The organism is Agromyces sp. NPDC057865, from assembly GCF_042796995.1.
Taxonomy (GTDB): domain Bacteria; phylum Actinomycetota; class Actinomycetes; order Actinomycetales; family Microbacteriaceae; genus Agromyces.
Map to the genome: position 1 here is coordinate 846,283 of NZ_JBHVMJ010000003.1, position 56,431 is coordinate 902,713.

General features: G+C 71.6%; 52 protein-coding genes and 1 riboswitch (2 of these 53 running past the window's edge). Of the genes, 25 read left to right on the forward strand and 27 right to left on the reverse strand.

Annotated features, from left to right (window positions below):
- Both ACFVN5_RS16850 and ACFVN5_RS16855 read right to left on the reverse strand, forming a co-directional pair.
- On the reverse strand, positions 1-509 hold the 5' portion of the coding sequence (locus ACFVN5_RS16850; RefSeq protein ID WP_376956473.1) for an HAD-IA family hydrolase. The gene continues 1,441 nt to the left of window position 1, outside the view; the window shows 509 of its 1,950 coding nt (coding positions 1-509); the start codon lies at positions 507-509; the stop codon falls past the left edge of the window.
- Complete coding sequence (locus ACFVN5_RS16855; protein ID WP_376956475.1) at positions 506-2,557, reverse strand: hypothetical protein; 2,052 nt, start codon at positions 2,555-2,557, stop codon at positions 506-508. The genes ACFVN5_RS16850 and ACFVN5_RS16855 overlap by 4 nt, the downstream gene beginning before the upstream one ends.
- A 270-nt stretch (positions 2,558-2,827) precedes the next feature.
- Between ACFVN5_RS16855 and ACFVN5_RS16860 the strand changes: the two genes are divergently transcribed.
- From ACFVN5_RS16860 to ACFVN5_RS16870, 3 genes are read left to right on the forward strand one after another with little or no spacing between them, the layout of a single operon-like run.
- Entirely contained in the window at positions 2,828-3,754 is a 927-nt protein-coding gene (locus ACFVN5_RS16860) for an ABC transporter ATP-binding protein (RefSeq protein ID WP_376956477.1), read from the forward strand.
- The gene (locus tag ACFVN5_RS16865) at positions 3,751-4,587 is read left to right on the forward strand and encodes an ABC transporter permease (RefSeq protein WP_376956479.1); all 837 of its coding nucleotides are present in this window, start codon (positions 3,751-3,753) and stop codon (positions 4,585-4,587) included. Before ACFVN5_RS16860 ends, ACFVN5_RS16865 begins: the two co-directional genes overlap by 4 nt.
- Positions 4,584-5,417, forward strand: coding sequence for an ABC transporter permease (locus ACFVN5_RS16870; RefSeq protein WP_376956481.1), 834 nt, complete (start codon positions 4,584-4,586; stop codon positions 5,415-5,417). The genes ACFVN5_RS16865 and ACFVN5_RS16870 overlap by 4 nt, the downstream gene beginning before the upstream one ends.
- 13 nt (positions 5,418-5,430) lie before the next feature.
- On the opposite strand, the gene ACFVN5_RS16875 is transcribed toward ACFVN5_RS16870, so the two are convergent.
- A complete protein-coding gene (locus ACFVN5_RS16875; RefSeq protein ID WP_376956483.1) occupies positions 5,431-7,431 on the reverse strand; it encodes a glycosyltransferase in 2,001 nt (666 codons plus the stop codon).
- A 30-nt stretch (positions 7,432-7,461) separates the two neighbouring features.
- Complete coding sequence (locus tag ACFVN5_RS16880; RefSeq protein WP_376956485.1) at positions 7,462-7,776, reverse strand: hypothetical protein; 315 nt, start codon at positions 7,774-7,776, stop codon at positions 7,462-7,464.
- 146 nt (positions 7,777-7,922) lie between these two features.
- Here ACFVN5_RS16880 and ACFVN5_RS16885 point away from each other — a divergent pair, with 146 nt between their 5' ends.
- Positions 7,923-8,276 carry a hypothetical protein gene (locus tag ACFVN5_RS16885; RefSeq protein ID WP_376956487.1) on the forward strand — a complete coding sequence of 118 codons (354 nt, stop codon included), beginning with the start codon at positions 7,923-7,925 and terminating at the stop codon, positions 8,274-8,276.
- A gap of 103 nt (positions 8,277-8,379) precedes the next feature.
- Here the strand turns inward: ACFVN5_RS16885 and ACFVN5_RS16890 are convergent, their stop codons facing one another.
- The 8 genes from ACFVN5_RS16890 to ACFVN5_RS16925 all read right to left on the reverse strand — a co-directional run bounded on the left by ACFVN5_RS16890 (position 8,380) and on the right by ACFVN5_RS16925 (position 15,782).
- Positions 8,380-8,880 carry a hypothetical protein gene (locus ACFVN5_RS16890; RefSeq protein ID WP_376956489.1) on the reverse strand — a complete coding sequence of 167 codons (501 nt, stop codon included), beginning with the start codon at positions 8,878-8,880 and terminating at the stop codon, positions 8,380-8,382.
- Between the two features lie 118 nt (positions 8,881-8,998).
- Positions 8,999-10,420 (reverse strand): MFS transporter, encoded by a 1,422-nt coding sequence (locus tag ACFVN5_RS16895; RefSeq protein ID WP_376956491.1) that lies wholly within the window; start codon positions 10,418-10,420, stop codon positions 8,999-9,001.
- 181 nt (positions 10,421-10,601) lie between these two features.
- Positions 10,602-10,958 carry a hypothetical protein gene (locus ACFVN5_RS16900; protein ID WP_376956493.1) on the reverse strand — a complete coding sequence of 119 codons (357 nt, stop codon included), beginning with the start codon at positions 10,956-10,958 and terminating at the stop codon, positions 10,602-10,604.
- A gap of 86 nt (positions 10,959-11,044) precedes the next feature.
- The gene (gene ribH / locus ACFVN5_RS16905) at positions 11,045-11,515 is read right to left on the reverse strand and encodes a 6,7-dimethyl-8-ribityllumazine synthase (protein WP_376956495.1); all 471 of its coding nucleotides are present in this window, start codon (positions 11,513-11,515) and stop codon (positions 11,045-11,047) included.
- Positions 11,512-12,810: a GTP cyclohydrolase II gene (ribA, locus tag ACFVN5_RS16910; protein ID WP_376956497.1), complete on the reverse strand. Its 1,299-nt coding sequence runs from the start codon at positions 12,808-12,810 to the stop codon at positions 11,512-11,514. Before ribA ends, ribH begins: the two co-directional genes overlap by 4 nt.
- Positions 12,807-13,475 carry a riboflavin synthase gene (locus ACFVN5_RS16915; protein ID WP_376956499.1) on the reverse strand — a complete coding sequence of 223 codons (669 nt, stop codon included), beginning with the start codon at positions 13,473-13,475 and terminating at the stop codon, positions 12,807-12,809. The genes ribA and ACFVN5_RS16915 overlap by 4 nt, the downstream gene beginning before the upstream one ends.
- A gap of 1 nt (position 13,476) precedes the next feature.
- Positions 13,477-14,517, reverse strand: a complete 1,041-nt coding sequence (ribD, locus tag ACFVN5_RS16920; protein WP_376956501.1) for a bifunctional diaminohydroxyphosphoribosylaminopyrimidine deaminase/5-amino-6-(5-phosphoribosylamino)uracil reductase RibD — start codon at positions 14,515-14,517, stop codon at positions 13,477-13,479.
- 74 nt (positions 14,518-14,591) lie between these two features.
- Positions 14,592-14,737: riboswitch (FMN riboswitch) on the reverse strand.
- A 61-nt stretch (positions 14,738-14,798) separates the two neighbouring features.
- Positions 14,799-15,782 (reverse strand): sugar-binding transcriptional regulator, encoded by a 984-nt coding sequence (locus ACFVN5_RS16925; protein WP_376956503.1) that lies wholly within the window; start codon positions 15,780-15,782, stop codon positions 14,799-14,801.
- Positions 15,783-15,929: 147 nt separating this feature from the next.
- On the opposite strand from ACFVN5_RS16925, the gene ACFVN5_RS16930 reads away from it, so the two are divergent.
- From ACFVN5_RS16930 to glpK, 3 genes are all read left to right on the forward strand, one after another.
- Positions 15,930-17,678 (forward strand): glycerol-3-phosphate dehydrogenase/oxidase, encoded by a 1,749-nt coding sequence (locus tag ACFVN5_RS16930; RefSeq protein ID WP_376956505.1) that lies wholly within the window; start codon positions 15,930-15,932, stop codon positions 17,676-17,678.
- Between the two features lie 245 nt (positions 17,679-17,923).
- Positions 17,924-18,697: an MIP/aquaporin family protein gene (locus ACFVN5_RS16935; protein ID WP_376956507.1), complete on the forward strand. Its 774-nt coding sequence runs from the start codon at positions 17,924-17,926 to the stop codon at positions 18,695-18,697.
- 80 nt (positions 18,698-18,777) lie between these two features.
- The gene (gene glpK, locus ACFVN5_RS16940) at positions 18,778-20,292 is read left to right on the forward strand and encodes a glycerol kinase GlpK (RefSeq protein WP_376956508.1); all 1,515 of its coding nucleotides are present in this window, start codon (positions 18,778-18,780) and stop codon (positions 20,290-20,292) included.
- 146 nt (positions 20,293-20,438) lie between these two features.
- Here glpK and ACFVN5_RS16945 read toward each other — a convergent pair whose 3' ends face one another.
- From ACFVN5_RS16945 to sdhC, 9 genes are all read right to left on the reverse strand, one after another.
- Positions 20,439-21,185 carry an HAD family hydrolase gene (locus ACFVN5_RS16945; RefSeq protein ID WP_376956510.1) on the reverse strand — a complete coding sequence of 249 codons (747 nt, stop codon included), beginning with the start codon at positions 21,183-21,185 and terminating at the stop codon, positions 20,439-20,441.
- Positions 21,182-21,763, reverse strand: coding sequence for a GNAT family N-acetyltransferase (locus ACFVN5_RS16950; RefSeq protein WP_376956512.1), 582 nt, complete (start codon positions 21,761-21,763; stop codon positions 21,182-21,184). The genes ACFVN5_RS16945 and ACFVN5_RS16950 overlap by 4 nt, the downstream gene beginning before the upstream one ends.
- A 1-nt stretch (position 21,764) precedes the next feature.
- Positions 21,765-22,775 carry a tryptophan--tRNA ligase gene (gene trpS / locus ACFVN5_RS16955; RefSeq protein WP_376956514.1) on the reverse strand — a complete coding sequence of 337 codons (1,011 nt, stop codon included), beginning with the start codon at positions 22,773-22,775 and terminating at the stop codon, positions 21,765-21,767.
- 28 nt (positions 22,776-22,803) lie between these two features.
- Positions 22,804-23,643, reverse strand: coding sequence for an exodeoxyribonuclease III (locus ACFVN5_RS16960; protein ID WP_376956516.1), 840 nt, complete (start codon positions 23,641-23,643; stop codon positions 22,804-22,806).
- Between the two features lie 10 nt (positions 23,644-23,653).
- Positions 23,654-25,090 (reverse strand): YhjD/YihY/BrkB family envelope integrity protein, encoded by a 1,437-nt coding sequence (locus ACFVN5_RS16965; protein ID WP_376956518.1) that lies wholly within the window; start codon positions 25,088-25,090, stop codon positions 23,654-23,656.
- 99 nt (positions 25,091-25,189) lie between these two features.
- Entirely contained in the window at positions 25,190-25,951 is a 762-nt protein-coding gene (locus ACFVN5_RS16970; protein ID WP_148732026.1) for a succinate dehydrogenase iron-sulfur subunit, read from the reverse strand.
- A gap of 1 nt (position 25,952) precedes the next feature.
- On the reverse strand, positions 25,953-27,761 hold the full coding sequence (gene sdhA / locus ACFVN5_RS16975) for a succinate dehydrogenase flavoprotein subunit (RefSeq protein WP_376956521.1): 1,809 nt from the start codon (positions 27,759-27,761) through the stop codon (positions 25,953-25,955).
- A 7-nt stretch (positions 27,762-27,768) separates the two neighbouring features.
- The gene (locus tag ACFVN5_RS16980; protein WP_376956523.1) at positions 27,769-28,215 is read right to left on the reverse strand and encodes a succinate dehydrogenase hydrophobic membrane anchor subunit; all 447 of its coding nucleotides are present in this window, start codon (positions 28,213-28,215) and stop codon (positions 27,769-27,771) included.
- 11 nt (positions 28,216-28,226) lie between these two features.
- The gene (sdhC, locus tag ACFVN5_RS16985) at positions 28,227-28,649 is read right to left on the reverse strand and encodes a succinate dehydrogenase, cytochrome b556 subunit (protein ID WP_376956525.1); all 423 of its coding nucleotides are present in this window, start codon (positions 28,647-28,649) and stop codon (positions 28,227-28,229) included.
- 180 nt (positions 28,650-28,829) lie between these two features.
- Here sdhC and ACFVN5_RS16990 point away from each other — a divergent pair, with 180 nt between their 5' ends.
- The 11 genes from ACFVN5_RS16990 (at position 28,830) to ACFVN5_RS17040 (ending at position 40,563) form a co-directional block, all read left to right on the forward strand.
- Entirely contained in the window at positions 28,830-29,954 is a 1,125-nt protein-coding gene (locus ACFVN5_RS16990) for a mannose-1-phosphate guanylyltransferase (protein ID WP_376956527.1), read from the forward strand.
- 26 nt (positions 29,955-29,980) lie between these two features.
- Positions 29,981-31,042 carry a BMP family protein gene (locus ACFVN5_RS16995; protein WP_376956529.1) on the forward strand — a complete coding sequence of 354 codons (1,062 nt, stop codon included), beginning with the start codon at positions 29,981-29,983 and terminating at the stop codon, positions 31,040-31,042.
- Positions 31,043-31,266: 224 nt separating this feature from the next.
- On the forward strand, positions 31,267-32,376 hold the full coding sequence (locus ACFVN5_RS17000; RefSeq protein WP_376956531.1) for a BMP family protein: 1,110 nt from the start codon (positions 31,267-31,269) through the stop codon (positions 32,374-32,376).
- A gap of 165 nt (positions 32,377-32,541) precedes the next feature.
- Positions 32,542-34,056, forward strand: a complete 1,515-nt coding sequence (locus ACFVN5_RS17005; RefSeq protein ID WP_376956533.1) for an ABC transporter ATP-binding protein — start codon at positions 32,542-32,544, stop codon at positions 34,054-34,056.
- Complete coding sequence (locus tag ACFVN5_RS17010; RefSeq protein ID WP_376956535.1) at positions 34,053-35,432, forward strand: ABC transporter permease; 1,380 nt, start codon at positions 34,053-34,055, stop codon at positions 35,430-35,432. Before ACFVN5_RS17005 ends, ACFVN5_RS17010 begins: the two co-directional genes overlap by 4 nt.
- The gene (locus tag ACFVN5_RS17015) at positions 35,429-36,742 is read left to right on the forward strand and encodes an ABC transporter permease (protein WP_376956537.1); all 1,314 of its coding nucleotides are present in this window, start codon (positions 35,429-35,431) and stop codon (positions 36,740-36,742) included. Before ACFVN5_RS17010 ends, ACFVN5_RS17015 begins: the two co-directional genes overlap by 4 nt.
- A gap of 62 nt (positions 36,743-36,804) precedes the next feature.
- Positions 36,805-37,224, forward strand: a complete 420-nt coding sequence (locus ACFVN5_RS17020; protein WP_376956539.1) for a cytidine deaminase — start codon at positions 36,805-36,807, stop codon at positions 37,222-37,224.
- Positions 37,221-38,522, forward strand: a complete 1,302-nt coding sequence (locus tag ACFVN5_RS17025; protein ID WP_376956541.1) for a thymidine phosphorylase — start codon at positions 37,221-37,223, stop codon at positions 38,520-38,522. Before ACFVN5_RS17020 ends, ACFVN5_RS17025 begins: the two co-directional genes overlap by 4 nt.
- A 110-nt stretch (positions 38,523-38,632) precedes the next feature.
- A complete protein-coding gene (locus ACFVN5_RS17030) occupies positions 38,633-39,754 on the forward strand; it encodes an adenosine deaminase (protein ID WP_376956543.1) in 1,122 nt (373 codons plus the stop codon).
- A 51-nt stretch (positions 39,755-39,805) separates the two neighbouring features.
- Entirely contained in the window at positions 39,806-40,282 is a 477-nt protein-coding gene (locus ACFVN5_RS17035; protein ID WP_376956545.1) for a PTS sugar transporter subunit IIA, read from the forward strand.
- Positions 40,279-40,563: a PTS sugar transporter subunit IIB gene (locus tag ACFVN5_RS17040; RefSeq protein WP_376956547.1), complete on the forward strand. Its 285-nt coding sequence runs from the start codon at positions 40,279-40,281 to the stop codon at positions 40,561-40,563. The genes ACFVN5_RS17035 and ACFVN5_RS17040 overlap by 4 nt, the downstream gene beginning before the upstream one ends.
- 94 nt (positions 40,564-40,657) lie before the next feature.
- Here ACFVN5_RS17040 and ACFVN5_RS17045 read toward each other — a convergent pair whose 3' ends face one another.
- The gene (locus ACFVN5_RS17045; protein WP_376956549.1) at positions 40,658-42,364 is read right to left on the reverse strand and encodes a phospho-sugar mutase; all 1,707 of its coding nucleotides are present in this window, start codon (positions 42,362-42,364) and stop codon (positions 40,658-40,660) included.
- Between the two features lie 10 nt (positions 42,365-42,374).
- Positions 42,375-43,202: a purine-nucleoside phosphorylase gene (locus tag ACFVN5_RS17050; protein WP_376956551.1), complete on the reverse strand. Its 828-nt coding sequence runs from the start codon at positions 43,200-43,202 to the stop codon at positions 42,375-42,377.
- Between the two features lie 84 nt (positions 43,203-43,286).
- On the opposite strand from ACFVN5_RS17050, the gene ACFVN5_RS17055 reads away from it, so the two are divergent.
- From ACFVN5_RS17055 to ACFVN5_RS17065, 3 genes are all read left to right on the forward strand, one after another.
- Positions 43,287-44,717 (forward strand): NAD(P)H-quinone dehydrogenase, encoded by a 1,431-nt coding sequence (locus tag ACFVN5_RS17055; RefSeq protein ID WP_376956553.1) that lies wholly within the window; start codon positions 43,287-43,289, stop codon positions 44,715-44,717.
- A 46-nt stretch (positions 44,718-44,763) separates the two neighbouring features.
- Entirely contained in the window at positions 44,764-46,278 is a 1,515-nt protein-coding gene (locus ACFVN5_RS17060; RefSeq protein ID WP_376956555.1) for an APC family permease, read from the forward strand.
- Positions 46,279-46,548: 270 nt separating this feature from the next.
- A complete protein-coding gene (locus tag ACFVN5_RS17065) occupies positions 46,549-47,445 on the forward strand; it encodes an endonuclease domain-containing protein (RefSeq protein ID WP_376956557.1) in 897 nt (298 codons plus the stop codon).
- Between the two features lie 239 nt (positions 47,446-47,684).
- On the opposite strand, the gene ACFVN5_RS17070 is transcribed toward ACFVN5_RS17065, so the two are convergent.
- Both ACFVN5_RS17070 and ACFVN5_RS17075 read right to left on the reverse strand, forming a co-directional pair.
- Positions 47,685-49,463, reverse strand: a complete 1,779-nt coding sequence (locus tag ACFVN5_RS17070; RefSeq protein WP_376956559.1) for an acetyl/propionyl/methylcrotonyl-CoA carboxylase subunit alpha — start codon at positions 49,461-49,463, stop codon at positions 47,685-47,687.
- 90 nt (positions 49,464-49,553) lie between these two features.
- The gene (locus tag ACFVN5_RS17075) at positions 49,554-50,192 is read right to left on the reverse strand and encodes a Maf family protein (RefSeq protein WP_376956561.1); all 639 of its coding nucleotides are present in this window, start codon (positions 50,190-50,192) and stop codon (positions 49,554-49,556) included.
- A gap of 151 nt (positions 50,193-50,343) precedes the next feature.
- Between ACFVN5_RS17075 and ACFVN5_RS17080 the strand changes: the two genes are divergently transcribed.
- The 4 genes from ACFVN5_RS17080 to ACFVN5_RS17095 are packed head-to-tail and all read left to right on the forward strand — an operon-like array spanning position 50,344 to position 54,531.
- Positions 50,344-51,591 (forward strand): class I SAM-dependent RNA methyltransferase, encoded by a 1,248-nt coding sequence (locus ACFVN5_RS17080; RefSeq protein WP_376956563.1) that lies wholly within the window; start codon positions 50,344-50,346, stop codon positions 51,589-51,591.
- Between the two features lie 21 nt (positions 51,592-51,612).
- Entirely contained in the window at positions 51,613-52,299 is a 687-nt protein-coding gene (locus tag ACFVN5_RS17085) for a response regulator (RefSeq protein WP_376956564.1), read from the forward strand.
- A complete protein-coding gene (locus ACFVN5_RS17090) occupies positions 52,286-53,527 on the forward strand; it encodes a sensor histidine kinase (RefSeq protein ID WP_376956566.1) in 1,242 nt (413 codons plus the stop codon). Before ACFVN5_RS17085 ends, ACFVN5_RS17090 begins: the two co-directional genes overlap by 14 nt.
- Entirely contained in the window at positions 53,524-54,531 is a 1,008-nt protein-coding gene (locus ACFVN5_RS17095; protein WP_376956568.1) for a hypothetical protein, read from the forward strand. The genes ACFVN5_RS17090 and ACFVN5_RS17095 overlap by 4 nt, the downstream gene beginning before the upstream one ends.
- Before the next feature lie 355 nt (positions 54,532-54,886).
- On the opposite strand, the gene ACFVN5_RS17100 is transcribed toward ACFVN5_RS17095, so the two are convergent.
- Entirely contained in the window at positions 54,887-55,144 is a 258-nt protein-coding gene (locus ACFVN5_RS17100; protein WP_376956570.1) for an acyl-CoA carboxylase epsilon subunit, read from the reverse strand.
- Positions 55,145-55,152: 8 nt separating this feature from the next.
- Positions 55,153-56,431, reverse strand: partial view of an acyl-CoA carboxylase subunit beta gene (locus tag ACFVN5_RS17105; RefSeq protein ID WP_376956572.1) — the 3' portion only. 320 nt of this gene lie beyond the right edge of the window; 1,279 of the gene's 1,599 nt are visible here — the last part of the coding sequence; the start codon falls outside the window, past its right edge; it ends in the stop codon at positions 55,153-55,155.

A 56,431-nucleotide genomic window follows, 5' to 3' on the forward strand; every position in this document is an offset into this window, starting at 1 on the left:
TTGGCGACCTTGTCGTGGCCGCTCACGATGAGCCGCTCCCACCCGGCGTACCCCGCCCGTTCGAGTGCGGCGGCGATCGCCGACGGGGGCAGGTACATGTCACTGACGATGAAGATCCGGGCTCCGGACTCGACGGCCAGGTCGTACAGCCGGCGTCCGCGACGTGTCGCCGAGAGGACGGAGAGCTCGGTCGCGACCTCGGCGGCCTGGACGGCCTCCCGCATGGCCTCGGTCATCCGCAGCGTGCGCGTGAGCCGGTCGTAGATGTCATCGAGCGTGATGTCGGGACCGATGCCGGGCGCCGTGTAGCAGGCGGCTTCGGCCGCGATCCTGGCGTCGGTCCACCCCGCGTCGAGCCAGTAGCGACCGTCGGCGTTGACGCGATGGCGGGTGAGCGTGAACACGTCGGTCGGGCGCAGGAACGTACGGTCGAGGAGCGTGTCGAAGACGTCGAAGCAGACGATCTCGGCATCCGCGACGGTCTCGCGGCGGAGTTCGGCGTGCATCATCGACGCACCCCGGGTCGCATCGGAAGGCGCCGGGCCAGTCGCGCCGGGAGCCGGCGGAGGTAGCGCCGGACCCGCAGCTCGATGCCCTCGGCCGGCTCCGCGGCGCGCGCTCGGAGCGTGCTGGCGAGGTCGTCGATCCGCTCGCTGATGGCCGAGCGGTCGACGTTGGCGGCGGCGGCCTGCGAGGTGAGCACGGCCGAGTACATCAGGCGGCGGTCGCCATCGAGGCGCATGGCCTTGGCGGCGAGCTCGGTCCGGGCCCGAGCGTCCGAACCCGCGACCGCCTCGTCCTCGTCGAGGTGGAACGTGACGAGCGCGGTGCTGCCGTCGAGGATGCCGATCGGTCCGACGTGCAGCAGGCGCAGCCCGAAGTCCCAGTCCATCGCGAAGCGCAGGTCGCCGTCGAGGAGGCCGGCGGCCACGGCGGCGGACCGGCGGAAGACCATGGCCCCGAACGGCGTGTGGTTGGCCACGAGCTGGTCCGAGACGTCGATGACGTCGTGACGGCCAGGCGTCGCGCGCGGCAGGGCGTGGTGCTCGATCTCGACCCGGTGCCCGTTCACGACCCGTTCGACCGTGCGCGCCGCCGGCGCGACGACGGCCGCCTCCTCGGGGTGGAGGTCGAGGTGGTCGATGGCGGCGGCCAGGAAGTCGGGATGCCACGAGGCCGTGCCGTCCTGGATGGCGACGAACTCCGTCGCCACCTCGACCACGAGCTCGTTGAGGCGGGCGACCGACGTCCGCACGTCCACCTCAGCGCCGGCAGTGGGCTGCAGGCCGGTGTGCTCGGGCGTGGTGACGCGGTCGGGCGCGAGGCGCTGCTGCGCCACGCTCGCCGAGGCGCGCGCGGTGGCGAGGGGGTCGTCGGCGGTGGCCACGAACACGTGCACGAGGCCTGCCAGGGCCGGTGCCTCCTCGGCGGCCGCCTCGATCGCCTGGTCGATCGCCGACGGCTCCGCGGTCGTCCGGGCGAGCTCGTCGGCGAGGTGCTCGAGCGTGCGGTACATGCCCCGCAGCTGCTCGGACAGGGCCAACCAGCGCAGGGACTGCGCCTCGGTGAGCTGCTTCGGGGCGGGGTCCACGATGGCGGGGTGCGAGAGCACGCTGTCGATGCTCCGCCGGAGCGAGAATCGCTCGGCGTGCTGCGCGCGCCGCTCCAGCGCGAACTCCCGGGCCGCCGCGAAGCCGTCGACGACCTCGGCCGCGATCGCGGCACCGTCGATCCGGCGTGCGGTCGCGCGTCCGCTGTAGTTCGTCGCGGCCTGCGCGGCGTCGTTGTCGGGAGTGAGCCATCCCGCGCCGCCGAAGTGGTCGTACACGTAGACCGGGACGCCGAGGGACAACGCGTACTGCACGGTCTTGCCGATGGTCACGACGCCGTCGTACGCGGCGAGCAGCTCGGGCGTGATCTCGCGGACCTCGGTGGCCTCGCCGATGACGTCGACCTCGACGTCGAGTCCGCGCAGCATGGCGGCGGCGTCGAGCACCTCCTGCGGCGGATGGTTCGACACGACGGCGATGCTGGAGGGGCGGGCGGGGGCGGGCCGGGGGATGTCGGTGCGGGCGAGGTCGGAGCCGGCGACGGCGGCGGCTGGCGCGGCATCCGCTCGGACCGACGGTTCGGTGAACCGGCGCGGCACCGGATTGGCGACGATGAGGCTCGGCTCGGTCAGCCCGTACCGGCGCTGGAGCTCGCGGGTGCGCTCGGACACGTAGGTCTCGAGGTCGCTCAGGTCGTTCTCGATGTCGGCCACGAGCGGCAGTTCGATCTCGGCGAGCGCCGACATGTGGTGCCAGACGATCGGGGTGCGCGTCTCTCGTTCGGCGAGCCGGCGGATGATCGACGGCGGCAGCAGCGAGTGCTGCACCCAGATGAGGTCGTAGTCGAGGCCGAAGTCGTCGTACGGGTCGTCGGCGACGCGCAACGTGCCGCCGCCGAGTCCGTCGAGCGCGCTGAAGCGCTCGGCCATCGGCGAGAGGAACAGGTTGGTGTAGACGTCGACGTGCCAGCCGCGGAGCAGGAACTCCTCGGCCAGCTCGAGGGTCACGAGTTCGGAGCCTCTGATTCGGCGCAGGTGATTGGCGGTGATGAGGATGCGGGGCACGCGCAAGCTCCGGGCGGGGTTTCGGGTCTGCGGCGCGGCCGCAGGTGGTGCGTAGGGGGCCCCTCCAGACTAAGCGCCGAAACGGAGTCCATCTCCCGATTCGCGTGACGGTCGCATCACATTCGCACGCATGAACACCCCAGTTCGGGGGGTATCGGGCGTGGGCACCCGGTGCCGCGCGGCTGTCGGTGCCCGCGGCTACAGTGGTGCACTGTGCCAGCACCTGTCATCGTCGCCCGGAACCTGGTCAAGCGGTACGGCGACTTCGCCGCCGTCGACGGCATCTCGTTCGAGGTGGCGCCGGGCGAGTCGTTCGGGCTGCTCGGGCCGAACGGCGCCGGCAAGTCCACGACGATGCGCATGGTCGGCGCGGTCTCCACCCGCACCTCGGGCGAGCTCGAGGTGGTCGGCCTCGACCCCGACGTGCACGGTCCCGAGATCCGCTCGCAGTTGGGCGTCGTGCCGCAGTCCGACAACCTCGACACCGAGCTGCGCGTGCGCGAGAACCTGGTCGTCTACGGCCGCTACTTCGGCCTGCCGTCGCGGCTGGTCGCCACGCGCGCCGACGAGCTGCTCGCGTTCGCCCAGCTCGCCGACAAAGGCAAGGCGAAGGTCGACGCGCTCTCGGGCGGCATGAAGCGGCGGCTCACCATCGCGCGCGCCCTCATCAACGACCCGCGCGTGCTGCTGCTCGACGAGCCCACGACCGGCCTCGACCCGCAGGCCAGGCACATCCTGTGGGACCGCCTGTTCCGGCTCAAGGAGCAGGGCACCACGCTCCTGCTCACGACGCACTACATGGACGAGGCCGAGCAGCTCTGCGACCGGCTCGTGGTCGTCGACAACGGCGCCATCATGGCCGAGGGCACGCCTGCCGAGCTCATCCGCCGCTACTCGTCGCGCGAGGTGCTCGAGGTGCGGTTCGGCAGCGACCGCAACAGCGAGGTGGCCGAACGGCTGACCGGCATCGGCGACCGCATGGAGGTGCTGCCCGACCGCATCCTCGTGTACAGCGACAACGGCGAGTCCGAGCTCGTGCGCATCACCGAGGCGGGCCTGCACCCGCTCACGAGCCTCGTGCGCCGGTCGAGCCTCGAGGACGTCTTCCTGCGCCTCACCGGACGGAGCCTCATCGAATGAGCGGCGACGTCTCCACCGAGGTGCGCAGCGACACCGCGCGGGCGCTCGCCGCGGGCCGCCGCCCACGCCGCTGGGGCGCCTGGTACGTCGCGCTGCACCGCTTCCGCGTCATGCGGAGCTACACCGGCACGGTCGTCGTCGCGGGCATCGGCAACCCGCTCATCTACCTCTACGCGCTCGGCGTCGGCCTCGCCACGATCGTCGACACCGACCTCGACGGCGTGAGCTACCTGGTGTTCGTCGCGCCCGCGCTGCTCGCGAGCGCCGCCATCACGGTCGCGAGCGAGGAGTTCACCTACCCGATCATGCTCGGGTACAAGTGGAACCCGACCTTCACGGGCATGAGCGCGTCGCCGCTGCGGCCCACGCAGATCGTCGACGGCATCGTGATCTCGGTCGCCGTGCGCATGACCGTGAACCTCGTGCTGTTCTTCGCGCTGATCCTGGTGTTCGGCGCCGCGCCGTCGCCCATCGCGTTCCTCTCCATCGTCGCGGGCCTGCTCGGCGGGCTCGCGTTCGGCGCCGTCCTCATGGGCTACACGTCCACGCTCGAGGAGGACACCGGGCAGCTCGCCATGGTCATGCGCTTCGTCGTGCTGCCGATGACGCTCTTCTCGGGCACGTTCTTCCCGCTGTCGACCTTCCCGATCTGGCTGCAGTGGATCGGCTGGATCTCGCCGCTGTGGCACAGCACCGAGCTCGCACGCGTCTTCTCCTACGGCTACGCCGAGCCCATCTGGCTCACGATCGTGCACGTCGCCTATCTCGCCGTGCTCATCGTGGTGGGGTGGGCGTGGTCGCGCCGCATCGCCGTGCGGAGGCTGAACCGATGACCGAACTCACGCAGCGCGACCGGGTGCGTCCCGGCGCAGGTTCGCGCCCGGTGCGCTCCCTCTACGCCGGCAACGCCCGCGCGGTGATGCTGCGCGGCTGGCGTGCCACCCGCAGCACGAACTGGCTCGTGATCGTGAGCGGCTTCTTCGAGCCGATCTTCTACCTGCTCGCCATGGGCATCGGACTCGGCACGCTCGTCGGCACCGTCACGACGACGGGCGGCCAGCAGGTGCCGTACGCCGCGTTCATCGCGCCGGCGCTCCTCGCGACGGCCGCGATGAACGGCGCGATCTACGACTCCACGTGGAACGTGTTCTTCAAGATGCAGTTCGCGAAGCTCTACGAGGGGATGCTCTCCACTTCGCTCGGCCCGCTCGACGTGGCCCTCGGCGAGATCATGCTCGCCCTGCTCCGCGGCGCGCTGTACGCCGTCGGCTTCCAGCTCGTGATGCAGGTGCTCGGGCTCAACCTCTCGTGGTGGGCGCTGCTCGCCGTGCCGGCCGTGCTGCTCATCGCATTCGGCTTCGCGAGCCTCGGCATGGCGATCACGAGCTACATGAAGACCTTCCAGCAGATGGACTGGATCAACTTCGTGATGCTCCCGATGTTCCTCTTCTCGGCCACGTTCTACCCGATCACGGTCTACCCCGAGTGGCTGCAGGCCGTCATCCAGGCGCTGCCGCTCTGGCACGGCGTGGAGCTGGTTCGCGGCCTGACCACGGGCGACGTGAGCTGGGGCATGCTCTGGCACGTGCTCTACTACCTGGTCATGATCGCGATCGGGCTCGTGTTCACGACCCGGCGGCTGCGCGCGCTGTTCCTCGACTGAGCCGGACCTGCGCTCACACGCCGGCGGCGCGTCGCCGCCCGTACTCGTCGTGCGCGTAGCCGACCGCGCCCGCCAGCATGCCGAGGCCACGGCTCACCGTGCGGGCACCGCGGGCGCGGTGCACGAGCGATCCCGCGAGCGTGCCCCAGACCAGCCGCGCTCCGCCGCCGAGCACGCGCGCGATGCCGCGTCCGATCGCGCGGAGTCGTTCCACGAGCCTGCCCGCCCGCGTGGGGGCGAGGGCGATGCGCACGCGCGCCGAGGTGTTGCCGAACCGGAACGTGCGCGCGAGCACCCACCGACGGGTGAACCGCTCGGGCTCCTCCTGCTCGGTCACGACGGCGTGCTGCGCCCAGCGGATCGTCCCGCCGCGCCGGGTGAGCTGGAGCGTGAACATGCTGTCGCTCCCGCCGGTGAGCCCGAACCGCTCGTCGAACGCGAGCCCGAGTCGCCGCACGGCCGGGACGTCGAGCAGCAGGTTGTTCGTCGCGGCCTCCCGCAGCGCCTCGCCGTCCCGGCGCACCGGGCGGATGAACGCGCCGCTCGCGCCGACCCAGGCATGCACGGGATCGGGGAAGCGCGTGACCACGCGCCCGGCGACCGCCGTCGGCCGCGCGCTCGTGAACGCGTCCACCATCGTGCGCAGCCACCCGGGCTCGGGCACCTCGTCGTCGTCGAGGAAGAGCAGCGCACCCGTGCCGTCGCACTCGGCAAGCGCGCGATTGCGCACGGCCGCGATCCCGGGCCGCGGCTCCACGACGTAGGCCGCGCCCTGCTCGTGAGCGACGCCCTCGCCCGACCCGGCCGGGTCGTTGTCGACGACGAGGATCGAGCACCGCAACGGCGAGTCGGCCCGCGCGTTCTCCGCGTCGACCTGGGCCCGCACCCCTTCGAGCGCGCGACGCAGCGCCTCGGCGCGGTGGAACGTGGGGATCGCGACGACGAGCTCGCGGGGGAGCGGCTGCTCCGCCGGTTCCGGGGCGGAGCGGATGCCGCGGCGCCGCGCCCGCCGGTCCATCGCGAGCCGGTAGGCGGCGGCGTGGGCGGCCCCCACGCCGTCCCAGTCCCGGGCGTGCAAGTCGGGCGCGCTCGACGGCGGGTCGTCGTGCACCGCACGAATCGCCTCGAGCAGTGCGGCTGCGGTGAGGTCGCCCGCGAACCGGTGCACCCAGCGCGGGCCGACCTCCACGCCGAGGGCCCGGGTGACGTCGTTGTCGGGCACGAGCACCGGCCGATCCAGCGAGAGGGCGGCCAGGGCGGCGCCCGAGTTGTGCAGGTGCCGGTACGGCAGCACGACGAGCTCGCTCGACGTGACCACCTCGACGAACTCGGGGTCGTCGACGTACCGCAGTTCGACCGCCAGGCCGTCGAGTCGCGCGGCCGCCTCGCGCAGGTCTCGTGCGACCACGTCGTCGGTCGGTTCACCGGCGATCCGCAGCGTGAGCGCCGGCGTGCTCGGGTCCGGTCCTCCGACGGATGCCGCGGCGTACGCCTCGACGAGCCGCTCGACGCCCTTGTACGGCTTGATCAGGCCGACGTACCCGAGCTGCCCGGGCACGACGTCGCTCCGCGGCATCCGCTCGAACCAGGCGCGGTAGTGCCCGTGCGGGATGAGCACCGACGGGATGCCGGGCGCCTCGGGCGTCAGCGCGGAGATGCGGATACGCACGTCGGTGCTCCGGTCGAGCGACAGGTCGAGGGCGCGATCGACGGCCGGGCCGCGCGGCGGCGTGACGTTGTGCACGGTGCGCACGACCGCGATCCGTCCCGCTCGGGCACGAACGGCCAGGGCGGCGAGGGCGGCTCGCTTGCCGGCGCGCGTCCACCGGCTGCGTCCGGCGAGGAGCGCGTCGGGCCAGTGCACGTGCAGCACGTCGTAGCGTCCGACGAGCGCCTCGCGCCACGAGAACGGCACGTGCTCGACCGACGGCTCGGCCTCGAGCGCGTTGCGGAGCATGACGAGGTAGGGATTCGTGGTCGGCCGCGGTTCCCCGAACGTCTGCATCACGCGCATCGGCGCATCCACCGCGACCTCCCGCGACCCTCAGTCCACGAGGTCGTCGGGCGGCAGCGCCCAGGCGTCGTCGAGCAGGATCCGTTCGGGCGGCGTCGCATGCCAACGGCCCTCGGGGTCGTCGTCGGAGGCCGCGGCGAACAGCGCGGGCAGCGCGGCCTCCCAGTGCGCACGCGACTCCCACATGGCGATGCCGACCACCCGACCGCCCGCCTCCTCGCGCCACGGCCCGATCTGGATCAGCCCGGGTGTGCCCAGCGCCGCGAGGCGCACGCGGTTCATCGAGTCGAGCACCTCCTCCTCGTAGCCCGGATTCGGGTGGTGGATGGACATGTGGATGAACATGGGCCCACGCTAGCCCCGCGCCTGTCGCGCGGCCATCCCTCCTCCGGGGCCGACCGTGAGGTCAGTGTTTCCGCGTGTGACGGCCCGCCGCGACATCCGATCCGCCCGCGCGTATCGTGGCCGGAACGAACAACCGAGGAGCACTCATGTCGCATCGCGAGCCGCACGCCGCCACCGAGCCCCGCACGGGCGCGGTCATGGGCATGCGCGGCTGCGAGTCGGCGGCGGAGTGCCGGAGCCACCGTCCGGGGCACGGCCTGCACGTCATGCAGGATCGCCTCGCGACGACCACGGCGAGCAAGTGGATCGACGCGATCGTGATCGACGTCGACGACCAGGGCTTCGCGACGCTCGCCGACCTCGGCGGCGACGGGCTGCGCCGCGTCTGGCACCACGACGCGTTCGGCGGCACGCTGGCCGTCGGCGAGCCGGTCGCGCTGCACGTCGTCTACGGGGTGCTCGCCCGCGGCGACGAGCGCCACAGCGTCGCGTTCGCCTGATCCGTCGCGTTCGCCTGATCCATCGCGTTCGCCTGAGCTCGCTGCCCGTATGACGCAGGGCGCGTCGTCGCAGACCTGACGCGCCCCGGAACCTGCTCCGGACTCACGCCATCGGCATCGCCTCGCTCATGGCGCTCATCATCTTCTCCATGGCCATCACGGCCTGGTCGCACGCCATCGCGCACATGCGGCAGTGTTCGCTCATCTCGGCGTGCATCATGCACTCCGCCGAGCAGGCGCGGCACATCACGATCGTCGTCTGCATCATCGACATCATGACCTGGGGGTCCATGCCGTTCATGCGGAGCAGCATGCGCGTCATGGTGTCGCAGACGTCCGCGCAGTTCGCGCAAAGCCCGGCGCACCGGCCCATGCCCTCGCCCGCGTCCGAGTCGGCGCACATGATGCACGCCTGGCTACACGCGGTGAGGGCTTCGATGGCCTCCTGCATCATCATCGGGTCCATGTCCTTCATGGGCATGTCCGACGACGACATGGCGCCCTTCATCATGTCCATCGTCGAGTTCATCATCTGCGGCTCGCGTTCCGGGTCCCCGAGCGCCGACGGTGCCGGCGGACGTCCTCGGCGGCCCTGTTCGGTCACATGCTACGCCCGGCCCCGGGCGCCGAGAAGGGTCGGGTCGCAGGGTTCACGAGCACGAAACAGGGCGGATGCCGCAGCCTCGAGTGCTGCGGCATCCGCCCGTCGTTGCATGGCACCTCTAAAGGGACGCGGCCTCCGCCTGCGCCTCGGCGAGCCGGCCCTCGGCGTCGCCCGCGGCCTCGAAGTCGACGTCCTTCGTCTCCTTCGAGATGAGCAGGGCGATGAGCGTGAGCACCGCCATGACCGAGAGGTAGACCCCCACCCAGAAGGGGCTGCCGCCGCCGGCCTGCCAGAGCGCGACCGCGATGAACGGCGCCACCGCGGCTCCCAGGATCGACGACACGTTGTACGAGATGCCCGACCCGGTGTATCGCACGTTGGTCGGGAAGAGCTCGGGCAGCAGCGCGCCCATGGGGCCGAACGTCAGGCCCATGAGCGAGAAGCCCACGACGAGCCAGAGCATGACGCCCCAGAAGCCGGCGCCGAGCAGCGGCACCCAGATGAGGCCGAACACGATGATGCCGAGCGTGACCCAGATGAGCGTGCGGCGGCGGCCCCAGCGGTCGGCCCACGGGCCCGAGACCAGCGTGAAGACGCCGAAGAACAGCACGCCGCCGATGAGCATGAGCACGAAGGTGTTGTAGGAGTAGCCGAGGCCGGGCAAGGCGCCCTCGGTCGGCTCGACGGGCGCGCGACCGTACGCCAGCGAGAAGGTGGTCATCAGGTAGAAGAGCACGTACGTCGCCAGCATGAAGAACGTGCCGAGGATGAGCTGCTTCCAGTAGCTGCGGAACACGCTCGCGAGGGGGAGCCGCTTGAGCTTGCCGGTCTTCGACGCCTTGGAGAACGCCGCGGACTCGACGAGGCGGAGCCGCACCCACAGGCCCACCGCCACCATGACGACGGAGAACAGGAACGGGATGCGCCAGCCCCAGTCGAGGAAGGCCTGCGAGGGCATCGACGGGTCGTCGGACGGGAGGATCGCGGCGATGACGAGGAAGAGGCCGTTCGCGATGATGAAGCCGATCGGCGCACCGAGCTGCGGGAACGTGCCGTACCACGCGCGCTTGCCCTCGGGGGCGTTCTCGGTCGCGACGAGCGCGGCACCCGACCACTCTCCGCCGAGGGCGAAGCCCTGCGCGATGCGGAGGACCACGAGCAGGAGCGGTGCGAGCCAGCCCACAGCCGCGTAGGTCGGCAGCACGCCGATGAGGAAGGTCGCGATGCCCATCGTGAGCAGCGCGCCGACGAGGGTTGCCTTGCGGCCGTGCTTGTCGCCGAGGTGGCCGAAGACGATCGCGCCGAGCGGTCGGGCGACCATGGCCGCGCCGAAGACGGCGAACGACGAGAGCAGGGCGGTCGTGGGATCGCCCGTCGGGAAGAAGAGGTGCGGGAAGACCAGCACCGCCGCCGTCGCGTAGACGTAAAAGTCGTAGAACTCGATCGTCGTGCCGATGAGGCTGGCGAGGATGACCCGACTACGGGGATTGGCTGGGGTGGTGGCTGCGGCCGTGGCGGCCGCCGAACTGGATGAGGACATCGCCTGCGAGACTCCGTGGAACTGGTGGGTCGACTCCACGACGGGCACGTCGGTCAGGCGTATGCGGGCCGCGAAGGGCTGGGAATCGTCGCTTGTGGCAACCGGACAACACTACGCCCGCCGCATCCGGGAGGTCGAACCGGATGCGACGAGCGGTGTGGTCGGTGCGGTGAACGGCGGGTCAGCGCCAGGCGACGGCGATGACGATGTTCGCGAACGTCAGACCGCCGACCGTCCAGAGCGCCCAGCTCGGCGCCGGGTCCTTCTTGCGGTACACGAGGACGAGCACCGTGATGATGATCGCGACGAGGAGCTTGACGCCGATCTTGATGTTGTTGATCTCGAACAGGTCGCCGATCTCGATCGTCGCCACGAGCAGCAGGCCGGTCACGATCTGCGTGAGCGCGCCGCGCCACATGATGGGCAGCACGGTGCCCTTGCCCTGCGCGATCGCCTTCTGTTGCACCAGGAACCCGCCGAACAGCATCGCGAGGCCGACGAAGTGGAGGATGAGCAGGATGATGCGCAGGACGTCCATACCCCGAGCCTAGGACTCGGGCGCCCGTCGGTACGACCGGAATCGGCCGGTACGGGCCGGAATCAATCGAAGGTCGGAGCCGCGGCTCAGGCCCAGACGGCGCGCAGCACGCGGGCGGTCGCGATCGCTGCCTCCGCCGCCTCGCGGCCCTTGTCCTCCTTCGAGCCGGGGAGCCCGGCGCGGTCGAGGCCCTGCTGCTCGTCGTCGAGCGTCAGCACGCCGAACCCGACCGGCTTGCCCGTGTCGATGGCGACGCGCGTGAGCCCGTCGGTCGCGGCCGACGAGACGTACTCGAAGTGCGGCGTGCCGCCGCGGATGATGACGCCCAGCGCCACCACCGCGTCGGCGCCCGCCTCGAGCGCGGCCTTCGCCACGACGGGCAGCTCGAAGCTGCCGGGCACGCGCACGAGCTCGTACGATGCTCCGGATGCCTCGAGCGTGCGCGTCGCGCCGGCGATCAGGCCGTCGGTGATCTCGTCGTGCCAGCTGCCGGCGACGACCACGACCGTGAGGCCGGTGCCGTCGACGTCGAGGGTGGGAGAGCCGTGACCGCTCATGATGCGTGTCCTTCCAGGAGGGCCTCAGCCGCGGCATCCGTCAGCTGCTGGTCGTCGATCGCGTGGCCCATGCGGCGACGCTTGGTGTCGAGGTACCCGGTGTTGACGGCGCCGACGCCGACCACGAGGGGGAGGCGCTCGGCCACGCGGATGCCGTGGGCCTCGAGCTGGCGCACCTTCTCGGGATTGTTCGTGAGCAGGCGCACGGTGTCGATGCCGAGGTCGGCGAGGATCGCCGTGGCGGCGCCGTAGTCGCGGGCGTCGATGGGGAGGCCGAGCGCGAGGTTCGCGTCGAGCGTGTCCAGGCCGTCCTCCTGCAGCCGGTAGGCGCGGAGCTTGTTGATGAGCCCGATGCCCCGGCCCTCGTGTCCGCGCAGGTAGACCACCACGCCGCCGCGCTCCTGGATCTCGCTGAGCGCCGTGTCGAGCTGCGGACCGCACTCGCACTTCAGCGAACCGAACGCCTCGCCCGTCAGGCACTCCGAGTGCACGCGCACCACAGCCCCTGCGTGGTCGTCCGCGGGATCGCCCGCGATGATCGCGACGTGGTCCGCGCCCGTCGAGCGGTCGCGGTAGGCGCGCACGGTGAAGACGCCGTGTTCGGTCGGCAGCGAGGTCTCCACCTCGAACTCGACGCGCGACGTCTCGGGCACCACGGCGGGCGCGCCCGTGAGGGCCTGGCCCGTGTGCCACTCGTCCATCCACTCGACGAGCGCCTCGACGGTCGTGACCGGCAGGCCGTCGCGGGCGCCGAGCTCGATGAGCCCGGGCAGTCGCATCATCTCGCCGTCGTCGGCGACGATCTCGCCGATGACGCCGACGGGGGAGAGGCCCGCGAGCAGCATGAGGTCGACGGCCGCCTCGGTGTGCCCCGCGCGCTCGCGCACGCCGCCGTCGACGGCGCGCAGCGGCAGGATGTGGCCGGGACGGATGAGGCGGTCGGGCGTCGACGCCGGGTCGGCCAGCACGCGGAGCGTGTGCGCGCGGTCGGCGGCGCTGATGCCCGTCGACGTGCGGTCGGCTGCGTCGACCGAGATCGTGTACGCCGTGCCGCGCACGTCCTGGTTGCGCTCGGTCATGAGCGGGAGCTCGAGCTTGTCGGCGATCGCGTTCGTCATGGGCGCGCAGAGGAAGCCGCTCGTGTGGCGCACCATCCACGCGATCCACTCCTGGGTCGCGAACTCGGCCGCCATGATGGCGTCGCCCTCGTTCTCGCGGGCCTCGTCGTCGGCGACGATGACGGGCTTGCCGGCGCGCAGCGCCTCGAGCACCTCGGGGATCGTGGCCAGGCTCATGCGAGACCTCCCGCCCCGGCGACGGCGGGCTCGGCGGCGAGCGACGACGGCAGCGAACGGTGCACGTCGAAGCGCAGCATCCGCTCGACGTGGCGGGCGAGGATGTCGGTCTCGATGTTGACGAGGTCGCCGACCTCGCGTGCGCCGAGGGTCGTGGCGGCGAGCGTCTCGGGGATGAGGGACACCTCGAACCACGAGCCCGACGGCTCGTCGCCGAGCGCGCTGACGGTGAGCGAGACGCCGTCGACGGCGATCGAGCCCTTGTCGACCACGAGGGGCGCGTGGGCGTCGTCGAGCGAGAAGCGGATGACGCGCCAGGCCTCGCCCGGGCGCACCTCGAGCACGCGGGCGGTGCCGTCGATGTGGCCTTGCACGATGTGGCCGCCGAGGCGGTCGCCCACCTGGGCGGCACGCTCGAGGTTGACGGCGAGGCCCTCGCGCACGCCGTCGAGCGTCGACATCGCGAGCGTCTGCGCCATCACGTCGGCCGTGAACGACGCGTCGTCGAAGTCGACGACCGTGAGGCACACGCCCGACACGGCGATCGAGTCGCCGTGCCGCACGCCCTGCACGGCGAGGGGTCCGCGCACGGTGAGGCGCGCCGCGTCGGCGCCGCGCTCGACGCGCGTGACGGTGCCGAGCTCCTCGATGATTCCGGTGAACATGTCAGTTCCCTTCGGTCGGTCTGGGGTGGGCGATGACCAGCAGGTCGTCGCCGAGCCGCTCGACGGCGGCGAGTTCGAGGCGGACGGCGTCGGCGACGGTCGCCACGCCGAGGTCGCCGAGTGCGAGTCGGGGTCCGCCGAGGAGGGCGGGCGCGAGGTAGACGAGCACCTCGTCGACGAGTCCGGCCGCGAGGAACGCGCTCGCGAGGGTCGGCCCGCCCTCGACGAAGAGCGAGCGGATGCCCCGGCGCTGCAGTTCGTGGAGGTCGGCGGCCAGGTCGGTGCCCTCGAGGAACATGGGTGCGTGCGGATGCCGCGATACGGCCGCCTCGGCGGGCACGGGCCGTCGCCCGAACACCACGGGCACCGGCTGGGCGTCGAAGAACTCGCCGCCGGGCGTGCGCGCGGTGAGCGCGGGATCGTCGGCGAAGACGGTGCCGGTGCCGACGGCGATGGCGTCGGCGGCGGCGCGGCGGCGGTGCACGTCGGCGCGGGCCGCGGGACCCGTGATCCACTGGCTCGTGCCGTCGGCGGCGGCCGCGCGGCCGTCGAGGGTCGATGCCCACTTCACGGTCACGTGCGGGCGACGGTGCCGAGCGGCGAAGAGCCAGTCGTCGAGCACAGCCTCGGCCTCGTCGGCCAGCACCCCGGCGGTGACCTCGACGCCGGCGGCGCGCAGTCGGTCTGCCCCGCCCGCCGAGTGGTCGCCGGGATCGGCGACGGTGTACACGACGCGGGCGATGCCGGCGTCGACGAGCGCCTCGGCGCAGGGCCCGGTGCGGCCCGTGTGGTTGCACGGCTCCAGCGTCACCACGGCGGTGGCGCCCTCGGCGGCGCCGGGCGCGAGCTTCGAGAGCGCGTCGACCTCGGCGTGCGCGGTGCCCGCGCCGCGGTGCCATCCCTCGGCGAGCACCTCGCCGTGCGCGGAGAGGATCACGCAGCCGACGCGGGGGTTCACGCCGGTGGCGGGGCCGCGCATGGCGAGCTCGAGCGCACGGCGCATCGCGGAGGCATCCGCCATGGTGTGCTCACCGGTGGTCATCTGGGTCCCGTCTTTCTCGGGCTCCGGGGATGCTCGGCGATGCCGCATATCGTCGACCACGCATGGCGCAGCCGACACGTGCCGCCTCCCATCCGGACTTTCACCGTCGGTACCGGAATTCCACCGGTTCAACCGCTCGCTCGAGGCCTCTCGACCCCGCGCTCGCGGCTCGCGGACTTTCACCGCCGGTTCGGACTTGCACCGACCCCGGAGCACGTTTCTCGTGTCGATTCTAGGTCAACGCGCCGACGCGCCGACTATTCCCCGACCCGGGGCGACGCTCAGGGCTCGACGAGCGCGCGAGCGGTGCCCTCGTCGACGATGAGGTCGGTGATGAGCCCCGCCGCGAGCGCGCCGCGCAGGCTCGGCAGCTTGGCCCGGCCCGACACCACGCAGATGCGTCGCGGCGCGCGACGGAGGATCGCGAAGTCGGGTCCGGTCGCACGGTCGTTCAACGCGATGCCCTCGCTCGTGCCGTCGGTGCGGTAGAACACCGTCGCCACGTCGCCGACCACGCCCTCGCGGCTCAGCGCCTCGTAGTCGGACCGCTCGAGGTAGCCGCCCTGGTAGACGTGGCTCGGCACCTCGGCGAACGGGGAGCCGACGCCGAAGATCGCCACGTCGAGCCGCGCCTGCAGGTCGAGGAGGCGGCGGGTGCTGCGCTCGCGCCAGAACGCGCGCTTCGTGTCCGGGTCGTCGAAGAACGCCGGCACGGGGAACTGCTGCACGCGCGCGCCGAACGCATCGCCGAACCGGCGCAGCAGCTCGCTCGCGTAGAGGATGCCGGTGGTGCGCAGGTTGCCGGCGCCGTTCAGCTGCACGATCTCGGTGTTGTGCGTCGCCTTCGGCACGAGGTGCCGGCTCATCGCCGACATCGTCGATCCCCACGCGACGCCGATCATCTGGTTCGAGTCGACGTACTGGCCGAGAATCCGTGCAGCCGACAGGGCCACCCGGTCGAGGCGGTCGACGTCGCTCGCGTGGTCGGGCACCGGGACGACGTGCGCGCGAACCTCGTGCCGCTCGAGGATCTCGTGCTCGATCCGGCTGGGGAGGTCGAGCGGGGAATGGATGGAGATCTCGACCAGGCCGCTGGCCCGGGCATGGCTCAACAGGCGCGAGATCGAGGATCGCGAGGTGTGCAGCTCCGACGCGATGGCGTCCATCGTGAGGTCCTGCATGTAGTACAGGTGGGCGGCCCGAAGGGCGTCGCGCGTCTTGCCCGAGACGGTCTCGGGTGCGTGCTGGTCGTTCTCGAGGTCCATGCGACTCCTTGCACATATGTGCACGCGGCTTGCAACTGCGTGCGAGCATGCTCACGATGTATTCATCCACACCGGCCCGCCCAGCGCAAGCCCGGCGATGCCGCGGATCCCGCATCGAGAATCGACCGCATCGAGAAGAGGACAGCGATGTCTGCGAACCCCACGACCACGTCTCGCCACGACCGCTCCGGGCGCCTGCGCCCCGAGGTCGCCGCGCTGCGCGCACGGCCCGCCGCCGACGTCGTCATCATCGGCGGCGGCATCAACGGCCTCGCCACCTTCCGGGACCTCGCGCTGCAGGGCGTCGACGTCGTGCTGGTCGAGCAGGCCGACTTCGTGTCGGGGGCGTCGTCGGCGTCGTCGCACATGATCCACGGCGGCATCCGCTACCTCGAGAACGGCGAGTTCCGGCTCGTGCAGGAGTCGGTGCAGGAGCGCAACGCGCTGATCCGGATCGCGCCGCACTACGTCAAGCCGCTCGAGACGACGGTGCCGATCTTCTCGACCTTCTCGGGCATCCTCTCGGCCCCGCTGCGGTTCCTCACGCACCGGCAGGGCAGGCCCACCGAGCGCGGGGCGGTGCTCATCAAGAGCGGCCTCACGATCTACGACGCGTTCTCGCGCGACGGCGGCTCGGTCCCGCGCCACCGGTTCCACGGGCGTCGGCGCTCGCTGGCCGACCTGCCCGCACTGAACCCCGACCTGAAGTACACCGCGACCTACTACGACGCGAGCATGCACGACCCCGAGCGCCTCGCACTCGACGTGCTGTTCGACGGCCTCGCCGCCGGGTCGCACGCCCGCGCGGTGAACCACGTCGCGGCCGTCGGGCTCGGCGCCGACGGCGTGCGCGTGCGCGACGGCCTCACCGGCGAGGACTTCGCGATCGCCGCCGACGTCGTCGTCAACGCGTCGGGACCCTGGACCGACCTCACGAACGCGGGACTCGGCCGGCCGACGACGTACATGGGCGGCACGAAGGGCTCGCACATCGTGCTCGACCACCCCGAGCTGCTCGCGGCGACCGGCGGACGCGAGATCTTCTTCGAGCACGAGGACGGGCGCATCGTGCTCATCTACCCGCTGAAGGGCCGCGTCATGGTCGGCACGACCGACCTCGAGCACGACATGCGAGAGCCCGCGGTGTGCACCGATGAGGAGGTCGACTACTTCTTCGAGCTCATCGCGCACGTTTTCCCAGGCATCGTGGTCGACCGGTCGCAGATCGTCTACCGCTTCTCGGGGGTCCGCCCGCTGCCTCGGCACGACGACACCCAGCCGGGCTTCGTGAGCCGCGACTACCGCATCGAGCGGGCCGAGGTCGCCGAGCGGCCGGGCACGATGCTGCTCAGCCTCGTCGGCGGCAAGTGGACGACGTTCCGCGCCCTGGCCGAGCACCTCTCCGACGAGGTGCTCGGGCTCCTCGGCCGCGAGCGGCTCCGGTCCACCGCGGGTCTCGCGATCGGCGGCGGCGCGGGCTTCCCGACCTCCGACGACGCGCGCCGCGTGTGGGTCGTGTCCCACGCCGACGAGGTCGGCCGCGAGCGCGCCGAGGTACTGCTCGATCGTTACGGCACGCGCGCCGCTGCGCTCCTCGACGAGGTGGACGGCGTCGAGGACGCCGCCCTCCGGCACCACGCCGGGTACACGCGCGGCGAGATCGGCTGGCTCGTGCGCACCGAGCGGGTCGCGCACCTGCTCGACCTCGTGCAGCGGCGCACCAGCATCGCATTCACCGGCACGCTCACCGCGCCCCTCCTCGAGGAGTTGGCGGACCTCGTCGCGGCCGAGCTCGGGTGGGACGCCGAGCGACGCGACGCCGAGGTCCGCGAGGCGCGACGCGTGCTCGCCGAGCGCCACGGGGTCGCGATCGCCGAGTCCTCGCTGGTCGAGTAGCGGGCCGCGCCGCCGCCGGCCCAGCGCGTCGCGCGCGGTGGCGCGGCGTCGCGTTCCAGCACGAATCTGCACGGATGTGCACCCCGAAACCCGCGTCAGCGGGCGTCTCGGGGGATACCGTTCATCGGGGCCACCGGCTGATCCAAGCCATCGGCGCCCGGTGATCATGCCGGGGCGAGCACGCTCGTCTCGGTCGCCACGGGCGCGCCGTTCGGCGCGCCCGCACTCCCTCAAGGAAGGTCAACGTGGACAATCTCGGAATCGTGTTCCTCTCGGAACTCGTCGGCACGGCCATGCTCGTGCTGCTCGGCTGCGGCGTCGTCGCCAACGTCGCGCTCGCGAAGAACAAGGGCCTCAACGGCGGGTTCCTCATGGTGAACTTCGGCTGGGGCCTCGCGGTGTTCGCCGGCGTCATCGTCGCGTACGCGTCGGGCGCCCACCTGAACCCCGCGGTCACCCTGGGTCTCGTCGCGAACGGCGCCACCGAGTTCGGCAACCCCGCCTTCGGCACGGGCGTGCCGGTGGACGTCGTCTCGGTGCTTACCTATATCGGCGCGCAGCTGCTCGGCGCCTTCCTCGGCGCCGTCGTCGCGTGGCTCGCGTACAAGCAGCACTTCGACGCGGAGCCCGAGCCCGCCAACAAGCTCGGCGTGTTCTCGACCGGCCCGGCCATCCGCTCGTACGGCTGGAACCTCGTCACCGAGATCATCGGCACCTTCGTGCTCGTCTTCGTCGTGATCGGCTTCGGGCGCCAGGGCGACGCCTCCGGCCTCGCCGCGCTCGGCGCTCTGCCCGTGGCGCTCCTCGTGGTCGGCATCGGCGCCTCCCTCGGCGGTCCGACCGGCTACGCGATCAACCCGGCCCGTGACCTCGGCCCGCGCATCGCCCACGCCATCCTCCCGATCAAGGGCAAGGGCGGCAGCGACTGGTCCTACTCGTGGGTGCCCGTCGTCGGCCCGATCATCGGCGGGCTGCTCGCCGGCTGGGTCGCGATCCCGCTCCTGCCGCTCCTCGGCTGAGTCGCGGCATCCGCCCACCCGACCCCACCCCACCCCACCCCACCGCATCACCCATTCACTGACAGCAACGGAGTTCTCAGATGGCTGACTACGTCCTCGCGATCGACCAGGGCACCACCTCGTCGCGCGCGATCATCTTCGACAAGGCCGGATCGATCGTCTCGACCGGACAGCTCGAGCACGAGCAGATCTTCCCCAAGGCCGGCTGGGTCGAGCACGACCCCGCCGAGATCTGGCGCAACACGGGGGAGGTCATCGGCCAGGCCCTCGGCAAGGCCAACCTGACCCGGCACGACATCGCCGCCGTGGGCATCACCAACCAGCGCGAGACCGCCGTCGTCTGGGACCGCACGACCGGCGAGCCCGTCTACAACGCGATCGTCTGGCAGGACACGCGCACGCAGGCCATCGTCGACCGGCTCGCGGTCGAGGGCGGCGTCGAGCGGTTCAAGGAGCAGGTCGGCCTGCCGCTGGCCACGTACTTCTCGGGCACGAAGATCGTGTGGATCCTCGAGAACGTGCCCGGAGCGCGCGAGAAGGCCGAGGCGGGCGACCTGCTGTTCGGCACGACCGACACCTGGGTGCTGTGGAACCTCACCGGCGGCGTCGACGGCGGTGTCCATGCGACGGATGTCACGAACGCGAGCCGCACGATGTTCATGGACCTCGAGACCCTCCAGTGGGACGACGAGATCCTCGCCGCGTTCGGCGTGCCGCGGTCGATGCTGCCCGAGATCAAGTCGTCGTCGGAGGTCTACGGTGTCGCGAACGAGCACTCGCTGCTGCGCGAGACGCCCATCGCCGGCATCCTCGGCGACCAGCAGGCCGCGACCTTCGGCCAGGCGGCGTTCGACGCGGGCGAGGCGAAGAACACCTACGGCACCGGCAACTTCCTCATCTTCAACACGGGCGAGGAGATCGTGCACTCGCGCAACGGGCTGCTCACGACGGTGGGCTACAAGCTCGGCGACCAGCCCGTGCACTACGCGCTCGAGGGCTCGATCGCCGTCACCGGGTCGCTGATCCAGTGGCTGCGCGACAACCTCGGCCTCATCTCGTCGGCCGCGGAGGTCGAGGACCTCGCGAAGGGCGTCGAGGACAACGGCGGCGCGTACTTCGTGCCGGCGTTCTCGGGCCTGTTCGCTCCGTACTGGCGGCCCGACGCGCGTGGCGCGCTCGTGGGCCTCACCCGCTACGTGAACAAGGGCCACATCGCGCGCGCCGCGCTCGAGGCCATCGCCTTCCAGACCCGCGACGTCGTGGAGGCGGTGAACGCCGACGCGGGCATCGACCTCTCGGAGCTGCGCGTCGACGGCGGCGCGACCGCCAACGACACCCTGCTGCAGTTCCAGGCCGACATCCTCGGCGTGCCGGTCGTCCGGCCGGTCGTCGCCGAGACGACGGCGCTCGGCGCCGCGTACGCGGCGGGCCTCGCGGTCGGCTTCTGGTCGGGGCTCGACGAGCTCCGCGCCAACTGGCAGGAGGACCGCCGGTGGGAGCCCGCCATGGAGTCGGGCGAGCGCGAGCGGCTCGACCGCAACTGGAAGAAGGCCGTGTCGAAGACCCTCGACTGGGTGGACGACGACGTCGACTGACGACGACGACGGCGACGTCGAATCGTCGTGGAGCCTCACCGCAGGTACGGTGGGATGACGGGCCGGGTGCATGGGGGTGCGCCCGGCCCGTTCTCCGTCTCGGCGGGACGGACGCGGGCGGTGAGCCGTCGGGCGTCAGGTCGTCGTCAGCCGGCGAGACGCGGCACGAGCAGGGGCGCGAGCTCGTCGAGTCCGCGCACCTCGAGCACGCCCGCGGCCTCCGCGTCGGCGGCGTCGGACGCGTCGGGCGTCGCACCCGTGCGGTTCACCCAGACGCCGATGAGCCCGGCGCGGGCGGCGCCGATGGCGTCGGTGCGGAGCCGGTCGCCGATGTACGCGGCGCCCGACACGGCCCCGGCCGTGCGGAACCGATCGACCGCCGCGTCGAAGATGGCCCGGTCGGGCTTCGTGACGCCGAGTTCGCCTGAGGCGATGACGTGCTCGACCCGACCGTGCAGCGCGAGCCGCACGATCTTGGCCGTCTGGAACTCGAGCTCGCCGTTCGTGACGATCCCGAACCGCACGCCCGGCAGGCCGGCCGCGAGGGCCTCGAACGCCGGGATCACGTCGTCATGCAGCGCCCACGAGTCGCGGTAGCGCTCGAAGTACTCGGCGAACCACGCGCTCGCGTCGACGTCGTCGAGCTCCTCGCCGAACTCGCGCGCGAAGGCCGCGGCCCGCGCCCGCCGCTGACCCTCGAAGCTCAGCGCACCGCCGAGGTACGCGTGGTAGTGCTCCTCCTCGAGCTCGTGCCACCGCCGCGCGGCGAGTGCTTCGTCGCCCTCGTAGGCGCGCTCGCGCATGTACCGCACGATCCCGGCGGCGACCGCCTCGCGATGCGCCATGAGCGTGTCGTCGAGGTCGAACAGGACGACGGGCGCACCGGCGGTCACGCGGCCTCGCCGAGGATGTCGTTCCAGCTCGCGAACGCCGCGGGATCGGCCGGCGCCGTGCGCACGGCGTGCCACGCCGGGAGGCGCCCCTGGCCGTCGCGGGTCGGCAGGGTGGGATCCTCGGCGTGCATGCGGAGGAAGCCGGCCGCGCGGGCGACCTTCGCCGACGCCACGTTGCCCTCGACCGCTCGCCAGCGCAGCGTGGTCGCGTGAGGGATACCGCCGCCGAGCGCCCACTCGACCACCGCGACCGCCGCCTCGCTCATGTAGCCGGCTCCGCGGTGCTCCGCGCCGATCCAGTAGCCGATCTCGTGCTCGCCCGACCGCACGCTGATGACGCCGAGGAGCTGGCTGCCGTGGGCGAGCCGCAGCGCCCACGTGAGCTCGGCGCCCGTCGCCCAGGACTCGGGCACGTGCACGCCGAGGAACGCCTCGGCATCGGCGCGACGGTAGGGCCATGGCGTGGTCAGGTACTGCTCGAACAGCGGGTCCTGGCAGTACCGGGCCACCGCCTCCGCGTCGTACGGCATCGGCTCGTCGAGCACGAGCCGTCGCGTGCGGAGGACGACCGGGCGCACGTCAGCCCCGGCGCACGAAGCCGACGCGGTCGTAGACCGTGCGCAGCATCCGCTCGGCCCGCTCGCTCGCCCGCTCGGCGCCGATCGCGAGCAGGCGGTCGAGCTCGGCCGGGTCTTCGAGGAGCTCGAGCGTGCGCGTGCGGATGGGCGCGAGCGCCTCGACCACGGCATCGGCGACGTCCTTCTTGAAGTCGCCGTAGCCGCGGCCGTCGTACTCCGCCTCGAGCTCGGGGATCGGCCGGCCGGTGGTCGCCGCGAGGATGTCGAGGAGGTTCGAGATGCCGGGCTTCCCGCTCGGGTCGTAGCGCACCTCGCGACCCGTGTCGGTGACCGCGCTGCGGAACTTCTTCGCGGTGACGGCGGGGTCGTCCATGACCTTCACGAGGCCGGCCTCGGACTGCGCCGACTTCGACATCTTGGCGGTCGGCTCCTGCAGGTCGTAGATGCGCGCCGACTCCTTGGGGATGAGCGCCTCGGGCACGACGAACGTCTCGCCGAACCGGGAGTTGAAGCGGCCGGCGAGGTCGCGCGTGAGCTCGAGGTGCTGGCGCTGGTCGTCGCCGACGGGCACGAGCTGCGTGTCGTAGAGCAGGATGTCGGCCGCCATGAGCACCGGGTACGTGAACAGGCCGACCGTCGTGGCATCCGTGCCCTGCTTGGCCGACTTGTCCTTGAACTGCGTCATGCGGCTGGCCTCGCCGAAGCCCGTGAGCGTGCCGAGCACCCAGGCGAGCTCGGCGTGCGCCGGCACGTGCGACTGCACGAAGAGCGTCGAGCGCTCGAGGTCGACGCCCGCGGCGAGGTACTGGGCGGCGGTGCGCCGGGTGGCGTCGCGCAGGGCGGCCGGCTCCTGCGGCACGGTGATGGCGTGCAGGTCGACCACGCAGTAGATGGGGTCGTGGTCGTCTTGGAGCGCGACCCAGTTGACGAGCGCGCCGAGGTAGTTGCCGAGGTGGAGCGAGTCGCTCGACGGCTGCATGCCGGAGAAGACGACGGGACGGGAGTCGTTCATGCGGTGGGAGTCCTTGTCAGCGGTGGGGTCAGATGGCGTAGTCGACGACGACGGGAGCGTGGTCGGACCATCGGGTGTCGTACGTGTCGGCGCGATCGATCGCGTAGGCGACCGCGGCGTCGGCGAGTGCGGGGGTCGCGAGCTGGTAGTCGATGCGCCAGCCCGTGTCGTTGTCGAACGCCTTGCCGCGCCACGACCACCAGGAGTAGGGGCCGTCGACCTCGCCGGCGAAGCGGCGGCCGAGGTCGACCCAGCCGAGCCCGGCGCCGCGGTTGTAGTCGTCGGCGTCTTCGGCGCCGACGAACCGGTCGAAGTACGCGCGCTCGTCGGGGAGGAAGCCGGCCCGCTTGACGTTGCCCTTCCAGTTGCGGATGTCGAGCGTGCGGTGACCGACGTTGAGGTCGCCGACGACGACCGCGAGCTCGGACTGCGCGGCGAGCTGCGGCAGCCGCGCCTCCATGGCGTCGAGGAACCGGTACTTCTCGACCTGCTTGGGGGTGTCGGCCTCGCCCGAGTGCACGTAGGCGCTCACGACGGTGACGACGCGGTCGCCCACCTCGTAGTCGGCCTCGAGCCAGCGGCCCGCGCTGTCGAAGTCGGGCGCACCGAGCTCGACGCGGTGGATGCTCGCGCGGTTGCGGCTCGCGATCGCGACGCCGGCGCGGCCCTTCGCGGTGGCCGGGTCGTGCAGGATGTCCCATTCGTCGCCGAGGAGGGCCTGCACGTCTTCGGTGGAGGCGCGCACCTCCTGCATCGCGAGGATGTCGACGTCGCGTTCGGCGAGCCATTCGCCCATGCCGCGGCGGTATGCGGCCCGGATCCCGTTGACGTTGGCGCTGACGACACGGAGCGGTTTCGCGGGGGGCATGCCTTCGATCCTAGGGGAGCCCCCCGACAGTCTTCTTCGCCGGGCGGGGGCCGATCGCGGCCTCCGCACCGGCGAGATCCGCCTGCGCCCTCGAGAGGCGGCGCCGCGCCGGAATCCGCTCGTACCAGCTCGCATCCGCGAGGGCGGCCTCCGCCTCGCGGACCCTCACGCGCGCCGCGGTGACGAGGGCGTCCTCCTCGCGCGCCTTCCTCTCGGCGGCCAACTCCTCGGGCGTCACGATCCGCAGTGTCTCGTGGGCGTCGAAGGCCTCGACGGCGATCCACGCGGCGGCCACGAGGATGATGATGCTGATGACGCGGAACCAGAGCAGCAGTCCGATGAAGACGGCGAACGTGGCGAGCAGCGGGTTCTTGGTCGCCCCGGCGACGACGAGGCCGCTCAGCAGCTGCAGCACGGTGAGCGCGGCCGAGCCGAGCAGCGACCCGACCCACATGCGCCGCCACGGCATCGCGGCCGCCGACAGGAACCGGAAGAGCACCGCCAGTGCGAGCGTGTCGATGACGAACACCACGACGGTGGAACCGCCCTGGACGAGGGCCTCCGACCAGCCGGAATCCGGGGGCAGCCCCATGACGCCGGTCAGCCAGCCGAAGAACGAGGTCGCGGCCACCGACAGCACCGTCGCGACGATCAGCATCGTGCCGAAGGCCAGGCCGACGAGGAAGTCCTTCGTCTTCAGGAGCACGTAGGCGCTCGTGTCCTTCGGGAGCCCGAAGATGCTCCGCACGGCGAGCCGCGAGTAGGTGATCCAGTCGATGGCGGTCCAGATGAGGCCGACGAGCGCGACGGCGCCCGTCAGCCCGAAGAGGCTGGTGCTCGAGGTCGCGATCGTGGTGAGGTCGTCGGTCGAGATGATGCCGTTCTCGCCGACGAGGCCGGGGGCGTAGGTGTTCAGCAGGGTGATGAACGCATCGAGGGTCTCGGGGTTGCTCGTCAGCCAGATGCCGGCGACGGCGAACACGACGTAGACCGCCGCGAAGATCGCGAACAGCGCCTGGTAGCTCATGCCCGCCGAGAGGAGGAACCCGTTCCGCGCGAGGAACAGCCGCCAGACGCGCACGGGGAAGAGCGCCATCGTCTTCTGGGTGAGGTTCGTGACGGTGCTGATCTGCGGCTCGAACCGCTGGCGGGTCTGCTCGCCGAACTCCTCGAAGCGGCCTTTGGTGCCGGGCTCCGGACCGCCCGCGACCGGGGGCGTCGAGGACGCAGCGGCGGGCACGCCGTTCGGGGACTCGGCGGTCGCACGTGCAGCGGGCGCCGGTGCGCCCTTCGCGGGTGCACCCTTGGCCGGTGCACCCTTGGCCGGTGCGCCGTTCCCGGATGCGCCGTTCGCGGGCGCGGCGGCATCCGTCGCGCCGCTCGCCTTCGCGGCATCCGACCCGCGGCGTCGGCTTCGACCACGGCCGGCGGGGGTGGGCTCGCTCACGCTCCTCAGCGTAGCGATCAGGTGCGCCGGATGCCGGGACCATGCGCGAGGGGCCGGTGCGATCCGCACCGGCCCCTCGTCGTCAGCCGACGGCTCGCGTCAGGGCTTGCCGCGCATGATCGCCTGCTTCACCTCGGCGATCGCCTTCGTCACCTCGATGCCGCGGGGGCACGCGTCGGTGCAGTTGAAGGTCGTGCGGCAGCGCCAGACGCCCTCCTTGTCATTGAGGATGTCGAGGCGCACGGATGCCGCGTCGTCGCGCGAGTCGAAGATGAACCGGTGCGCGTTGACGATCGCCGCGGGGCCGAAGTACTGGCCGTCGGTCCAGAACACGGGGCACGACGAGGTGCACGCCGCGCAGAGGATGCACTTCGTGGTGTCGTCGAAGATCTCGCGCTTGGCGATCGACTGGATGCGCTCCTTGCCCGGCTCGGGCTTCGAGTTCGCGATGAGGAACGGCTGCACCTCGCGGTAGCTCGCGAAGAACGGCTCCATGTCGACGACGAGGTCCTTCTCGAGCGGGAGGCCCTTGATCGCCTCGACGTAGATCGGCTTCGAGATGTCGAGGTCCTTGATCAGCGTCTTGCAGGCGAGGCGGTTGCGTCCGTTGATGCGCATGGCGTCGGAGCCGCAGATGCCGTGCGCGCACGAGCGGCGGAACGTCAACGAGCCGTCCTGCTCCCACTTGATCTTGTGCAGGGCGTCGAGCACGCGGTCGGTCGCGTACATCTCGACGTCGAAGTCCTGCCAACGCGGCTCCGTGTCGACGTCGGGGTCGAAGCGGCGGATCAGGAACGTGACCGTGAACGACTGCACGGGCGCGCTCGCGGCCGGCGGGTTCTCGAGCGTTGCGGTGCTCACGTCAGTACTTCCTCTCCATCGGCTGGTAGCGCGTGACCGTCACCGGTTTCCAGTCGAGCCGGATGTGGTCCTCGGCGTGCGACGAGTGGGCGTCGCCGGTCAGGTACGCCATCGTGTGCTGCATGTACTTCTCGTCGTCGCGGTTCGGGAAGTCGTCGCGCATGTGGCCGCCGCGGCTCTCCTCGCGGTTCCGCGCGGAGTGCACGACGACCTCGGCGAGGTCGAGCAGGAACCCGAGCTCGACGGCCTCGAGCAGGTCGGTGTTGAACCGGCGGCCCTTGTCCTGCACCGCGATGTGCTTGTAGCGCTCGCGCAGCGAGGCGATGACGGATGCCACGTGGGCGAGCGACTCGTCGGTGCGGAACACCTGGGCGCCCTTGTCCATCTCGTCCTGCAGCTCCTTGCGGATCGCGGCGATCCGCTCGGTGCCGTTCGAGTCGCGCAGCAGCTGGAGCAGGTCGCGGACACCGGCGGCCGGGTCGGCGGGCAGCGGCGTGAAGTCGACCGTCTTCACGTACTCGACCGCGTTGCGGCCGGCGCGCTTGCCGAAGACGTTGATGTCGAGCAGCGAGTTGGTGCCGAGGCGGTTCGAGCCGTGCACCGAGACGCACGCGCACTCGCCGGCGGCGTAGAGGCCGGGCACGACGGTCGTGTTGTCGCGCAGCACCTCGGCCGCCACGTTGGTCGGGATGCCGCCCATCGCGTAGTGGGCGGTCGGCATGACCGGCACGGGCTCGTAGACCGGGTCGACGCCGAGGTAGGTGCGGGCGAACTCGGTGATGTCGGGGAGCTTCGTCTCGAGCACCTCGGCGCCGAGGTGCGTGCAGTCGAGCAGCACGTAGTCCTTGTGCGGGCCGGCGCCGCGGCCCTCGGCCACCTCCTGCACCATGCAGCGGGCGACGATGTCGCGCGGCGCGAGGTCCTTGATGGTGGGGGCGTAGCGCTCCATGAACCGCTCGCCCGAGGCGTTGCGCAGGATCGCGCCCTCGCCGCGGGCGCCCTCGGTGAGGAGGATGCCGAGGCCGGCGAGGCCCGTCGGGTGGAACTGGAAGAACTCCATGTCCTCGAGCGGCAGGCCCTTGCGCCAGATGATGCCGACGCCGTCGCCCGTGAGCGTGTGCGCGTTCGAGGTGGTCTTGTAGATCTTGCCGAAGCCGCCCGTGGCGAAGATGACGGCCTTCGCCTGGAAGACGTGGAGCTCGCCGGTGGCGAGCTCGTAGGCCACGACGCCCGACGGCTGCTGGACGCCGTCGACCTCGGTCATCACGAGGTCGAGGGCGTAGTACTCGTTGTAGAACTCGATGCCGAGCCGGACGCAGTTCTGGAACAGCGTCTGCAGGATCATGTGGCCGGTGCGGTCGGCCGCGTAGCAGGCGCGTCGCACGGGCGCCTTGCCATGGTCGCGCGTGTGGCCGCCGAAGCGGCGCTGGTCGATCTTGCCCTCGGGCGTGCGGTTGAACGGGAGGCCCATGTTCTCGAGGTCGATGACCGCGTCGATGGCCTCCTTCGCGAGGATCTCGGCCGCGTCCTGGTCGACGAGGTAGTCGCCGCCCTTGACGGTGTCGAAGGTGTGCCACTCCCAGCTGTCCTCCTCGACGTTCGCGAGCGCGGCGGCCATGCCGCCCTGCGCGGCGCCCGTGTGCGAGCGGGTCGGGTACAGCTTCGAGATGACCGCGGTGCGCGCACCCGGCCCGGCCTCGATCGCCGCCCGCATGCCCGCGCCGCCGGCGCCGACGATCACGATGTCGTACTGGTGGTAGTGGACGCCGTCGACGACCTTCGTCTCGACGTGGGCGCTCTCGGGATTCACAGGTCTCCTAGGCCGCGGGGCAGAACGAGGGGAGCAGGTCGGCGGGGGCGCCGGCGGGGCACGGGTCGAACGTGAACACCACGAGGGTGCCGAGCACGATCAGCACGGCCGCGGCCGCGAACAGCGCGATCTTCAGGAGCCGCTGGATGGTGCCGGGGCTCGTATAGTCGTTCACGATCGTGCGCATGCCGTTGGCGCCGTGGATGAGGGCGAGCCAGAGCATGAGCACGTCCCACCACTGCCAGAACGGGTCGGCCCACTTGCCGGCGACGAAGCCGAAGTCGATGGCCTTGACGCCCTCGCCCACCATCAGGTTGGTGAACAGGTGGCCGAAGATGAGCACGAGCAGGACGACGCCCGACGCGCGCATGTAGATCCAGCCCCACTTCTCCCAGTTGACGCCGCGCCTGCGGGCCGGGCGCGCGGGGCTGCGGGGTGCTTCGATGGCAGTCATGTCGCGGCCTCTCAGTGGCTGAAGACGTTCATCAGGTGACGGGGCACGAACGCGAGCATGGTGACCACCCAGAGGGCGATGACCACGTAGAAGAGCACGCGCTGGTGGCGGGTCGCCCACGCCCAGAAGTCGACGAGGATGATGCGCAGGCCGTTGAAGGCGTGGAACACGATGGCGCCGACGAGGGCGACCTCGCCGAGGCCCATGATCGGCGTCTGGTACGTGCCGATCACCGCGTTGTAGGCCTCGGGGCTGACGCGCACGAGCGAGGTGTCGAGCACGTGCACCAGGAGGAAGAAGAAGATCGCGACACCGGTGATGCGGTGCAGCACCCATGACCACATGCCCTCGCGGCCGCGATAGAGCGTGCCGCCCGGCCGCTGCTTGGCCGGCTTCTCGGGTGCGGTCAGGGTTCCTGCCGAGGTCTCTGGCATGAACAACCCTCCCTGGCTGTGTGATTCGCCCTTGACGAGAGGGCACGACGGGCGCTCGGCCCGCATGCGAGTCTAGTCCCGCGCCGGAGGTGGTGCCGGTTAGGGCTGCCTAACCCCGGTGGCGGGCAGAGCGAGCGATCACGCGGATGCCACGGAGGCCGTCCCGGTATCCTCGATCGCATGTCGACACCATCCCTGCCCCTCGAGGGCTTCTACAGCGTGATCCCCGCAGGGGGCGTCGGCTCACGGCTGTGGCCGCTGTCCCGGGCGGACGCGCCGAAGTTCCTGCACGACCTCACGGGGTCGGGCCAGACCCTCCTGAAGGACACGTGGGACCGGCTCGCGCCCCTCTCGGGCGAGCAGCGGATCATGGTCGTGACGGGCCGCGCGCACCGCGCGGCGGTCGAGGCGCAGCTGCCCGCGCTCGCCGACGAGAACATCGTGCTCGAGAGCGAGCCGCGCGACTCCACCGCGGCCATCGGCCTCGCCGCCGCCATCCTCGAGCGCCGCGAGCCCGGCGTCGTGATCGGCTCGTTCGCGGCCGACCACGTGATCTCGGGCGACGCGCTCTTCCGCTCGGCGGTCGCCGACGCGGTCGCCGCGGCCCGCGCCGGGTACATCGCCACGATCGGCATCACCCCGACCGAGCCCGCGGTCGGCTTCGGCTACATCGAGTGCGGGGGCCAGGTCGAGGTGCCGGGCGCCGACCGCGTCGAGGCCGTGTCGAACTTCGTCGAGAAGCCCGACCTCGAGACGGCCAAGCGCTACCTCGAGGGCGGCGACCACCTCTGGAACGCCGGGATGTTCATCACGAAGGCGTCGACGCTGCTCGAGGAGCTCGCCCGCACGAAGCCCGAGCTGCACGCCGGGCTCGTCGAGCTCGCCGAGGCGTGGGACGACCCCGAGACGCGCGGACCCGCGGTCGACCGGATCTGGCCCACGCTCGAGAAGATCGCAATCGACTACTCGGTCGCCGAGCCCGCCGCCGCGGCCGGTCGGCTCGCGGTCATCCGCGGGCACTTCCAGTGGGACGACGTCGGCGACTTCGCATCGCTCGCGAAGCTCAACACGGCCGGCCGCTCGGGGGAGCTGGCGATCCTCGGCGAGAACGCCCGCGTGCTCGCGGACGCGTCGAGCGGCATCGTCGTGAGCCGCGCGAAGCGGGTCATCAGCCTGATCGGCGTGCACGATATCGTCGTCGTGGACACGCCCGACGCGCTCCTCGTCACGACGAGCGAGCACGCGCAGCGGGTCAAGGCGGTCGTCGACGCCCTCCGGCTCGGCGGGTCGAGCGACGTGCTGTAGGGGCACTCGAGAGAACGGGGCAGCGGATGTCTGTGCGTCGGTGGTTCGGCTTCGGAGCGGCGCTCGTCGCGGCATCCGTCACCCTCGTGGCCTGCGCGCCCGCGCCCGAGTCGGGCGGCACGGATGCCGCGGGCACCGACTGCGTGCGCATGGTCACGAACTCGGGCGGCCTCGAGGACCGCTCCTTCAACCAGTCGAGCTGGGAGGGCCTGCTGCAGGCGGAGGACGAGCTCGGCGTCGACGCCGAGGCCATCGTCTCCACCGGCGAGACCGACCTGGCGCCGAACGTGCAGCAGGCCGTCGACTCCGGCTGCGGCCTCATCGTCACGGTCGGCTTCGAGCTCGCCGAGGCGACGCTCGAGCAGGCGAAGGCCAACCCCGACCTCGCGTTCGCGATCGTCGACGAGACCGTCGAGGCCGACAACGTGAAGCCGGTGGTCTTCGACACGGCGCAGGCGTCGTTCCTGGCCGGCTACCTCGCGGCGGGCGTCTCGAAGACGGGCGTCGTTGCCACGTTCGGCGGCGGCAACCAGCCGCCCGTGACCCTCTTCATGGACGGCTTCGTCGACGGCGTCGCGAAGTACAACGAGGTGCACGGCACGCAGGTGCGCGCGCTCGGCTGGGACAAGGGCAAGCAGGACGGCGCGTTCACCGGCGACTTCGAGGACATCAACAAGGGCAAGGCGCTCACCGAGGGCTTCATCGACCAGGGCGCCGACGTCATCCTGCCGGTCGCCGGACAGGTCGGCGAGGGCGCCGCGTCGGCGGCGCGCGAGCGCGGCGGCGTCTCGGTGATCTGGGTCGACAGCGACGGCTACGAGACGCTCGCGCCCGAGTTCCGGCCCATCGTCCTCACGAGTGTGCTGAAGAACACCCAGGACGCGATGGTCGAGATCGTCGGCGACGTGCAGGACGGCAGGTTCACGAACGAGCCGTACATCGGGACGCTCGAGAACGGCGGCGTGGAGATCGCGCCGTACCACGACCTCGCGACGCTCGTCTCGCCCGAGCTCGACGGCGAGATCGAGGGGCTGCGCCAGGCGATCATCGCCGGAGAGCTGGTCGTGGACTCGCCGAGCCGGCCCTGAGCGCGGCGCCCCGGGAAGGCGGGCGAACCTCCGCCTGATCACTGGGGAATGCGCATCCCCGTCCCCCGAGCGGGGGCCGACCGGTCTGCTCATATGAGCAGAATGTCGCGGCTTGATAACCATTGCATGTCACCTGCCGCCCGACCCTGAGCGTCGACCGCAACATTCGGTAACGTGACTCCACGAGTCCCGCGACGGTCGGGGCGCAGTCTTTGGAGGACACAGTGAAGGTCACGACCAGGAAGGCCGCGCTCGGCGGTCTTGCCATGTTCGGCGCAGCCGTGCTGCTCGCCGGTTGCGGTTCCGCGCCCGAGGATTCGGGCAGCACCGACGGGGGAGAGGCGGCCAGCGACTTCCTCCCCTGCATGGTCTCCGACGCAGGCGGCTTCGACGACAAGTCCTTCAACCAGCTCGGCTTCGAGGGCCTGACGGCCGCCGCCGACGAGCTCGGCGTGGAGCCGGTCACCGTGCAGTCCGACGCGGAGACCGACTACGCGCCCAACCTGACGAACCTCGTCGACCAGGGCTGCAACCTCATCGTCACCGTCGGCTTCGCGCTGGCGTCGGCGGCGGGCGAGTCGGCGGAGGCCAACCCCGACATCGAGTACGTCTCGATCGACGACACGGTCGACCTCGACTTCGACGGCCAGACCGACTTCGACAACATCAAGCCGATCATCTTCGACACGGCCCAGGCGGCGTTCCTCGCCGGCTACGCGGCCGCCGACTACTCGAAGACCGGCATCGTGGGCACCTTCGGCGGCATGAACTTCCCGACGGTCTCCATCTTCATGGACGGCTTCGCCCAGGGCGTCGAGTACCACAACCAGGAGAAGGGCACGAACGTGCAGGTCCTCGGTTGGGACCGAGCCGCGCAGGACGGCCTCTTCACCGGTGGCTTCGAGGCGAACGACACCGCGCGCAACACCGCGCAGGGCCTCATCGACCAGAACGTCGACGTGCTGCTGCCCGTCGGCGGCCCGATCTACCAGTCGGCCGCCGCGGCCATCCGCGACTCCGGCCGTGAGATCGCGATGATCGGCGTCGACGCCGACTTCACCCAGACCGACCCGTCGGTCGCCGACCTCATGCTCACCTCGATCCTCAAGGGCATCGACGTCGGCACCAAGGAGGCCGTGCTCGCAGCGGGCAACGGCGAGTTCGACAACACCCCGTTCATCGGCACGCTCGAGAACGAGGGCGTCGGCATCGCGCCGTTCCACGACTTCGAGTCGAAGGTCTCGTCCTCGCTCCAGGGCGAGCTCGACGACCTGAAGGCCGCGATCATCGCGGGCGACATCAAGGTCGAGTCCTACCTCTCAGCCTCCGAGTAAGGACGCACGCTCTGATCGGGGAGGTCGGCATCAGCCGGCCTCCCCGATCGGCGTTCCGACGCCCTCCAGAGCACCTCGCGCAACATCTGCGCACGCGGCATCCGACCGCTTCAACATTCGTGCAGCATCACCAACGGATGCAGCCATCTCACTAGGATCGGGGACATGAAGCTCGAACTTCGCGGCATCACGAAGCGATTCGGCAGCTTGGTCGCCAACGACCACATCGACCTCACCGTGGAGGCCGGAGAGATCCACGCCCTCCTCGGCGAGAACGGTGCAGGCAAGTCGACGCTCATGAACGTGCTCTACGGCCTCTACCAGGCCGACGAGGGCGAGGTGCTCCTCGACGACGAGGTGCAGCACTTCGCGGGCCCAGGCGACGCGATGGCCGCCGGCATCGGCATGGTGCACCAGCACTTCATGCTCATCCCCGTGTTCACGGTCGCCGAGAACGTCATGCTCGGCCACGAGTCCACCCGCGCGGGCGGGCTCCTCGACCTGCCCACGGCGCGCGCGAAGGTGCGCGAGATCTCGGAACGGTTCGGGTTCGACGTCGACCCCGACGCGCTCGTCGACGACCTGCCCGTGGGCGTGCAGCAGCGCGTCGAGATCATCAAGGCGCTCTCACGCGACGCTCGCGTGCTCGTGTTCGACGAGCCGACCGCCGTGCTGACCCCGCAGGAGACCGACGAGCTGATGGCGATCATGCGCCAGCTGAAGGAGACCGGCACGTCGATCGTCTTCATCACGCACAAGCTGCGCGAGGTCCGCGAGGTCGCCGACCGCATCACGGTCGTGCGACTTGGCAAGGTGGTCGGCGAGGCGTCGCCCACCGCGACGAACGCCGAGCTCGCCTCGCTCATGGTCGGGCGCGCGGTCGAGCTCACCGTGCGGAAGGAGGAGGCGAAGCTCGGCGAGCCGGCCCTCCAGGTCGAGCACCTCAAGGTCATCGACCACATCGGCCAGCTCGTCGTCAACGACGTGAGCTTCGAGGTGCGCGGCGGCGAGATCCTCGCCGTCGCCGGTGTCCAGGGCAACGGGCAGACCGAGCTCACCGAGGCGCTCCTCGGCCTGCAGCCGCGCGTCGAGGGCTCGATCAGGCTCGACGGCGTCGAGCTCGCCTCGGCCGGCGTCAAGAAGATCCTCGACTCGGGCGTCGGCTTCGTGCCCGAGGACCGCACGGAGGACGGCCTGGTCGGCGAGTTCACGATCGCCGAGAACCTCATGCTCGACCGCAGCGGCGGCGCGCCGTTCGTGCGGGCCGGCAACATCCAGCGCGGCGCGCTGGCCGACTTCGCCCGCGACAAGGTCGAGGAGTTCGACGTCCGCACCCAGGGCATCGACTCGAAGGTGCGCCAGCTCTCGGGCGGTAACCAGCAGAAGGTGGTGCTCGCGCGCGAGCTGAGCCGCGACCTGCGCCTCCTCGTCGCCGCGCAGCCCACGCGCGGCGTCGACGTCGGGTCGATCGAGTTCATCCACAAGCGCATCGTCGAGACGCGCGACTCGGGCGTGCCCGTCGTCGTCGTGTCCACCGAGCTCGACGAGGTCGTCGCGCTCGCCGACCGGATCATGGTCATGTACCGCGGCCGCATCGTCGGGATCGTCCCCGGCGACACCCCGCGCGACGTGCTCGGCCTCATGATGGCCGGCGAACAACCCGAAGGAGCGGCCGCATGAGCGACCCCCAGAACCCCGAGGCCGCGCGGCCGACCGGTGCCCCCGGCGACCTCGACGCCGACGTCGCCATCGAGGAGCCCGACGCCGTCTCGCCCGAGCAGCAGGCCGCCGCCGACGACGCCCAGACGACCGCCGGCGGCCCCGGCACAGCCGCCGCCGACGTCCCGCCGCCGTCGCGCTGGCACACGATGCTCCACCAGATCGCGACCGGCAACGCGATCATCTCGGTCCTGGCGGTGGTCCTCGCGCTGCTCGTCGGCGCCATCATGATCGCATTCACCGACGAGCGCGTCCAGGAGACGGCCGGGTACTTCTTCGCCCGCCCGACCGACATGCTGCGCGCGATCTGGGATTCCGTCGCCGGCGCGTACACGGCGCTGTTCCAGGGCGCGATCTACAACTTCCGCCGCGACACGTTCCTCGCCGGCATCCGGCCGCTCACCGAGACCCTGACGTTCGCGACCCCGCTCATCGCCGGTGGCCTCGGCGTCGCCCTCGCCTTCCGCGTCGGCATGTTCAACATCGGTGGCCGCGGCCAGATGCTCATCGCGGCATCCGTCGCCGGCTGGATCGGCTTCGGCTTCGACCTGCCGTGGGGCCTGCACATGCTCGTGGCCCTCATCGGCGGTCTCGTCGGCGGCGCGCTCTGGGCCGGCATCGCGGGCCTGCTGAAGGCACGCACGGGAGCCCACGAGGTGATCGTCACGATCATGCTCAACTACGTCGCGTTCTACCTGGTGTCGTGGATGCTGCGCACCCCCGGCCTCCTCCAGGCGCCGGGCTCGTCGAACCCGAAGACGCCGGCGATGAAGGACACCGCGATCTTCCCGGCGCTGCTCGGCCCGCAGTTCAACCTGCACTTCGGGTTCGTCCTGGTGGTCATCGCCACGGTCGTGGTCTGGTGGATCCTCAGCCGCTCGAGCCTCGGCTTCCGGTTCCGCGCCGTCGGTGAGAACCCGAACGCCGCGCGGGTCGCCGGCATCAACGTCCGCAACATGTACGTGTACGCGATGCTCATCTCGGGCGCACTGCTCGGCCTCGCGGGCGTCAGCCAGGTGCTCGGCACCGTCACCACGGGCTTCACCGCGGGCATCGACGCCGGCATCGGCTTCGACGCGATCACCGTGGCGCTGCTGGGCCGCTCGACGCCGTGGGGCACCTTCATCGCGGGCCTCCTGTTCGGGGCGTTCAAGGCCGGCGGCTTCTCGATGCAGGCGGCCGAGGGCGTGCCCATCGAGATCGTCCTGGTCGTGCAGTCCCTCATCGTGCTCTTCATCGCGGCGCCGCCGCTCGTCCGCACGATCTTCCGCCTCCCCGACCCGGCCTCGCGACGCAGAGCCGTTCCGAACGTCTCCCAGGAGGTGAACGTCAAGTGACCACCGCCGTTCAGCACAACGCCCCGGCCCCGGTGGCCGAGCCGCTCGACACGACCGTCGTCACGAGCTGGAAGGCGCCGATCGCGTTCGCGATCTTCACGCTGCTCGCGCTCGCGCTCGCGGTCTTCGCACCGCGCGACGGCAACACGACCTTCCGCCTCTCGACGCCGGCCGACGCGATCCAGCTGCCCGAGATCACGGTCCCGTCGATGCCCGCGCTGTGGATCACGATCGTGCTGCTCGCGCTCGCGACCGCGTACTCGGCGATGCTCGTCGCGACGAAGCGCAAGGTGCCGCTCTGGCTCGTCGTGGTGTTCGCGATCCTCTTCATGTTCGGCTTCCTCACCTGGGCCGCCTCGGGCGCCGCCATCCCCGTGATCGGCCTGTTGTTCGGGTCGCTGAGCCTCGCGGTGCCGCTCATCTACGGTTCGCTCACGGGCGTGATCGGCGAGCGCGTCGGGGTCATCAACATCGCGATCGAGGGCCAGCTGCTCGCCGGCGCCTTCACCGCGGCCGTCGTCGCGTCCCTCGTGTCGTCCTCGACCGGTCAGCCCTGGCTCGGCCTGATCGCCGGCACCGTCGGCGCGATGGTCGCGGGCGTGCTCGTGGCCATGGTGCTCGCGTCGTTCGCGATCAAGTACTTCGTCGACCAGGTCATCGTCGGTGTGGTCCTCAACGTGCTCGTCGTCGGCCTCACGAGCTTCTTCTTCTCGCAGGTGCTCACGCCGAACTCGGCCGTGCTCAACACGCCGCCGCGGTTCGAGCGCCTGCCCATCCCGCTGCTCAGCGACATCCCGATCATCGGGCCGGTCTTCTTCCGCCAGACCATCGTCGTGTACCTCATGTACATCGCGGTCGCGCTGGTCTACGTCGGGCTGTTCCACACCCGGTGGGGCCTCCGGCTCCGCGCGGTGGGCGAGCACCCGCAGGCCGCCGACACGGTCGGCATCAAGGTGAACCGCACCCGGTTCTGGAACGTGGCGCTCGCGGGCGCGATCGCGGGCCTCGGCGGCACGTTCTTCACGATCGGGTCGGGCATCGCCTTCAACAAGGAGATGACCGCGGGCGCGGGCTTCATCGCGCTCGCCGCCGTCATCTTCGGCCAGTGGGATCCGATCAAGGCGACCCTCGCGGCGCTGCTGTTCGGCTTCGCGTCGAACCTGCAGAACACGCTCTCGGTCATCGGATCGCCCGTGCCGAGCGAGTTCATGCTCATGCTGCCGTACGTCGTCACGATCTTCGCCGTGGCCGGCCTGGTCGGCAAGGTGCGGGGGCCCGCCGCGGCCGGCAAGCCGTACATCAAGTCCTGAGCGGATGCCGCGGCGCCGCGGCATCCGTCAGTGGAACCGAACCCATCCTTGAGGGGAGCACCATGACCGCAACGGATGCGATCGACTGGGAGTCGCTGCGCGAGCGCGCTCGCGAGGCGATGGCGAAGGCGTACGTGCCGTACTCCGAGTTCCCGGTCGGCGCGGCGGCGATCGTCGACGACGGCCGCGTCGTGAGTGGATGCAACGTGGAGAACGCGTCGTACGGCGTCACCCTGTGCGCGGAGTGCTCGCTCGTCTCCGCGCTCGTGATGTCGGGCGGCGGCAAGCTCGTCGCGTTCACGTGCGTCGACGGCCACGGCGCCACCCTGATGCCGTGCGGCCGCTGCCGCCAGCTGCTGTACGAGCACTCGGCCGAGGGCATGCTGCTCGAGACCGTCTCCGGCGTGAAGACCATCGACGAGGTGCTGCCCGACGCGTTCGGCCCGCGCCAGCTCGCCGAGTTCAAGGGGGCGGGCGCATGAGCGCGGTGGAGGCGTTCGACGCCGTCGACCTGATCCGGGCCAAGCGCGACGGACGCGAGCTCTCGACCGCGCAGATCGACTGGCTCATCGACGCGTACACGCGCGGCTACGTCGCCGACGAGCAGATGTCGGCGCTGACCATGGCGATCTTCCTGAACGGCATGGCGCGCCGCGAGATCCGCGACATGACCATGGCGATGCTGGCGTCGGGCGAGCGCCTGGACTTCTCGGGCCTCGGCAAGCCGACGACCGACAAGCACTCGACCGGCGGCGTCGGCGACAAGATCACGCTGCCGCTCATGCCGCTCGTGGCCACGTTCGGAGTGGCGGTGCCGCAGCTGTCGGGCCGCGGGCTCGGCCACACCGGCGGCACGCTCGACAAGCTCGAGTCCATCCCCGGCTGGCGCGCCGACCTCACGAACGAGGAGATCTTCGACCAGCTCCGCGACGTCGGCGGCGTCATCTGCGCGGCGGGCGCCGGCCTCGCCCCGGCCGACAAGAAGCTCTACGCACTGCGCGACATCACCGGCACCGTCGAGGCGATCCCGCTCATCGCGTCGTCGATCATGTCGAAGAAGATCGCCGAGGGCACGGGCGCGCTCGTGCTCGACGTGAAGTTCGGCTCCGGCGCGTTCCTGCAGGACATCGAGCGCTCGCGGGAGCTCGCCCGTACGATGGTCGAGCTCGGCGAGGACGCCGGCGTCGCGACCTCCGCCCTCATCACGAACATGAACGTGCCGCTCGGCCTCACCATCGGCAACGCGAACGAGGTGCGCGAGTCGGTCGAGGTGCTCGCCGGCGGCGGGCCCGCCGACGTGCGCGAGCTCACCATCGCGCTCGCCCGCGAGATGCTCACCCTGGCCGGAGTGCACGACGCCGACGTGGAGGCCGCGCTCGACGACGGCCGCGCCATGGACACCTGGAAGCGGGCGATCCGCGCCCAGGGCGGCGATCCCGAGGCACCGCTGCCGGTGGCGCGCGAGCAGCACGTCGTCACGGCCGACCGGGACGGCGTGCTCGTGGAGCAGGAGGCCCTGCCGTTCGGCATCGCCGCCTGGCGCCTCGGCGCAGGCCGTGCGCGCAAGGAGGACCCGGTGCACCACGCGGCCGGGATCGACCTGCACGCGAAGCCCGGCGACGCGGTGCGGGCCGGGCAGCCGCTGTTCACGTTGTTCGCCGACGAGCCCGCACGCTTCGCGCGTGCGCTCGAGGCGGTCGAGGGGGCGTACCGCATCGGCGACGAGGGCGAGGCCGTCGAGGACGGCGGACCGCTCATCGCCGACCGCATCGGGCGCTGACACGTCGGGCCCGCCGTAGCGCAACGGCGGGGCGCCGGGCCCCGAAGAGGGCTCGGCGACGCTTCGAGATTGCCGAGACTTCGCGTGAGCCGCACCGCTATCGTTGTCACGTGAACACGATTCCGACGGAGTACCGCCTCGAGGGCGACGGCACGAGCATCCAGTCGCTGCCGAAGATCTCGCTGCACGACCACCTCGACGGCGGGCTGCGTCCGCAGTCCCTGATCGAGCTCGCCGACGAGATCGGACTCGAGGTCCCGGCGCCCGACGCCGAGGCCCTGGGCACGTGGTTCACCGACCAGGCGAACGCCGGGTCGCTCGTCGAGTACCTGAAGACGTTCGACCTCACGACCGCGGTCATGCAGACCCGCACCGGGCTGCAGCGCGTCGCACGCGAGTTCGTGCAGGACCTCGCGGCCGACGGCGTGATCTACGGCGAGATCCGGTGGGCGCCCGAGCAGCACCTCGAGCGGGGCCTGAGCCTCGACGAGGCGGTCGAGGCGGTGCAGTCCGGCATCGAGGAGGGCATCGACGACGTGCGGCACCAGGGGCGGTTCATCCGCGCCGGCCAGCTCGTCACCGCGATGCGACACGCCGACCGCGGGCTCGAGATCGCGGAGCTCGCCGTGCGGCACCGCGAGCGCGGCGTCGTCGGCTTCGACATCGCGGGCGCCGAGGCCGGGTTCCTCCCGAGTCGCCACCGCACGGCGTTCGACTACCTCGCCTCCCAGTTCTTCCCCGTCACGGTGCACGCGGGCGAGGCCGACGGCCTCGACTCCATCCGCAGCGCCCTGTTCGACGGCCGCGCCCTGCGCCTCGGGCACGGCGTGCGCATCGCCGAGGACCTCGCGATCGAGCGCCAGGACGACGAGAACACGTACGTGTCGCTCGGCCCGATCGCGCAGTGGGTGCGCGACCGCGAGATCGCACTCGAGACGAGCCCGTCGTCGAACCTGCAGACCGGCGCGATCGCCGCGTGGGGCGACGAGCTCGTCGACCACCCGTTCGACCTGCTCTACCAGCTCGGCTTCCGCGTGACGGTCAACACCGACAACCGCCTGCAGAGCGGCACGTCGCTCACGCGCGAGCTCTCGCTGCTCGCCGACGCGTTCGGCTACGACCTCGACGACTTCGAGACGTTCCAGCTGAACGCGGCGGCATCCGCGTTCCTCCCGCTCGACGACCGCGAGGAGCTGGCCGAGCGCATCCAGGACGGCTTCGACGAAGCCTGACCGGCGCTCCACGCGGCCTCCCCGGCTCGTCGCGCCTCCGATCGGACCCCCATGACCTCCATCCCCCCGCTTCCCGACACGGCCGTCGTGCTCGGCGCGCGCGTCGACGACTGGCGCGCCGCGGTGCGCGAGGCCGGCCGCGCCCTCACCCGCTCGGGCGCGACGCGCTCGGAGTACGCCGACCGCATGATCGGCGTGATCGAGGAGTTCGGCGCCTACGTCGTCATCGCGCCCGGCCTCGCGCTCGCGCACGCGCGTCCGGGCTCCGACGTGCGTCGCGAGGGACTCGCGGTCGTGACGCTGGCCGACGCGGTGCCGTTCGGGCACCCGCACAACGACCCGGTGCGCGTCGTGATCGGCCTCGCCGTCTCGAACGCCGAGGACCACGTGGCATCCGTCGCCCAACTCGCGAACGCGTTCAACGACACCGGCATCGTCGGCCGCCTGGCGCGGGCCACGACCGCCGGCGAGGTGCGCGGCCTGCTCGGCGTCGACGCGGCGCCGGCCGAGACGGGCGCCGGCGCATGAGGATCGTCGCCGTCTGCGGCGTCGGCGTCGGCACGTCGGCGATCCTGAAGACCAACGCCGAGCGCGCGCTCGACCGCCTGGGGCTCAGCGCCGACGTCTCGGCGAGCGGGCTGTCCGACATCGCGGCGGCCGCCGCCGACGCGCAGGTGATCCTCACGTCCACCGAGCTCGCCGACGAGGTGCGACGGGCGGTCGGCCGCAGCTACGCCGAGATCGTCGAGGTCGTGAACTACTTCGACGTCGAGGAGATCGGCGAGAAGCTCGAGGCGTCGATCGGCTGACGCCGACCGCATACTCCGGGCCTCGACCCTCGGACGCCGGGCGCCGCCGCCGGGCGCCGGGCGTCCGTTCCGCCCGAGGCCCGACCCGCCCGGCTCAGGCCGTGAGCTCCCGCATGCCCGCCTCGAGCGCGGCGACGGCGGCGGATGCCGCGGCGCGCCGCTCCGCGACCGAGCCCTCCGTCCCGACGGCGTCGATGTAGACCTTGAGCTTCGGCTCGGTGCCGCTCGGCCGCACCATGACGCGCGCGCCGCCCTCGAGGACGATGCGCAGCACGTCGGACGGCGGCAGCGCGCCGAACCCGTCGGCGAGGTCTTCGATGCGCTCCACCCGGATGCCGCCCACGGACGACGGCGGTTCGGCCCGGAGGCGCGACATGATGGCGCCGATGCGCGACAGGTCGGTCACCCGGATCGACACCTGCGACGAGTCGAAGCATCCGAACCGCTCGACGAACTCGTCGAGGTGGTCGGCGACGGTGCGTCCCTCGGCCTTGAGGGCGGCGGCGAGCGAGAGGAACGCGACCGCGGCCGAGATGCCGTCCTTGTCCCGCACCGTCTCGGGGTTCACGAGGTAGCCGAGCGCCTCCTCGAAGCCGAACACGAGGTTCGTCGCGCGGGAGATCCACTTGAAGCCGGTGAGCGTCGCCTCGAAGTCGAGGTCGTAGGCGTTCGCGACGGCCTCGAGCCCGGGCGACGAGACGATCGAGCACGCCAGCGTGCCGTCGGGGCCGGCGTCGCCCGAGACGTCGGCGGCCCGCCGGGCGGCCTGCCATCCGAGCAGCAGGCCGACCTCGTTGCCCGAGAGGCGGCGGTAGCCGTCGGCCGCTGACGCGTCGGGGATCGCGATCGCGAGGCGGTCGGCGTCGGGGTCGTTCGCGATGATGAGCTCGGCCCCGACCTCGCGGGCCTCGGCGAAGCTGAGATCCATCGCGCCGGGTTCCTCGGGGTTCGGGAACGCGACGGTCGGGAAGGCCGGGTCGGGGGAGATCTGCGCCGAGACGATGGTCGGCGCGTCGAAGCCCGCGACGGCGAGGACGCGGGCCGCGGTCTCCCAGCCGACGCCGTGCATGGCCGTGTAGACCACCCGCGGCTGCGCGGCGGGCGCGTCGGCGACGAGGGCCGTCTGCCGCACGTACTCGTCGGCGACCTCCTCGGACGCGGTCTCGAACTCGCCGCGCGGGAGGTCGGGCACGGTGGTGGTCGCGGCGACGTGGTGGATCGCCGCGGCGATCTCGGCGTCGGCGGGCGACACGATCTGCGAGCCGCCGTGCTCGCCGCCGAGGTACACCTTGTAGCCGTTGTCGTTCGGCGGGTTGTGCGACGCGGTGACCATGACCCCGGCCGTGGCGTCGAGGTGGCGCACGGCGAACGCGAGCACGGGCGTCGGCAGCAGCTGCGGCAGGAGCACGGCGCGCACGCCGGCCCCCGCCATGATCTCGGCCGAGTCGCGGGCGAACACGGCGGAGTTCTTGCGACCGTCGTAGCCGATCACGACCGAGGGAGTGTCGCCGGGACGTGCGCGCTCGAGGAGGTAGGCCGCGAGGCCGGCCGCGGCCTGCGATACCAGCACGCGGTTCATGCGGTTGGGGCCTGCGGCGATCTCGCCGCGGAGCCCGGCGGTGCCGAACGCGAGGCGGGTGTCGAACCGGTCCGCGAGCTGCTCGGCGGCCGCGGCATCCCCGGACTTCGCGCCGTCGACGAGGGCGGCGAGCTCGGCCCGGGTCTCGGGGTCGGGGTCCTGGGCGAGCCAGGCCTCGGCGAGGGCGAGACGTTCGGCTCCGGCGGCGTTCGTCTGCGACATCCGATGCCCCCTAGAGCTCGGCGACGATGTCGGCGAGCAGCTTCGAGATCACGGGCTCGGCGGCTCGGCCGGCCTCGATGACCTCCTCGTGGCTCAGCGGCGTGAGCTGGATGCCGGCCGCGAGGTTCGTGATGAGCGACATCCCGAGGATCTCCATGCCGGCCTGCCGGGCGGCGATCGCCTCGAGCGCGGTGGACATGCCGACGATGTGGCCGCCGATGGTCTTGGCCATCTGCACCTCGGCCGGCGTCTCGTAGTGCGGGCCGCGGAACTGCACGTAGACGCCCTCGTCGATGCCGGGGGAGACCGAGCGGGCCAGGTTGCGCAGGCGCCGCGAGTACAGGTCGGTGAGGTCGATGAACGTCGCGCCCTCGAGCGGCGAGTCGCCCGTGAGGTTGATGTGGTCGCTGATGAGCACGGGCGTGCCTGGCGTCCAGTGGTGCTTGATGCCGCCGGCGCCGTTCGTGAGGATCATCGTCTTCGCACCGGTCGCGGCCGCGGTGCGCACCGAGTGCACGACGCGTCGCACGCCGTGGCCCTCGTAGTAGTGCGTGCGCGCGCCGATGACGAGCGCATGCTTGCCGTTCGGCAGCGCGATCGAGCGCAGCGTGCCGACGTGCCCCTCGAGCGCGGGCTTGGAGAAGCCAGGCACCTCGGTGGCGGGGATGGTGTGGGTGGTCTCGCCGATGAGCTCAGCGGCGCGGCCCCAGCCGCTGCCGAGCGTGAGCGCCACGTCGTGGTGCTCCACCCCGGTGAGTTCCGCGATCCGCGCGGCCGCCTCTGCGGCGATGGCGAAGGGGTCGGCGTTGGGATCGTCGAGCGGGTTGGTCTCCTGCATCCCACCACTCTAATGAGGGGGCGGATGCCGCGTCAGGCCGTGCTCGATTGCTGCGATTTCGCGCGCTACGACAGAATGATGAGCATGGCCTACGAGTTCGAGCGCACGCAACGGATCGCCGTCCTCGGAGGAGGGCCGGGCGGCTACGAGGCCGCACTGGCCGGCGCGAGGCTCGGGGCGGAGGTCACGCTCATCGAGCGCGCCGGCGTCGGCGGCTCGGCGGTGCTCACCGACGTGGTCCCGTCGAAGTCGCTCATCGCGACCGCCGAGGCGTCGAACGCGGTGAAGGAGGCCGCCGATCTCGGCGTGCAGTTCTACGCCAAGGGCTCGGGCGACAAGGCCGTGAAGCCGAGCGTGGCGATCAACCTCCAGGCGGTGAACAAGCGGCTGCTCGGCCTCGCCGCGCAGCAGTCCGAGGACATGCGGGCGAACCTGCTCGACGCGGGCGTCAACCTCGTGCAGGGCGAGGGACGCCTCGACGGGCCGAACGCCATCATCGTCGCGACCGCCAAGGCCGGCACCGACTTCGACCGCATCGAGGCCGACACGCTCGTCATCTCGGTCGGCGCGACCCCGCGCGTCCTGCCGACCGCGGTCCCCGATGGCGAGCGCATCCTGAACTGGAAGCAGCTCTACGACCTGCCCGAGATCCCCGAGCACCTCATCGTGGTCGGCTCCGGCGTCACGGGCGCCGAGTTCGCGTCGGCGTACCGGGCTCTCGGCGCGAAGGTGACGCTCATCTCCAGCCGCGACCAGGTGCTGCCCGGCGAGGACGCCGACGCCGCAGCCGTGATCGAGAAGGTCTTCAAGCGCAACGGCATGAAGGTCCTGAACAAGTCGCGAGCCGAGTCCGTCGTGCGCGACGGCGACTCGGTGGTCGCCACGCTGACCGACGGGCGCGAGGTGCGCGGCAGCCACTGCCTCATGGCGGTCGGCGCGGTGCCGAACACGTCCGACATCGGGCTCGAGGAGGCGGGGGTCCAGCTCAGCGAGAGCGGTCACATCCGCGTGAACCGCGTGGCGCGCACGTCGATGCCGAACATCTACGCGGCAGGCGACTGCACGACGTTCCCGCCGCTCGCGTCCGTCGCCTCGATGCAGGGACGCACCGCGATCTTCCACGCCATGGGTGACATCGTCGACCCGCCCGAGGAGCGCAACATCACCTCGAACATCTTCACGCAGCCCGAGATCGCGACGGTCGGGTGGACCCAGAAGGCCATCGAGGAGGGCATCGTGCCCGGTGTCGTCTACAAGCTGCCGCTCGCCTCCAACCCGCGCGCGAAGATGATGGGCATCCGCGACGGGTTCGTGAAGCTCTTCGCGTCGAGCGGATCGGGCGCCCTCATCGGCGGCGTCATCGTCGCGCCGAAGGCGTCGGAGCTGGTCCTACCGCTCGCGCTCGCCGTCGAGCACCGCCTCACGGTCGACCAGTTCGCCGAGGCGTTCCCGGTCTATCCGTCGCTGACCGGGTCGCTGACGGATGCCGCGAGGGCCATGCACGTCGTACGCTGAGACGACGCGGCGTCGCGGGGGTCGACGCCCGACCTCAGGGGGAGCGATGAACTGGCGCGTGAAATCCGTCGAGGCGTCGATCGCGGACTCTGGCGACGAGGAACGCAGCCTCCGCCGCTCGCTCGGCACGTGGGACCTCGCCCTCATGGGCATCGCCGTGGCCGTCGGCGCGGGCATCTTCTCGGTCGGCGCGCAGGCCGCGGCGAACTTCGCGGGCCCGAGCGTGATCGTCTCGTTCGTCCTCGCAGCCGTCACGTGCGGCCTCGCGATCATGTGCTACGCCGAGTTCGCCTCGACGGTCCCGGTGGCGGGCAGCGCGTACACCTTCACCTACGCGACCATGGGCGAGCTCCTCGCGTGGATCATCGGCTGGGACCTCATCCTCGAGATGTTCACGGGCGCGGCGGTGCTCGCGAAGTACTGGGGCGTCTACCTCGGCGAGGCGCTGCTCGCCTTCGGCATCCCGTTCCCGGCCACGATCGAGATCGGCGGCCTGCAGGTGAGCTGGCCGGCCTTCCTCATCGTCGCGCTGTTCACGGCGCTGCTCGTGGCGGGCACGAAGCTCACGTCGCGGGTGGGCGCGGTGTTCACGATCATCAAGGTCCTGATCGTCGTCTTCGTGATCGTCGTCGGCTTCTTCTTCATCAACGCCGCGAACTTCACGCCGTTCATCCCCGAGGCCGTGCCGACCGAGGGCGGGGCATCGGATGCCTGGACGCAGTCGCTGTTCGCCTGGCTGACCGGCGCCGCTCCCGCGCAGTACGGCATCTTCGGCATGCTGTCGGCCGCGTCGCTCGTGTTCTTCGCCTTCATCGGCTTCGACGTCGTGGCGACGAGCGCCGAGGAGGTCCGCGAGCCGCAGAAGCGCCTGCCGCGCGGCATCTTCCTCGGGCTCGCGATCGTCACCGTCCTCTACGTGCTCGTCTCGATCGTGATGACCGGCATGGTGTCGTACACGCAGCTCGCCGCGGAGGAGACGCCGTCGCTCGCCACGGCCTTCCGGCTCGTCGGGCAGGACTGGGCGTCGGCGGTCATCTCGCTCGGCGCGATCGCCGGCCTGACGACCGTCATCATGGTGCTGTTGCTCGGGCTCTCGCGCATCGTGTTCGCCCTCAGCCGCGACGGGCTGCTGCCGCGCTGGCTGTCGAAGACGACCGAGCACACCAAGACGCCGGCGCGCATCCAGATCATCGGCGGCACCGTGATCGCGCTCGTGGCGGCGTTCACCGACGTGGGACTCCTCGAGGAGATGATCAACATCGGCACGCTCTCGGCCTTCGTGCTCGTGAGCCTCGGCATCGTCGTGCTGCGCCGCACGCGGCCCGACCTCCCGCGCGGGTTCCGCGTGCCGTGGTCACCCGTGCTGCCGATCCTCTCCGCCGCGCTGTGCGTCTGGCTCATGTTGAACCTCACGACCCTCACGTGGGTGCGGTTCCTCGTGTGGCTCGCGATCGGCGTCGTGATCTACCTGCTCTACGGCCGGCGCCGCTCCCGGGTCGCGGGCGAGATGGTCAGCGAGGTCGAGCTGCCGTCGCCGCAGGGGGCGCCGCCGATCGGGTGACCCCGCCGGCCCCGCCCCCCGCGCGGCCGGCCCCGCTGGCCCCGCCCGCCGCTCCGGCGCAGCACCACCCACTTCCGTTTCTCAGGAGATCCACGGGCGTGAAGCCTCGTCGGTCGGCGTGTCGTCCTGAGAAGCGTTGGGTCCGGCGGGGTGCGTCCTGAGAAACGCTGTCGGGTCGAGTCGTCCTCAACAGCGGTGCGGCACGGATGCTCCGCCCACACGTTCCGCGGCCTCGGTCGGTCGCGTCGGGGCTCGGGGCAGGCTCGCGGCGTGCCCGACGTGCCCGACGTTTCCGACCTGCTCGCCCGACTCGGTGGGATCGCCACCCGCGACCAGCTCATCGCGGGTGGGATCCGCGGCGCCGAGATCTCCGTCGCCGTGGCTGCCGGACGGGCGCGACGGATCCGCCGGGCCCACTACGGATCGCCCGGCGCACCCGCCGCCGGCATCTCGGCGGTCCGGATCGGCGGACGGCTGGGCTGTGTCAGCGCGGCGGCGACGCTCGGGATCTGGACGAACGACGACGGCCGCGTGCACGTGTCATTGCCGGCGAATGCAGCGAGGCTGCGGACGAACCGGGCGCTCGTGGCCAGTGCCGAGCCGCTCTCCTCGGATCGCCAGCTCCTCGAGGTCGAACTTCACTGGGTCGATGTCCCGGTCGGCGCCCGGGGTCCGGGGGAGTCGGCCTGGCGGGTGCCCGTGCCTCGCGCACTCGCGCAGATCGCGGCGTGTCGGCCGCGCCTCGAGGTGCGCGCGGCGTTCGAATCCGCCGTCAACGCGCGCCTTCTCTCACTCGTCGACGCGCAACGCCTGCTCGACGACGCAGCGCCGCGGCGCCTCGGTCCGCTGACGCTGAACGGCCTCGACGGATCCGGTGCGGAGACCTACCTCGCCGACGAGTTCCGTCGGCTCGGCATCGCATTCGCGCAGCAGGTGCCGTTCGCCCGCGTCGGGTTCGTCGACTTCCTGGTCGAAGGATGCCTCGTCGTGGAGGTCGACGGCTTCGGATTCCACTCCGGTCGCGCCGAGTTCCGCCGCGACCGCGCGCGTGATCGCGTCATGCTGCGCAACGGCTTCCCGACGCTCAGGATCCCCGCGGACGAAGTGCTGGCAGACGCGCCGGGTGCGGCGCTCGAGGTCGTGGCGTTGGCGGCGCTGCGCCGCTGAGGAGCCGATCGGGCCCGCAGCATCCGCACCGCCCACTCGTCGTTCGACCGACCCGCCCCCTGCGGCCGAGTCGCCGTTCTCAGGACGACGCCGGCGCTGCGCACCTGAATCAGGAGAATACGGGGCCTTCACGGCGCGATCGACCGAATACTCCTGAGAAGAGCGGATGGCGGCGCGAGCGCGAGCGCGGGCGTGGGCGCGGCCGCGAGCCCGGGCACGTCCAGTCGTGCCGGCGCGGGTCAGCTCGGGTCGTTGATCGCGAGCAGCAGGTGCCCGCTCGACACCGTGGTGCCCGCCTCGGCGTTGATGAGGCCGATGACGCCGTCCTTGTGGGCGACGATCGGCTGCTCCATCTTCATGGCCTCGAGCACGAGCACGAGGTCGCCCTTGACGACCTTGTCGCCCTCGGCGACGGCGACCTTCACAACGGTCGCCTGCATGGGCGCCTTCACGGCGTCGCCGGCCACGGTGTCCACGGCGTGCGAGACGTTGCGCCGGCGCGGGGCGGGGCCCGCGGTCGCAGTGCCGGCCGACGCCGAGCCGCCGAGGAGCTTCTTCGGCAGGGTCACCTCGATGCGGCGGCCGCCGACCTCGACGACCACGTCGGTGCGCGCGGCCGGACCGGCCGACTCGGCGAGCTCGCCCGACCACGGCTCGAGCTGGTTGTCGTACTCGGTCTCGATCCAGCGCGTGTAGACCGAGAACGGCTGGTCGCCCTCAGGCGCGAACGCGGGGTTGCGCACGATGTCTCGGTGGAACGGCAGCACCGTGGGGAGGCCGGCGACCTCGAACTCGTCGAGGGCGCGGCGGGCGCGCTCGAGCGCGTCCTTGCGGGTGGCGCCGGTCACGATGAGCTTCGCGAGCAGCGAGTCGAACGCGCCCGAGATCTCGTCGCCGCTGGTGACGCCGGAGTCGATGCGGACGCCGGGGCCGCCGGGGAAGCGCAGCTGGTGCACGGGGCCGGGCGCGGGGAGGAAGTTGCGGCCCGGGTCTTCGCCGTTGATGCGGAACTCGATCGAGTGGCCGGTCGTCACGGGATCGGGGTAGTCGAGCACGCCGCCCTCGGCGAGGCGGAACTGCTCGCGCACGAGGTCGAGGCCGGTGACCTCCTCGGACACGGGGTGCTCCACCTGCAGGCGGGTGTTCACCTCGAGGAACGAGATCGTGCCGTCCTGGCCGACGAGGAACTCGCAGGTGCCGGCGCCGACGTAGCCGACCTCCTTGAGGATGGCCTTCGACGCCTCGTACAGCAGGCGGTTCTGCTCCTCGGTGAGGAACGGCGCGGGCGCCTCCTCGACGAGCTTCTGGTGGCGACGCTGCAGCGAGCAGTCGCGCGTCGAGACGACGACGACGTTGCCGTGCTCGTCGGCGAGGCACTGGGTCTCGACGTGGCGGGGCTTGTCGAGGTACTTCTCGACGAAGCACTCGCCGCGGCCGAACGCGGCGACCGCCTCGCGGGTGGCCGACTCGAAGAGCTCGGGCACCTCCTCGCGCGTGCGGGCGACCTTGAGGCCGCGGCCGCCGCCGCCGAAGGCGGCCTTGATCGCCACGGGCAGGCCGTGCACGTCGACGAACTCGAGCACCTCCGCGGCATCCGCCACCGGGTTGAGCGTGCCCGGCGCGAGCGGGGCGCCGACCTTCTCGGCGACGTGGCGGGCCGAGACCTTGTCGCCGAGGCGCTCGATGGCCTCGGGCGACGGGCCGATCCAGATGAGGCCGGCGTCGATGACAGCGCGGGCGAAGTCGGGGTTCTCGGCGAGGAAGCCGTAGCCGGGGTGAACCGCGTCGGCGCCGGAGCGGCGGGCGACCGAGAGGAGCTTGTCGATCACGAGGTACGTCTCGGCGCTCGTCGTGCCGTCGAGCGCGTAGGCCTCGTCGGCGAGCTTCGCGTGACGCGCGTCGCGGTCCTGGTCGGCGTACACGGCGACCGAGCCGATGCCGGCGTCACGGGCGGCGCGGATGACGCGGACGGCGATCTCTCCACGGTTGGCGATGAGGACCTTGGTGATACGCGGCATAATCCTCAAGCCTATTGGGCCGCCTCCGCTCGCCTTTGGATTGCTTCCACAAAAAAGGCCGATGACCCTTGCGGGCGTCGACAATGGTCGTCAGCGGCGATTCCAAAGCGACGGCCAGTCCGCGCCGAGCTCCCGCACCAGGTCGCGCAGCGTCGAGAGCGACAGTCCGACGACCGTCGACGGGTCGCCCTCCACGCGCCGGATGAACGGCCCGCCGAGGCTGTCGATGGTGAACGCGCCCGCGACGAGCAGCGGCTCGCCCGTGGCGATGTAGGCGTCGATCTCGGCCTCGTCGAGCGCCGCGAAGCGGACGGTCGCGACATCCGCCCGCCCGACGGCTCCGTTGGCCCGCCCGCCGCGGTGGTCGATGAGCCAGTGGCCCGACCACAGGTCGCCGTGGCTGCCGTTCTGCGAGAGCCAGCGCTCGCGGGCGACCTCGGGCAGGTGCGGCTTGCCGTGGATGGCACCCCCCGTGAGGAACGCCGAGTCGCCTCCGAGGATGAGGCCGTCGATCGGCTCGCCCTCGTGCTCGCGCCCGACGACGGCCTCGGCCTTCAGCCGGGCGAGCAGCTGCACCATCTCGGGCGCCTCGAGCGGGCCGGATGCCGCCTCCGCCGCCGCGACGGCCGCTGACTCGTCGACGCCGGGCGCGATCGCGATCGGCTCGATGCCGGCGGCCCGGAGCGTCTGGAGCCGGGCGGGCGACGTCGAGGCGAGGTAGAGGCGCATGTCCCCATCCTGCCGCGCCCGGTGCGCGCTGTGGAATGCTCGGAGCATGGCCGAGTCCCGTCGCCCCCGCCGTCCGAGCCCCCGAGCCCGGGGCGCTCGGCGACCCGCCCCCTCCTCGGCCGCGCCGACCGCGCCGCCCACCGACGGTCCCGTGGTCGAGCTCGACGTCGAGCGGGTGGCGCACGGCGGCGTCTTCGTCGCCCATCACGAGGGCCGCGTCGTGTTCGTGCCCGACGCGATCCCGGGCGAGCGGGTGCGGGCGCGCATCACCGACCGCCGCCACGACCGCTTCTGGCGCGCCGAGACGCTCGAGGTGCTCGACGCGTCGCCCGACCGGCAGGAGCACGTCTGGGCGGAGGCCTCCGTCGAGCGCCCGCCCGAGCGGCGCGCCGGGGGAGCGGAGTTCGGCCACATCCGCATCGACCGCCAGCGCGCGCTCAAGGCCGAGGTGCTCGGCGACGCCCTCCGCCGCTTCGGCGGCGTCGAGCACGACGTCGACGTGCGGGAGATCGACCCGGCGCTCGCGCCCGGCGTGTCCGCCGACGGCACCGGCTGGCGCACCCGCGTGCGGCTGCAGGTCGCCGAGGACGGCGAGGTCGGCCCGTACGCCGCACGCAGCCACACGGTCGTGCCCGTGGCATCCGTGCCCCTGGCCGTCGCGTCGCTGGGCGAGCTCGCGCCGCTGTCGTCGCGCTTTCCGGGCGCACGCGCCGTCGACCTCGTCGCGCCGAGCGTCGGCGAGCCGGCCCTCGTGGTCCTCGACGCCGAGCGGATGCCCCGGAGCGGCCCGCGCCCGACGATCACCGAGCGGGTCGGCGACCGCACGTTCGTCCTCGATCGCGACGGGTTCTGGCAGGTGCACCGCGGCGCGGCGGCCACGCTCACACGGGCCGTGCAGGACGCCGTCGATCCGGCGCTGTTCGACCCCCGGGCGGCGAACCTCGACCTCTACGGCGGCGTCGGACTGCTCGCGGCGGCCGTGGGCGACCGCTTCGGCGACGCGGTGCGCATCACGACGGTCGAGGCCGACACGCGGGCCACCGAGCACGCCGGCGCGAACCTCGCGGAGTGGGTGGGCTCGCGGGCGGTTACCGCGCGCGTCGACCGCTTCCTCGAGGACCTCGCGGATGCCGCGACCGCCGCCGAGCTCGCACGACTCAGGGACGCGACCGTCGTGCTCGACCCGCCGCGCTCGGGGGCGGGTCGCGCCGTCGTCGACCGCCTCGCGGAGCTGCGGCCGCGCCAGCTCGTCTACGTCGCCTGCGACCCGGTCGCGCTCGCCCGCGACGTCGGGCTGCTGCGGGAGCGCGGGTACGAGCTCGACGAGGTGGTCGCGTTCGACCTCTTCCCGAACACGCATCACGTCGAAGCCGTCGCGAGGCTGACCGCTATCGTGTGAATGTCGGGAAAGGGGGACGGCGTGACGGATGCACCGAAGCTCGACACGGCCGCCACGGTCGCCATCGTCGACGACCACGAGGCGGTGCGCCTCGGACTCCGCGCGGCCTGCCGCGACGCCGGCTACGAGGTGGTGGCCGAGACCTCGAACGTGCCCGAGCTGCTCGCGGCGCTCGACGGGCACTCCTGCGACGTGGTCGTGCTCGACCTCTCGCTCGGCGACGGCTCGTCCGTCACCGAGAACGTGCGCGCGGTGCTCCAGACCGGCAGCGCCGTGCTCGTGCACAGCATCGCCGACCGCGTCGCCGCGGTGCGCGAGGCGCTCGCCGCGGGAGCCGCGGGCGTCATCCCGAAGGCCTCGCCCATGTCGACCGTGATCTCGGCGATCGCCACCGTCGCGCGCGGCGAGGTGCTCAACAACGTGGAGTGGGCGAGCGCGATCGAGGCCGACCGCGACTTCGCCAAGGCGCAGCTCGGGCGGCGCGAGCGCGACGTGCTGCACCTCTACGCGTCGGGGCTGCCGCTGAAGCTCGTGGCGATGCAGCTCGGCATCGCGCACTCCACCGCGCGCGAGTACCTCGACCGCATCCGCGCGAAGTACGTCGAGGTCGGACGCCCCGCGCCCACGAAGGTCGACCTGCTGCGCCGCGCGGTCGAGGACGGCATCCTGCCGGGCCTCGACGTCGAAGGCGGGGATGCCCGCCGCTGAGTGGCGGGTCGCGCGACTCGCGACGCGCCGTCGGACCGCGGTCACCAGGGCGCAGGTCGAGACGATCTCGGGCCGTGCGCTCGGCCTCTTCGGCCTGGTGTTCGGCGCGCAGACCGTGCCGATGGCGCTCGAGCAGTCGGCCGCGCTCATCGAGGGCGCGGGCGCCGCGCTCATGGCGGTGCTCTACGGGTCGCTCGTCGCGGTCGCCGCCGCGTCGATCGCGAAGCTCGCCGTGCGCGGTGCGGCCTTCGCGTTCGCCGCCCTGTACGTGCTCGCCCTGGTCGCCTGGCCGTTCCTCGTGGCCGATCCCGCTGCCCTCGCCGGCCAGACGCCGTGGCTCTACTACATCTGCACGGTCGCCACGACGGCCGCCGTGGTCGCCCTGCCGGCTCCGGTCGCGACGGTCTACACGCTCGTCGTGCCGATGATCTACGGCGTCATCCGGCTGCTGCCGGCGGGCGGCGAGGCGGACCCGCTCCTCGCGGTGCTCGACGCGATGTACGCGATCATCCTGGGCGTCGTGGTGCTCATCATCGTGGTCATGCTGCGCCAGGCCGCGGAGTCCGTCGACACGGCGCAGGAGGCGGCGCTCCAGCGGTACGACCTCGCCGCGCGCCAGCACGCGACCGAGAACGAGCGCGTGAAGGTCGACGCGCTCGTGCACGACAGCGTGCTCACCACCCTGCTGTCGGCGGCGGCCGCCGACTCGCCCGAGGAGCAGGACCTCGCCGCGCGGATGGCCCGCGATGCGGTGAAACGGCTGGACGAGGCGGGCGCCGCAGGGCCGCGCGCGCTCGACCGCGTGGGGCTGCCCGTGCTCGTGCGTCGACTGCGCGCCGCGCTCACGACGTTCTCGGCGCCGTTCGCGGTGCGCGTCGTCAACGCCGGCGGGGTCGAGCTTCCCGTCGAGGCGGTGGAGGCGCTCTATTCCGCGACGGTCCAGGCGATGGTGAACAGCATGCAGCACGCCGACGAGCCCGGGCGCAGCACGCGGCGCGAGCTGCGCATCCGCGGGGTGCGCCTCGGGGGCGCCGTCATCGAGGTGGCCGACAACGGCGCCGGCTTCGAGCGCGGCGAGGTGCCCGACGAGCGCCTCGGCCTGCGGGTCTCCATCGAGGAGCGCATGGCGAACGCCGGGGGTGCGGCGGAGATCGCCTCCCGCCCGGGCCAGGGGACGCTCGTCACGGTGTCGTGGCCGGCCGATGACGACGAGGCGGACGACGCATGATCACCGTCCCCCGCTGGCTGCTGCTCGTGCTCGGAGCGATGTTCTCGGCGTACCACGTGATCCTCGGCATCTACTCGCTCAACGTGCCGGCCTCGCCGTGGCCCGCCATCGTCGCCCTCGTGCTGTACTCGGTGGCGACCATCGCGAGCCTGTGGCCTGTGCAGCGGATCCGGATGCCCGACTGGCTCGCCGCGTTCGACCTGGCGGTCTGCATCGTGCTGCCGCTGCTCGTCACGAGCCAGCTCGACGCGAACGCGCAGAACGGTTACGCCACCTGGTACGTCGCGGCCGTCGGCACCCTGATGACGATCGCCGCGGCGCGCCGGCAGCTCGCGGCGGCCTGGCTCGGCGTCATCGCACTCGCCGTGCAGAGCGTCGTCTGGGACGGCGTGCTCTCGCTCGGCACGCTCGGCGTCATCGGCAGCATCGTGTGGGTGGGGATCGCGCACATGCTGACCGCGGCGCTCACGACCGCGGCTCGCGAGACCCGCCGCTATGCGCAGGCCGAGCGCGAGGCCGCCGCCTGGCAGGCCGCCCAGGACGCGCACCTGTTCGAGGGCCGCATGCGCCTCGCGCAGACGAACCGCATCGCGGCGCCCATGCTCCGCCGCATCGGCGACCGCGAGGGACGCCTCACCGACGACCAGCGGCGCGAATGCCGCATGCTCGAGGCCGCGATCCGCGACGAGATCCGCGGTCGGATGCTGCTGACCGACGCCGTCCGCGCCGAGGTGCAGCGGGCGCGCGAGCGCGGCACGGTCGTGACCCTGCTCGACGAGGGCGGCATCGACGACCTCGACGAGCCGACGCGCGACCGCGTGCTCTCGCGTCTCGCGGAGGCCGTCGCGGGCTCGAGCGCCGATCGCATCATCGCGCGCACGGCGGCGGAGGGGTCGGCCGTGGCGGTCACCGTCGTGGGCCTGCGCGAGCCCGAGGGCGTCCTGCCGTCGGACAGCACCGACGACCTCGAGGTCGAGTTCTGGCTGGAGATCCCGCGCACCTGAGTCGCGCACGCACTCGATCGGCGCGCACACGGTGGATCGGTCCCGGACATGAAGGTGGGGGCCGGTCAGCGACCGGCCCCCATCAAGCCCGAGCCACGGCGACAACCCGAATATCGCCCTGACTCGCCCCCAACGGTCACCGGTTACCCGACCGGTGACGGTGGCGACTCCACAGGGGAGCCTGCGAGAACAATACTGGCGCACTCCGGGCGGATCGCAAAGTCATCATTTGTGAGGACACGGCGACGTTCGGGGGACACGCGAGGGGCTCGGCGCCCTCGTTCGCCCGGAATTCAGCTGATGCAGCGGGTACACCGTCCCCCGACGCATCTCGCGAAACGGGGGACATCCGGATTCAGGCGCGGGGGCGCGCCCAGTTGCCGGTTCCGACGGTGAGCGGCGCGCGCATCGCACCGCTCGATCGGACCCAGCGATCGCGCCCGGTTTCCTCCGCGGCCGCTTCCGGGACGCCCTCGTCGAGAGCCGCCAGGAGGACCGCGGTGACGGCGGCGGCCTCCTCGTCGGTCACGTCGCGCGTGACGAAGCGGAGGGCCGCGGCGCGCTCGTCGCCCTCGGCTGCGCCGGCGCCGCCGGCCGTGTAGTCGTCGACCATGGTTCCCCCTAGAGCGGGATGTTCCCGTGCTTCTTCGGCGGCAGGCTCGCGCGCTTGGTGCGCAGCGTGCGCAGCGCCTTGACGATCGCGACGCGGGTCGCCGCGGGCTCGATGACGCCGTCCAACTCGCCGCGCTCGGCCGCGAGGAACGGCGACGCCACGTTGTAGGTGTACTCGTTGGCGAGCTGCGTGCGCACCGCGGCGACATCCTCGCCGGCCTCCTCGGCCCGCTTGATCTCCGCGCGGTAGAGGATGTTGACGGCGCCCTGCCCGCCCATGACGGCGATCTCGGCGGTCGGCCACGCGAGGTTGATGTCGGCGCCGAGCTGTTTCGAGCCCATGACGATGTACGCGCCGCCGTAGGCCTTGCGCGTGATCACGGTCACGAGGGGAACGGTCGCCTCGGCGTACGCGTAGAGCAGCTTCGCGCCGCGTCGGATGACGCCCGTCCACTCCTGGTCGGTGCCCGGCAGGTAGCCCGGCACGTCGACGAGCGTGAGGATCGGGATCGAGAACGCGTCGCAGAACCGCACGAAGCGCGACGCCTTCTCGCCGGCGGCGATGTTCAGCGTGCCCGCCATCTGGCTCGGCTGGTTCGCGATGATGCCGACCGAGCGGCCCTCGATGCGGGCGAACCCGATGAGCACGTTGGGCGCGTAGAGCGGCTGCACCTCGAGGAAGTCCGCGTGGTCGACGATGCCCTCGATGATCGAGTGCATGTCGTACGGCTGGTTCGGCGAGTCGGGGATGATCGTGTTCAGGCGACGGTCGTCGTCGGTGATCTCGAGCTCGACGTCGGCGTCGTAGACCGGGGCATCCGTCATGTTGTTGTCGGGCAGGAACGAGACCAGCGTGCGCGCGTAGTCGAGCGCGTCGGACTCGTCGCTCGCGAGGTAGTGCGCGACGCCCGAGACGGTGTTGTGCGTGAGCGCACCGCCGAGCTCCTCCATGCCGACGTCCTCGCCGGTGACGGTCTTGATCACGTCGGGGCCGGTCACGAACATCTGGCTCGTCTTGTCGACCATGATGACGAAGTCGGTGAGCGCGGGGGAGTACACCGCACCGCCAGCCGCCGGGCCGCAGACGATGGAGATCTGGGGGATCACGCCGGACGCCGCGGTGTTGCGCCGGAAGATCTCGCCGTACTTGCCGAGGGCGACCACGCCCTCCTGGATGCGTGCGCCGCCCGAGTCGAGGATGCCGATGATCGGCACGCCGAGCTTCAGCGCGAGCTCCATGACCTTGATGATCTTCTCGCCGGCGACCTCGCCGAGCGAGCCGCCGAAG

What these genes read in the sequence shown, in the direction of transcription:
- ACFVN5_RS16870 (WP_376956481.1), top strand. Translation starts at nt 4,584, where the DNA reads ATGACCGAACTCACGCAGCGCGACCGGGTGCGTCCCGGCGCAGGTTCG.
- ACFVN5_RS17025 (WP_376956541.1), top strand. Translation starts at nt 37,221, where the DNA reads ATGAGCGCGGTGGAGGCGTTCGACGCCGTCGACCTGATCCGGGCCAAG.
- ribA (WP_376956497.1), bottom strand. Translation starts at nt 12,810, where the DNA reads ATGAGCCTGGCCACGATCCCCGAGGTGCTCGAGGCGCTGCGCGCCGGC.
- ACFVN5_RS17010 (WP_376956535.1), top strand. Translation starts at nt 34,053, where the DNA reads ATGAGCGACCCCCAGAACCCCGAGGCCGCGCGGCCGACCGGTGCCCCC.
- ACFVN5_RS17095 (WP_376956568.1), top strand. Translation starts at nt 53,524, where the DNA reads ATGATCACCGTCCCCCGCTGGCTGCTGCTCGTGCTCGGAGCGATGTTC.
- ACFVN5_RS16865 (WP_376956479.1), top strand. Translation starts at nt 3,751, where the DNA reads ATGAGCGGCGACGTCTCCACCGAGGTGCGCAGCGACACCGCGCGGGCG.
- ACFVN5_RS16930 (WP_376956505.1), top strand. Translation starts at nt 15,930, where the DNA reads ATGTCTGCGAACCCCACGACCACGTCTCGCCACGACCGCTCCGGGCGC.
- ACFVN5_RS16875 (WP_376956483.1), bottom strand. Translation starts at nt 7,431, where the DNA reads ATGCGCGTGATGCAGACGTTCGGGGAACCGCGGCCGACCACGAATCCC.
- trpS (WP_376956514.1), bottom strand. Translation starts at nt 22,775, where the DNA reads ATGAACGACTCCCGTCCCGTCGTCTTCTCCGGCATGCAGCCGTCGAGC.
- ACFVN5_RS17040 (WP_376956547.1), top strand. Translation starts at nt 40,279, where the DNA reads ATGAGGATCGTCGCCGTCTGCGGCGTCGGCGTCGGCACGTCGGCGATC.
- ACFVN5_RS17070 (WP_376956559.1), bottom strand. Translation starts at nt 49,463, where the DNA reads ATGCCGCGTATCACCAAGGTCCTCATCGCCAACCGTGGAGAGATCGCC.
- ACFVN5_RS17055 (WP_376956553.1), top strand. Translation starts at nt 43,287, where the DNA reads ATGGCCTACGAGTTCGAGCGCACGCAACGGATCGCCGTCCTCGGAGGA.
- ACFVN5_RS16980 (WP_376956523.1), bottom strand. Translation starts at nt 28,215, where the DNA reads ATGACTGCCATCGAAGCACCCCGCAGCCCCGCGCGCCCGGCCCGCAGG.
- ACFVN5_RS17090 (WP_376956566.1), top strand. Translation starts at nt 52,286, where the DNA reads ATGCCCGCCGCTGAGTGGCGGGTCGCGCGACTCGCGACGCGCCGTCGG.
- ribH (WP_376956495.1), bottom strand. Translation starts at nt 11,515, where the DNA reads ATGAGCGGTCACGGCTCTCCCACCCTCGACGTCGACGGCACCGGCCTC.
- ACFVN5_RS17050 (WP_376956551.1), bottom strand. Translation starts at nt 43,202, where the DNA reads ATGCAGGAGACCAACCCGCTCGACGATCCCAACGCCGACCCCTTCGCC.
- ribD (WP_376956501.1), bottom strand. Translation starts at nt 14,517, where the DNA reads ATGACCACCGGTGAGCACACCATGGCGGATGCCTCCGCGATGCGCCGT.
- ACFVN5_RS17075 (WP_376956561.1), bottom strand. Translation starts at nt 50,192, where the DNA reads ATGCGCCTCTACCTCGCCTCGACGTCGCCCGCCCGGCTCCAGACGCTC.
- ACFVN5_RS17100 (WP_376956570.1), bottom strand. Translation starts at nt 55,144, where the DNA reads ATGGTCGACGACTACACGGCCGGCGGCGCCGGCGCAGCCGAGGGCGAC.
- ACFVN5_RS16925 (WP_376956503.1), bottom strand. Translation starts at nt 15,782, where the DNA reads ATGGACCTCGAGAACGACCAGCACGCACCCGAGACCGTCTCGGGCAAG.
- ACFVN5_RS17020 (WP_376956539.1), top strand. Translation starts at nt 36,805, where the DNA reads ATGACCGCAACGGATGCGATCGACTGGGAGTCGCTGCGCGAGCGCGCT.
- ACFVN5_RS17005 (WP_376956533.1), top strand. Translation starts at nt 32,542, where the DNA reads ATGAAGCTCGAACTTCGCGGCATCACGAAGCGATTCGGCAGCTTGGTC.
- ACFVN5_RS16895 (WP_376956491.1), bottom strand. Translation starts at nt 10,420, where the DNA reads ATGTCCTCATCCAGTTCGGCGGCCGCCACGGCCGCAGCCACCACCCCA.
- ACFVN5_RS16960 (WP_376956516.1), bottom strand. Translation starts at nt 23,643, where the DNA reads ATGCCCCCCGCGAAACCGCTCCGTGTCGTCAGCGCCAACGTCAACGGG.
- ACFVN5_RS16990 (WP_376956527.1), top strand. Translation starts at nt 28,830, where the DNA reads ATGTCGACACCATCCCTGCCCCTCGAGGGCTTCTACAGCGTGATCCCC.
- ACFVN5_RS16885 (WP_376956487.1), top strand. Translation starts at nt 7,923, where the DNA reads ATGTCGCATCGCGAGCCGCACGCCGCCACCGAGCCCCGCACGGGCGCG.
- ACFVN5_RS16880 (WP_376956485.1), bottom strand. Translation starts at nt 7,776, where the DNA reads ATGTTCATCCACATGTCCATCCACCACCCGAATCCGGGCTACGAGGAG.
- ACFVN5_RS17035 (WP_376956545.1), top strand. Translation starts at nt 39,806, where the DNA reads ATGACCTCCATCCCCCCGCTTCCCGACACGGCCGTCGTGCTCGGCGCG.
- ACFVN5_RS17045 (WP_376956549.1), bottom strand. Translation starts at nt 42,364, where the DNA reads ATGTCGCAGACGAACGCCGCCGGAGCCGAACGTCTCGCCCTCGCCGAG.
- ACFVN5_RS16900 (WP_376956493.1), bottom strand. Translation starts at nt 10,958, where the DNA reads ATGGACGTCCTGCGCATCATCCTGCTCATCCTCCACTTCGTCGGCCTC.
- ACFVN5_RS16915 (WP_376956499.1), bottom strand. Translation starts at nt 13,475, where the DNA reads ATGTTCACCGGAATCATCGAGGAGCTCGGCACCGTCACGCGCGTCGAG.
- ACFVN5_RS17060 (WP_376956555.1), top strand. Translation starts at nt 44,764, where the DNA reads ATGAACTGGCGCGTGAAATCCGTCGAGGCGTCGATCGCGGACTCTGGC.
- sdhC (WP_376956525.1), bottom strand. Translation starts at nt 28,649, where the DNA reads ATGCCAGAGACCTCGGCAGGAACCCTGACCGCACCCGAGAAGCCGGCC.
- ACFVN5_RS16995 (WP_376956529.1), top strand. Translation starts at nt 29,981, where the DNA reads ATGTCTGTGCGTCGGTGGTTCGGCTTCGGAGCGGCGCTCGTCGCGGCA.
- glpK (WP_376956508.1), top strand. Translation starts at nt 18,778, where the DNA reads ATGGCTGACTACGTCCTCGCGATCGACCAGGGCACCACCTCGTCGCGC.